General features: G+C 47.9%; 34 protein-coding genes and 1 other annotated feature (1 of these 35 running past the window's edge). Of the genes, 3 read left to right on the top strand and 31 right to left on the bottom strand.

Annotated elements, in window-relative coordinates:
• Positions 1-232: 232 nt before the first annotated feature.
• The 9 genes from HNQ56_RS03850 to HNQ56_RS03810 all read right to left on the bottom strand — a co-directional run bounded on the left by HNQ56_RS03850 (position 233) and on the right by HNQ56_RS03810 (position 9,190).
• Positions 233-2,878 carry an alpha-L-arabinofuranosidase C-terminal domain-containing protein gene (locus HNQ56_RS03850; protein WP_429142978.1) on the bottom strand — a complete coding sequence of 882 codons (2,646 nt, stop codon included), beginning with the start codon at positions 2,876-2,878 and terminating at the stop codon, positions 233-235.
• Between the two features lie 204 nt (positions 2,879-3,082).
• Positions 3,083-3,448 (bottom strand): 50S ribosomal protein L7/L12, encoded by a 366-nt coding sequence (gene rplL, locus HNQ56_RS03845; RefSeq protein ID WP_429142976.1) that lies wholly within the window; start codon positions 3,446-3,448, stop codon positions 3,083-3,085.
• A 105-nt stretch (positions 3,449-3,553) separates the two neighbouring features.
• Positions 3,554-4,039: a 50S ribosomal protein L10 gene (gene rplJ / locus HNQ56_RS03840; RefSeq protein WP_429142975.1), complete on the bottom strand. Its 486-nt coding sequence runs from the start codon at positions 4,037-4,039 to the stop codon at positions 3,554-3,556.
• A gap of 74 nt (positions 4,040-4,113) precedes the next feature.
• Positions 4,114-4,254, bottom strand: a sequence feature (ribosomal protein L10 leader region).
• Between the two features lie 121 nt (positions 4,255-4,375).
• The gene (rplA, locus tag HNQ56_RS03835; RefSeq protein ID WP_429142974.1) at positions 4,376-5,068 is read right to left on the bottom strand and encodes a 50S ribosomal protein L1; all 693 of its coding nucleotides are present in this window, start codon (positions 5,066-5,068) and stop codon (positions 4,376-4,378) included.
• 174 nt (positions 5,069-5,242) lie between these two features.
• A complete protein-coding gene (gene rplK, locus HNQ56_RS03830; protein WP_429142972.1) occupies positions 5,243-5,668 on the bottom strand; it encodes a 50S ribosomal protein L11 in 426 nt (141 codons plus the stop codon).
• A gap of 104 nt (positions 5,669-5,772) precedes the next feature.
• Positions 5,773-6,294 (bottom strand): transcription termination/antitermination protein NusG, encoded by a 522-nt coding sequence (nusG, locus tag HNQ56_RS03825; RefSeq protein WP_429142971.1) that lies wholly within the window; start codon positions 6,292-6,294, stop codon positions 5,773-5,775.
• Between the two features lie 10 nt (positions 6,295-6,304).
• Positions 6,305-6,517 (bottom strand): preprotein translocase subunit SecE, encoded by a 213-nt coding sequence (gene secE / locus HNQ56_RS03820; protein WP_429142969.1) that lies wholly within the window; start codon positions 6,515-6,517, stop codon positions 6,305-6,307.
• Between the two features lie 23 nt (positions 6,518-6,540).
• Positions 6,541-6,690, bottom strand: coding sequence for a 50S ribosomal protein L33 (gene rpmG / locus HNQ56_RS03815; protein ID WP_429142967.1), 150 nt, complete (start codon positions 6,688-6,690; stop codon positions 6,541-6,543).
• Positions 6,691-6,961: 271 nt separating this feature from the next.
• Positions 6,962-9,190: a S8 family serine peptidase gene (locus HNQ56_RS03810; RefSeq protein ID WP_429142965.1), complete on the bottom strand. Its 2,229-nt coding sequence runs from the start codon at positions 9,188-9,190 to the stop codon at positions 6,962-6,964.
• 378 nt (positions 9,191-9,568) lie between these two features.
• Between HNQ56_RS03810 and HNQ56_RS03805 the strand changes: the two genes are divergently transcribed.
• A complete protein-coding gene (locus HNQ56_RS03805; protein ID WP_429142963.1) occupies positions 9,569-10,849 on the top strand; it encodes a helix-turn-helix domain-containing protein in 1,281 nt (426 codons plus the stop codon).
• Here HNQ56_RS03805 and HNQ56_RS03800 read toward each other — a convergent pair.
• The 7 genes from HNQ56_RS03800 to rsxC all read right to left on the bottom strand — a co-directional run bounded on the left by HNQ56_RS03800 (position 10,833) and on the right by rsxC (position 17,507).
• Positions 10,833-12,110 carry a hypothetical protein gene (locus HNQ56_RS03800; protein WP_429142961.1) on the bottom strand — a complete coding sequence of 426 codons (1,278 nt, stop codon included), beginning with the start codon at positions 12,108-12,110 and terminating at the stop codon, positions 10,833-10,835. The two genes, HNQ56_RS03805 and HNQ56_RS03800, sit on opposite strands and share 17 nt — an antisense overlap.
• Before the next feature lie 235 nt (positions 12,111-12,345).
• Complete coding sequence (locus tag HNQ56_RS03795; RefSeq protein WP_429142959.1) at positions 12,346-13,212, bottom strand: RnfABCDGE type electron transport complex subunit B; 867 nt, start codon at positions 13,210-13,212, stop codon at positions 12,346-12,348.
• A 17-nt stretch (positions 13,213-13,229) separates the two neighbouring features.
• Positions 13,230-13,802 (bottom strand): electron transport complex subunit RsxA, encoded by a 573-nt coding sequence (gene rsxA / locus HNQ56_RS03790; protein WP_429142957.1) that lies wholly within the window; start codon positions 13,800-13,802, stop codon positions 13,230-13,232.
• A gap of 5 nt (positions 13,803-13,807) precedes the next feature.
• The gene (rsxE, locus tag HNQ56_RS03785) at positions 13,808-14,512 is read right to left on the bottom strand and encodes an electron transport complex subunit RsxE (protein ID WP_429143020.1); all 705 of its coding nucleotides are present in this window, start codon (positions 14,510-14,512) and stop codon (positions 13,808-13,810) included.
• 2 nt (positions 14,513-14,514) lie between these two features.
• Positions 14,515-15,165: an RnfABCDGE type electron transport complex subunit G gene (locus tag HNQ56_RS03780; protein ID WP_429142955.1), complete on the bottom strand. Its 651-nt coding sequence runs from the start codon at positions 15,163-15,165 to the stop codon at positions 14,515-14,517.
• Positions 15,155-16,150 carry an RnfABCDGE type electron transport complex subunit D gene (locus tag HNQ56_RS03775; RefSeq protein ID WP_429142953.1) on the bottom strand — a complete coding sequence of 332 codons (996 nt, stop codon included), beginning with the start codon at positions 16,148-16,150 and terminating at the stop codon, positions 15,155-15,157. The genes HNQ56_RS03780 and HNQ56_RS03775 overlap by 11 nt, the downstream gene beginning before the upstream one ends.
• Before the next feature lie 37 nt (positions 16,151-16,187).
• Complete coding sequence (gene rsxC / locus HNQ56_RS03770) at positions 16,188-17,507, bottom strand: electron transport complex subunit RsxC (RefSeq protein WP_429142952.1); 1,320 nt, start codon at positions 17,505-17,507, stop codon at positions 16,188-16,190.
• A 332-nt stretch (positions 17,508-17,839) separates the two neighbouring features.
• On the opposite strand from rsxC, the gene HNQ56_RS03765 reads away from it, so the two are divergent.
• Positions 17,840-20,005, top strand: coding sequence for a substrate-binding domain-containing protein (locus tag HNQ56_RS03765; protein ID WP_429142950.1), 2,166 nt, complete (start codon positions 17,840-17,842; stop codon positions 20,003-20,005).
• An 86-nt stretch (positions 20,006-20,091) separates the two neighbouring features.
• Here the strand turns inward: HNQ56_RS03765 and spoIIID are convergent, their stop codons facing one another.
• The 14 genes from spoIIID to HNQ56_RS03695 form a co-directional block, all read right to left on the bottom strand.
• Positions 20,092-20,361, bottom strand: a complete 270-nt coding sequence (spoIIID, locus tag HNQ56_RS03760; protein WP_429142948.1) for a sporulation transcriptional regulator SpoIIID — start codon at positions 20,359-20,361, stop codon at positions 20,092-20,094.
• A gap of 112 nt (positions 20,362-20,473) precedes the next feature.
• On the bottom strand, positions 20,474-21,448 hold the full coding sequence (locus HNQ56_RS03755; protein ID WP_429142946.1) for a glycosyltransferase family 8 protein: 975 nt from the start codon (positions 21,446-21,448) through the stop codon (positions 20,474-20,476).
• A gap of 70 nt (positions 21,449-21,518) precedes the next feature.
• Positions 21,519-23,843, bottom strand: coding sequence for a hypothetical protein (locus HNQ56_RS03750; protein ID WP_429142944.1), 2,325 nt, complete (start codon positions 23,841-23,843; stop codon positions 21,519-21,521).
• A gap of 33 nt (positions 23,844-23,876) precedes the next feature.
• On the bottom strand, positions 23,877-25,322 hold the full coding sequence (locus HNQ56_RS03745; RefSeq protein WP_429142942.1) for a flippase: 1,446 nt from the start codon (positions 25,320-25,322) through the stop codon (positions 23,877-23,879).
• 14 nt (positions 25,323-25,336) lie between these two features.
• The gene (locus HNQ56_RS03740) at positions 25,337-27,274 is read right to left on the bottom strand and encodes a leucine-rich repeat protein (protein ID WP_429142940.1); all 1,938 of its coding nucleotides are present in this window, start codon (positions 27,272-27,274) and stop codon (positions 25,337-25,339) included.
• Positions 27,275-27,297: 23 nt separating this feature from the next.
• Positions 27,298-28,647, bottom strand: coding sequence for a DUF4832 domain-containing protein (locus HNQ56_RS03735; RefSeq protein WP_429142938.1), 1,350 nt, complete (start codon positions 28,645-28,647; stop codon positions 27,298-27,300).
• Complete coding sequence (locus tag HNQ56_RS03730; RefSeq protein WP_429142936.1) at positions 28,644-29,387, bottom strand: glycosyltransferase family 2 protein; 744 nt, start codon at positions 29,385-29,387, stop codon at positions 28,644-28,646. Before HNQ56_RS03730 ends, HNQ56_RS03735 begins: the two co-directional genes overlap by 4 nt.
• On the bottom strand, positions 29,353-30,615 hold the full coding sequence (locus HNQ56_RS03725) for a glycosyltransferase (RefSeq protein ID WP_429142934.1): 1,263 nt from the start codon (positions 30,613-30,615) through the stop codon (positions 29,353-29,355). The genes HNQ56_RS03730 and HNQ56_RS03725 overlap by 35 nt, the downstream gene beginning before the upstream one ends.
• The gene (locus HNQ56_RS03720; protein WP_429142933.1) at positions 30,612-31,001 is read right to left on the bottom strand and encodes a DUF2304 domain-containing protein; all 390 of its coding nucleotides are present in this window, start codon (positions 30,999-31,001) and stop codon (positions 30,612-30,614) included. The genes HNQ56_RS03725 and HNQ56_RS03720 overlap by 4 nt, the downstream gene beginning before the upstream one ends.
• A gap of 16 nt (positions 31,002-31,017) precedes the next feature.
• Positions 31,018-32,478, bottom strand: coding sequence for an exopolysaccharide Pel transporter PelG (pelG, locus tag HNQ56_RS03715; protein ID WP_429142931.1), 1,461 nt, complete (start codon positions 32,476-32,478; stop codon positions 31,018-31,020).
• Positions 32,479-32,539: 61 nt separating this feature from the next.
• Positions 32,540-34,000: a GT4 family glycosyltransferase PelF gene (pelF, locus tag HNQ56_RS03710; RefSeq protein WP_429142930.1), complete on the bottom strand. Its 1,461-nt coding sequence runs from the start codon at positions 33,998-34,000 to the stop codon at positions 32,540-32,542.
• Positions 34,001-34,020: 20 nt separating this feature from the next.
• Complete coding sequence (locus tag HNQ56_RS03705) at positions 34,021-35,931, bottom strand: DUF2194 domain-containing protein (RefSeq protein WP_429142928.1); 1,911 nt, start codon at positions 35,929-35,931, stop codon at positions 34,021-34,023.
• A gap of 13 nt (positions 35,932-35,944) precedes the next feature.
• Positions 35,945-36,862, bottom strand: a complete 918-nt coding sequence (locus HNQ56_RS03700; protein ID WP_429142926.1) for a hypothetical protein — start codon at positions 36,860-36,862, stop codon at positions 35,945-35,947.
• Between the two features lie 14 nt (positions 36,863-36,876).
• Complete coding sequence (locus HNQ56_RS03695) at positions 36,877-39,054, bottom strand: sugar nucleotide-binding protein (protein WP_429142925.1); 2,178 nt, start codon at positions 39,052-39,054, stop codon at positions 36,877-36,879.
• 251 nt (positions 39,055-39,305) lie between these two features.
• Between HNQ56_RS03695 and HNQ56_RS03690 the strand changes: the two genes are divergently transcribed.
• On the top strand, positions 39,306-40,154 hold the full coding sequence (locus HNQ56_RS03690) for a hypothetical protein (RefSeq protein WP_429142924.1): 849 nt from the start codon (positions 39,306-39,308) through the stop codon (positions 40,152-40,154).
• Positions 40,155-40,238: 84 nt separating this feature from the next.
• On the opposite strand, the gene HNQ56_RS03685 is transcribed toward HNQ56_RS03690, so the two are convergent.
• Positions 40,239-40,643: the 3' portion of a phosphoribosyltransferase gene (locus tag HNQ56_RS03685; protein WP_429142922.1), read on the bottom strand. The gene runs 237 nt beyond the window's last position; the window shows 405 of its 642 coding nt (coding positions 238-642); the start codon falls outside the window, past its right edge; its stop codon occupies positions 40,239-40,241.

Genomic DNA, 40,643 nt, shown 5'->3' with positions numbered 1-40,643 from the left:
TGCAAGCTGCATAAAGTCTGAACATTGACAACTGAATAACTGCCAGGTATTGAATTTTCAAGGTGCATAGCTAAAATTTATGTGCGAAGTTTGAGTTATTTAATTTATACGCATTAAAACCCACAACAAAATATACAACCGCTGCCACATAGGATAAAGCCGATAAATATATCATAGGGAGGAACTCCTTACTAGGACTTTTTAACTATTTTATCATATCTGCTGATATTTTTCAATATTCTGTCATATTGTGCTGAGGAACCCGAAGAATGGATACGGAACAAGCTGGCGCCTCATATATAAAATGTTCACTGACAGCAATTTCCTCAGTTACGGGAGTTACGGCTTTCTGTTTCAAAATGACATTCTCCAGATTTTTTCTTTCTCCTGTTAAGCTCTCAAGGCTGCCTTTCTCTCCTTTGATTTCACCCTCCTTAATATCAACGGTAACAAAAGCCGTATCATCGCCGGCATTGACTATTTTTATAATCAGATCCCCGGTTTCTCTGTCATAGCTTACCGTCTCATATAGGGAATGGGTTTGTTTTCGTTCTATTTCATGGACTAATTTACCGTTCAGATAGCATCTGATGATATCCGGCTTTACTTCTATCTTGATATCATACCATTCCTTCGCTGTAACGGAAATCTTCTTTCTATCACTGACCACATTCTTCGTTCCGCCCAGGGCCTGCTCCACACAAGTGTCCCTGTTTCCCCATCCCCCGATATTCCAATGATAGAAATTATCCCCGTCTTTTACGGCGAAGGGAATTAAAAACCCTTCCTCTCCCGATATCTTTTTTGCCTTCAGAGTATAGGTGTAGTTCGTCCAATCCCCCTCCCCGATATAGGAAGCGCTGCCCATAATTGCCCCGTTGGAAGGGTAGCCCGCATTGGTCTGTCCGTACACCTTATTTCCGTCCTCCTCAATTATTTTCCAATCCCCCTGGGAGGTTTTCTTCCACTCCTTCGCTTCCTCAAAGTCCGTTTCATACAGAACGGCCCCCGTCTCATTATCCACCACTTTCACATCATCAAAAACAGCTGAAGTCAGCCAGGTTCCCAGACCAACCTTTCCTGCGGCGCCCGCTTTCTCCGCATTCGATGCCTCCAAAAGAGATGTTACCGTATAATCCCCCACGTTACCCGCAAACATTTTCTGAACATAGTAATTAATAGATCCATAGACTGTATTATTATTAAAATAGATCAGATCCGGACTCCATTGCCTGGAAATAAGATTGCCGAACAATGGTGCGTAGGATGCCATTTTTACCACATCCGAATTCCTCTCCAGCCCTGTCATATAAGCAGCTTCCGCGATTGCCGCATATAGGGAATTGGATTTTGCGGCGTACTCTCCCACGAATACATCCACATGGTTTCTTTTATAATCATCATATCTATGGCTGCCCGCCAGAAACCATTCCGGAAAATTATAGTAATGCTCATCCATGATATCCGCGTATTTCAAGGCATCCTTTTTATGTATATCCATGGTGTTCCAGGCGTAATTATACAGCACTCCGTCGGAATGAGGGCCGGAGGATGTGATCAGCTTTATCTCGGGATACTCACCGCGTATGGCTTTGACGAATTTAGAATAACGGGTAAAATAGGCCTGATCCCAGTTTTCATTTCCTATGGCCAGATATTCCAGATGAAAAGGCTCCGGATGTCCCATTTGAGCTCTGATCCGTCCCCATTGTGTTGTGCTGTCTCCATTGGCAAACTCAATTAAATCCAAAGCATCCTGAATATAGCCCTGTAACTCATTCATCGATGCTGTTTCAGCAGTTCTGGCCTGGCAAGCCAGTCCTGCATTGATAACAGGAACCGGTTTTGCTCCCAAATCCTCGCACAGCAGAAAATATTCATAAAACCCCAATCCGTAGCTTTGATAATATGGATGCTCCCTTGTGCCGATCCAAAGATTCGTATTCTGCTTTCTGTAGGCCACATCTCCGACGGTATCCTTCCAATTGTAGGCTGTCTCCATCGAATCCCCTTCTACAATACATCCCCCCGGAAAACGGATAAAGCTGGGGTTGAGCGCTTCTATTATTTCAACCATGTCCGCTCTCAGCCCATTTTCCCTGTTTTTATAAGTATTTACAGGGAATAAGGAGACCATATCCACATCCACGCTGCCTTTCTCCAGCAATTCTAAGGAAAGCTTCCCTTTTATCGCCTTCCCTTCCGCTGTTATTTCTACGGCATGCTTCTTCCAGACGCCGGTAATGTCTCCGACGACTGCTGATCCAATGGCATTATTCTTATCATCCAGGAAAGTAATTCTAATATCCCCTTTATACTCCCTGCTTCTTAAGTATACACTGAACCGGTAAGGCTCCCCCTCCTTATAATGTACTCCTTCCAAAAAACCATTGTTAACAAATCCCGCCGGATTATCGGAAGGATTGGTAAGCACCAGATAGGATGGATTGTTCTCATGAATCGGATCGCTGTTTTCTATGGCAAGCACACTTTCTCCCAACTGCTTATAGCCATGCAATGCTCCCTGATTAGCCCGCTCTTCACCATATTCAAAGGAACGGTTCTTAATCAGCTCCGCATATAATCCTCCGTCACCTGCAAAGTTAATATCTTCAAAAAACAATCCATACAGGGTCTCGCTGATATCCACTCCTTTTTCCTTCGCATTGATTTGAAGCAAATATTCGCTTTTTACTGCCGTATTCGGAGGAGCTTCCCCGAGCTGACTCTCCTGCTCTATTTGATTATCCCCCTCCGCCTGCTCCATCCCGTCGAATGTCTTTTTACATACATTTCCGGTTATCCCCACGATTATTATTGCAATTATTACCGCTGCTGCGGCTAAGACCGTCAATACCAGTTTCTTCCCCTTATTCATGGCTCTCCCCCATTCTATGATTAAAGCGCCAAACGTGCTTTAATCATTCTATTTTATCCGCACAATTGCTGCCCCTCCAGGCTGCAACAAATTATAAAAAAAGGCCGCTGCAAAATAATAAGAATCATTCCAGGCCTGCAACTATTTCTCTAACGCATGGAATGTATTCTATTATTTTTACAACGGCCCCTTCCATCAGACAAATTACTTTAAGGTAACCTTTGCGCCTTCTGCTTCTAACTTAGCCTTAAGGTCATCAGCCTCTGCCTTGCTTACGCCTTCCTTAACTACCTTGGGAGCTCCGTCAACAAGATCCTTTGCTTCCTTTAAGCCTAAGCCGGTTACTTCACGAACAATCTTGATAACCTTAACCTTGTTTGCGCCGGCCTCGGTCAGCTCTACATTGAATTCCGTCTTCTCTTCCTCAGCTGCTGCTGCGGGACCAGCTGCTGCTACTACAACGCCAGCTGCTGCGGATACACCGAACTCCTCTTCACATGCTTTTACTAATTCATTTAACTCTAATACGGTAAGGCCCTTAATTGCCTCGATAAATTCCTGAGTTGTCATTATTATTTACCTCCATAATATTTTTTGATTAACTATGCTTACTTTCGATTATGCCTGCTTCTCAGCGATTTGCAAAGCAACTCGCTTCTCAGACTTCACTTTCGATTATGCCTGCTTCTCAGCGATTTGCTTGATGACCCTTGCAAAGTTTGCAATAGGTGACTGCAAGCTTCCAAGCAGCTTGGAAATAAGAACCTCTCTGGAAGGAATAGTTGCAATAATCTCAATTCCCTTCTCATCATAGTAGGTTCCGTCCACTACGCCAGCCTTGAATTCCAGCTTCGGCATGGTCTTGGAGCATTCCAGTAAAATTCTTGCAGGAGCGGTTGCGTCCTCTAAGCCAAAAGCTACGGCGGTAGGACCGTTCAGATCCTTTGCCAATGCTTCATATACGGTTCCCTTGAATGCAAAGTTCAGCATGGTGTTCTTGTACACTTTGTATACAACACCGGCTTCTCTTAACTTCTTACGAAGCTCCGTATCCTGAGCAACAGTTAAGCCGCGGTAGTCCACCAGTACGGCAGCCTGAGCTTTATCGACATAACCTTTGATTTCCTCTACAATCGGTTGTTTTAATTCAACCTTTGCCATTACATACACCTCCTTGTTTCATTATGCATACACTGTCAACAGCGTATGTGCTGCCAGCAGCCTATACGATTGACACAGACAATAAAAAACCTCTTCCCGCCAAAGCAGAAAGAGGTTCATAAAATCATAATGATTTCAATTCACTTTCCCTCGGTAGGCGGTCACACCTTATGCCTTGCGGCACCTACTGTCTTCGGCAGCTGTTATCGCTTGTCAATTCACAAAGAATAATTTCCAATGGAAATATTCTTTACATACAAACGGGATTATAGCATGAACCATTCCTGGTGTCAACCCCTAAAATCTTTGCTTGTACGTTTTGCTTCCTGCGTCTTCTTAGCTTAACTTTGCAGTGTTCAGCTTTACGCCAGGTCCCATGGTGGAAGCCAGGGTTACGCTCCTTAAATACTGTCCCTTTGCTGCGGAGGGCTTTGCCTTGACAACCGCACCAATTAAGGTCTGGAAGTTATCATTTAACATCTCCTCGGTAAAGGAAGCCTTACCAACGGGAACATGAATGATGTTGGTCTTGTCTAATCTATATTCGATCTTACCGGCCTTGATATCATTTACAGCCTTGGTAACATCCATGGTAACGGTGCCTGCCTTGGGGTTGGGCATTAATCCCTTCGGTCCGAGAACACGGCCCAAACGTCCTACGACACCCATCATATCAGGGGTAGCAACAACTACATCGAATTCGAACCAGTTTTCATTCTGGATCTTGGGTATTAAATCATCTGCACCGACATAATCAGCGCCTGCTGCCAATGCCTCGTTGGCCTTATCGCCCTTGGCAAATACCAGCACACGTACGGTCTTACCGGTTCCGTGGGGCAGTACCACCGCACCGCGGACCTGCTGGTCAGCGTGACGGCCGTCAACACCCAGTCTGATGTGCGCTTCCACAGTCTCATCAAACTTTGCAACTGCTGCCTTCTTCACCAGCTTAATGGCTTCTGCCACATCATACTGAACGGATCTGTCAATTAACTTTACAGAATCTTGATATTTCTTTCCTCTTTTCATTCTATAAACCTCCTAGTGGTTTTATCGGAGAAAACGAATCTCTCTGAGATCCATTGAGCAAATACGGTATACACCGCATTTGCCTGCAGACATGTTTTTCGTCTGCATATCCTCCCACGTTAATAGATTCTCAATCGCATCGTATCTTTCAACCATGCTGTTTTAGTCTTGTTCTTATTCTTCAATGGTAACGCCCATGCTTCTTGCAGTACCTGCAACCATGCTCATTGCCGCTTCTACGCTTGCCGCATTCAAATCGGGCATCTTAAGCTCTGCAATCTTTCTAAGATCTGCCTTGGAAAGCTTGGCTACCTTTGTCTTGTTAGGCGCTGCGGATCCGGACTTCAGATTAAGGGTCTTCTTAATCAATACGGCTGCCGGAGGAGTCTTTGTTACGAAGCTGAAGCTTCTGTCTGCATATACGGTAATTACAACCGGTGTAATGATACCGTCCTGATCTGCTGTTCTTGCGTTAAATTCCTTCGTGAACTGAACGATGTTCACACCATGCTGGCCCAATGCGGGTCCTACCGGGGGAGCCGGTGTTGCCTTGCCTGCTGGAATCTGTAATTTAATATAACCTGTTACTTTTTTTGCCATGATAGCATACCTCCTGATAATGTGGTGTTTGCGGGAATTCCCCTCCCACGTAACTAAGGAAACGTAAAAAAATTCGTTCCATAATTGTGAATTGATGCTTTGAACTATCTGCGAACCTTGATGTCGTCGAAACCGATCTCAACCGGGGTCTCCCGTCCGAACATGTCCACGCTGATTGTTACAATCTGCTTCGTAGTGTTGATTGCCCTGATCTGCCCGGTCGTGTTCTCCCATACTCCGGCGGTAACCGTAACCATATCGCCGATTTCAAAGTCAACAGAGACTCCATCGGATCTAATTCCCATGCTGCGCATCTCTGTCTCTGACAGCGGAACGGGCTGCTTCGAATCCGGACCTACAAAGCCTGTTACTCCTCTTGTGTTACGCACTACATACCATACGTCATCATTCATTACCATATGAAGAAGTACGTAGCCGGGAAACAGCTTCTTCTGCACTCGCTTCTTAACGCCGTTCTTTACCTCGATCACATCCTGCATCGGTACCGACACTTCTAAAATCTGATCCTGAAGCTTTCTGTTTTCAATTGTTTTCTCGATGTTCGCTTTCACTTTGTTCTCGTACCCAGAATAGGTGTGAACAACGTACCAATTAGCCTCTGACATATCCTCACCCTTATCCTAAAAAGATTCCAATACCGAGTTCAATAACATAATCCAGTACGTAAATAATTAATCCCAAGATAACGGTAACACTAATGACAGCTACTGACTGCTTTAAAAGGGACTCTTTATCCGGCCATACGATTTTCTTAAACTCGGACTTCATACCTTTAAACCAGCTTTTCTTTGGAGCTTTCTCGGTTGTAGTATTTGCCATCTCTCCCATGTCTTCTTTTCCTTTCAGATTAATTATTTTGTCTCTTTGTGCATTGTGTGGGTTCTGCAGAACTTACAATACTTCTTTGTTTCCATTCTGTCCGGGTGTAACTTCTTTTCCTTGGTTGTGTTGTAATTGCGTTGTTTGCAATCCGTACATGCCAATGTGATTTTTACGCGCACAATATCCACCTCCGATTTCTCTTGTTACGCATGATCGTGTATACTTTTTGCCTGACGGAGAACTTTTTTAGGCATAAAAAAAAAGCCCTCTTACCTCGCTTTTTTACTATAGCATATCTGACGATGGTACGTCAATATTTTTTTTCAGATCTGAATATTTTCCTTCAAGCATTCAGAATACCCCACTTCGTAAGAAATGTCAATGTTATATTCCACATTTCAGAATATAACATTGACATTGAATTGCTTCCTTTGGTGCCTGCAGGCATTCCTATCCGGAGGAATTAATCCTGACCGTGATCTTACATGATGTTCTGCTTCCGCTTGATGCCCTCGCCGTAATGACCGCCGTTCCCTCCTGAAGCGCCGTTATCTTCCCTCCGGAGGTGACCCTTGCCACCTTGTCATTGGAGGAGGCATAGCTGATCCGATCTGTTGAGGTGTCAGGCACCAGATCGGCGTGAAGGGCATATTGATCGCCGACCTTCATGGTCCATTCTTTCCGGGCCATTTTTATTTCTTCGGATTTTACGGTTTTCACCGTTATTGTCTCAACCGTCATATTCCCCCGGTTGTCGATTCCGAAGATGGTATAGACGCCATCCTTCACCACCTTGAAGGACGCCTTTCCGTTCTTCTCTTCCAGCTCTATTCCCATGTCTTCCGGAAGAAATTCTTCCGCTGTCCGAATACCGGGCAGATATTCCACCCTTCTTAAGCCGCTCTGGGAATCAGCAACCCGCAAGGTCACTGTTCTGGAGGAATAATTGTCTTTTACCGTATAGGCGGCATGGATCTTCGGGCCGGTTGTATCCGGCCGGACTTCATATATCCGGACCGTATCATTGCCGGCATAATCCGACGCATAGAAGGTGTACTTTCCCGCCTTGGATACCCGGAGCGTATTATTCTCTACCGCCAGGCCTCCCGTGCCTCTGGCAAAGTCTTCCGCCGTCTTCTCTCCTGCACTCCAGCGCAGCACTCTTACACCGGAGCCTCCTGCATCCGAAGCATTCACCGATACCAGCATCTCACTGTTGTCATACTCTGTATTCAGATCTATCACCGGCGCCTCAGTGTCCTCTATCAGGGAACCGGCGGCCAGCAGGGTCCGGTATGCGCTGGGTATTCCCGCATATCTGAGATATTCTCCAAGCTCCGGCAGGGGCTTGAGATTGTTCAATATAATTTCCTTGGCCTCGGCGGGATAGATCTGACCGCTGCAGGCATAGAGCATGGCAGCTACTGCGGATACCTGAGGGGCCGCCATGGAGGATCCGCTCATGGAGCTGTAATTCCCCACGATGGTGCTTAAGATATCCTCTCCCGGCGCCGCCAGATCCACCGTATCGGAACCGTAATTAGACAGACCCGTCAGCTCTCCCGAAGAATCAATGAAGGTAACGGAGATCAGATTATCCAGTTCCAGACTCGCCGGATAGACCGGTACTTTATTGTTATTCTCTCCTGTATTTCCGGCAGCGGCAATAAACAGCATATCAGATTCCTGCATTACCTGCTTCAGGGCCGCCGTGTAGGAAGAGGTTCCCCAGCTCAGATTGCAAATATCCGCTCCCATCCTGGTGGCATATTTTATTGCCTCTACCGCAGATGCCAGGCTGCCGGTGCCCTTCGGACCTCCGTTTATTTTCAAAGACATGATCTTTACATCAATTTTGGATGCCACTCCCGCTACTCCGATGCCGTTATCCAGGGTGGCCCCGATAATCCCCGCCACATGAGTTCCGTGATCATCATTATCCTCACGGGAGGCGATATTCATGTCTAATTTACTGGAATAACTGTAGTGGCAGACGGTATCGTCATCATTATAGAAATCCCAGCCGTAGACATCATCCACATATCCGTTGTTGTCGTTGTCGATCCCATCTCCCGGGATCTCCCCCGGATTGATCCACATGTGATTTACAAGGTCGGGATGATTATAGTCCACACCGGTATCAATTACCGCTACAACGACTTCCCTATGATCGGAAAGTTCATTATCCAACATCCCCCAGGCCTTTATTATATCCATGTCCACACCCTGAACCGCAGGCTTATTCATCCGTCCCAGCTCTGACAGATAGACATACTGGCCTGGATTTTCAATAGCCCATTGGGCGTCCGCATAGGTGTCACTGCTAAAACTCAGGGTGGATACCGGTACATTGCCCTGTGCCTGTGCCACCCGGTCCTCCCGATTCAGGCTCCGCAGTATATTATAATAAGAAGAACTGTCTTTCACATGAAAAAGCACATAATCATCAATATGCCTGAGAACCTCCAGCTGCCCGTCATATCGGGCCGCGTATTTCTCCAGCTCTTCCTGCCCGATTTCCTGCTTGAAAATGGCAACGATCTCCCCGTCTGACTCCCGATAGTCCCTAAGCTCCTTCCGGCTCAGGAAGCCCGCAAAAAGCACGGTGATGAAAGCTGCTGACAGCAGTAATGTGAAAACAATATTCTGTTTATGTCGTTTTTGCTCTCTTTTCATCATATCTGTTCCCGCCTTTTTCGCACTCCGCGCTGCCAAATACAACCTTTTCTTACTTTTTATCCTATGCGTTGTTATTGGCATTTCTGTGGCAGAATTATAACAAATTTGTTATAATTATTATATTAGTATTGCTTAACGGTAACCTTGCCCCTGCACTCTATTCGTTTTCATAATTTGTCATATCTTGGTAGTGCAATTTTTACTATAATATGCTATGATTAAATCGTCAAAAGCACCGAAGGTGCTTTCCAGATACAAGATATTGCTATGCAAGCTCGCTTGCAATAGCAATATCTTGTATCTGGAAATGTGTGCAGCACCTTTTGACGCTTTAATCATGCTATGCTTGAATAAATGATTGATAATGGAGGTGTGTTAATGAATTATCCTAACAACCAGGTAGGTTACACTGATCCGAAAGAATTCTGGGATAGTCTGCATCTGGATATTCTCACTTCCAATCAGAATATCTCACAGAACGACTATCGTTCTTTTATAGAAAGAAGCTTTGTTTTCTCTATGTTTTTCCGGGGCTGCCACCCGTTGGAGCTTCGGGGCTTCCGCCGGCTTCTGGATCTTCAGGAACATGGCTATTGTATTATACTGGATCTGCCCGAGCTGCAGCAGGTCGGTTTGAACGAGGAGACCACGGACGAACTGGAGATCTATTATTTTATCCATAACCTGTTTACGGATCATAACCAGTTTCCGGATCACCGCCTGTACATCGGACCGCTCTTTGCCAACCGCGTCTGCCTGCTGGTGACCTGCGCCGCTCCTGTGCCGGAGAACCACAAGGAGGAAAGTCTTGCCCTCAGTCTGGAGCTGCAGAAGGAATTGAAGCAGCAATTCCAGATCAATCCCTCCATTGCCGTCGGGAGCCTGCAAAGTATCAATGCAATCTATACTTCTTTTATTGATGCTCTCTCCGCTCTATATTTCCGGCGTTCCGAGCCGATTATTTATTATCAGGACAAGACACTGACCGCCTCCGGGATGGATTTTGATTATCTGCTGGCGGAGAAATACCTGTTGGAGGCCATCCGGCTGCGCAAGACCGATTCCTATGATTATTTTGCTCTGATTATGGACTGGGTGCGTAATTTCTGTGATGATACGAAGAGGGACAAGATTCTGGAGCTTCTGGTGTTGTCCAGTCATTCCATGAGGCTGGATAACCAGGAGGAAGTACCCTTTATAAGCTATACCGGAGTAGCCAGGGAGTTGATGGAATTAGAAGGCGACGCGTTGATCGAATGCGCTTATAAGAATTTTATGTTTCTTACCAATTATGTAAAGCCCCAGAGCAATATCGACTATTCCAACCACATTGTGCAGGCCACCAAGGAGTATCTGGAGACACATTACGCGGAGGAAATCACCCTGGAGGATGCGGCGGAGCAGGTGAATATCAGCCCCCAATATTTCAGCAAGCTGATCAAGAAAACCACGGGCTTTAATTTTATTGACTGGCTCTCCATCCTTCGGGTAAAGAAAGCAAAGGAGCTGCTGACCAACTCCAATCTTACGGTCAAGGAAGTATGCTATATGGTGGGATATAAGGATCCCAACTACTTCAGCCGTATTTTCAAGAAACGGATTGGCATCACTCCCAGCGAGTACGTAAAAACCAGCTCCTATTTTAACAATAAGAGCTGAAGAATAATCCGCTATACATAGAGGTTATATAAGGGTTGGGCCAGTTTCTGGCCTCCCTATTGGGGTAGGTAAGTACTTTTTTATCCAGGTATTCCATAGGATTTATTGCAATGGCTTCCGCTTTGTCCATAAGCCTTGCAATAAAACCGTTCTCTCTGGTGAACAGGCTCTCCATCCCCTGATCCTGCGCAGCCATCACCGCCAGCGGGTCCTCAAGAGACAGCAGACCGCTGTCATCCGCCCGGATTCCGCAGGCTTCCAGCTCTTCGTGGAAGATCTTCTCCAGGCCTTTCATCTCATTGAGGAACCTTGAGGCGCGATAATGCTCCTCATTGTCCCTGGTGCGGTTATGGGCAAGACGGATCATGCTGTTATACGTGTCCAGCACTCTTTCTGTCTCGGCCAGAATTCTCTCACTGTCAGAAACCAGCCGGATACTAACCGGTTTCTCACTGACCGCCTTCAGGGTAATCCGCAGCTTTCCCTCCAAAGTAAAAACATTGGTAGCCGTCCGATGGCTGACCTCGTTGAGGGCAAACCCGGCCGGTATGGATCTCTCCTCTATCCGGTTCATTCCAAAATACTCTGCCAGCCCTGTCTTCCCGGCCTCCGAATCCGAAAATTCAAAAACCGGCTCTCCGTTCTTTCCCGCCTGACCGGACAGAATGGACAGTCTCCCATACTCCCTTCTGCCGCCTGCCTCTACCGAGACTCTGATTCCGGGCACCGTCTGGTTCAGATACTTCGCGATCCTCGTTAATGCTTCCTGATTTTCCATCTTCCTTTCATGCAAGTAAGTGAGATCCTGATTCTGATCCCCTACTCTCACATGGAACTCATAGGTTCCCGTCGGCAGCCCCTGAGAAGTCAGCATCAGATCCTTGCCTGTGTTCTTCTGGGGTGATGCCAGAGAGGTGACCGCAAGGGTCATGTTCTCCGGAAGTCCCTGGGTGTCTTCCTGCAGCAAGCTGGCTTCCAATACCCTCTCATCACTGACAGAGACGGCCTTGGATGCCCAAAGCGGGTTCTCCGGCTGAACCAGGGCGGAGAGCCTGCTCTTCAGCTCAAGGGCGGCTTCCTTGATGCCAAAGGCATATTCCTGGTTTTCCTTCGATAGATTCACCTTATAGAGAGGAGAGGACTTGTTCTGGTTTATGATATTATAGTATACCTTTTTCAATTCACTTCTTTTATGAACCGGATACAGAATCTCCTTTTTTACCGGATAGCTTTCCAGCAGATAATTATATACCATTGACATATCAGCTCCTCCTCTCCCTGTTATTATGACCGGCGATCATTCCCCGGCCTCTTCTTCCTGTTCTGTGAATCCATTTTATAGTATTTGCCCGCAACATTCAAGCAGGACAAATGTCCGTGTTTTCTGTATCCAATTCTTTTGTTACCGTTCCATGTGAACTGTAACCTTCTTTTTAAATACAGTCAGAGGGAGAACCATGTTCTTCGCCCGGCTCCCCCCTGAACGCTAACCTTCTTTATGCAGATTGCACCTGGATTATCTTAACCGGACATACTGCCGCACATTTCCCGCAATTGGTACATTTGCCGTAATCGATATAAGCCAGATTATTATTCACATGGATCGCATCGAACTCACAAGCCTTCTCACAGAGCTTGCAGGCGATACAACCCACGGAGCAGGCCGCTTTCACATCCTTGCCCTTATCCAGGGAGCTGCAGCCCACCAGATGCCTTGCGGCCGCAGGTACCATCTCGATGAGTTCATTGGGACATTGGGCGGTACAGGTGCTACAGCCGGTGCATTTCTCCTTATCCACCACTGCTATGCCGCCGATGATATGAATTGCATCAAAGGCACAGACCCGGACACAGGAGCCAAAGCCCATGCAGCCATAGGTACATTTTTTATTCCCCCTGCCGGGAACAGCAGCCGCCTTATTGCAGTCCCTGACACCGTAATATTCATATTTCACCTGGGTTTTATCACAGGTTCCCATACATCTCACATAGGCAACCTTCCGTTCGGTCTCCTCTATGGCGGTTCCCAGAATTTCCGCAATCTTAAGATGGGCTTCTCTATTGGCCACCGGACAGGCATTGGCAGGCGCTTCTCCCTTGGCAATTGCTGCAGCCAGTCCGTCACAGCCGGGGTAACCGCAGCCTCCGCAGTTGGCTCCCGGCAGCAGCTCCCTGACAAGAAGCTCCGTCTCATCCTGCTTCACCTCGAAGGTCTTAGCGGCAAAGCCGAGAAACAGTCCGATGAATAAGCCGACTCCCGCAACGATCGCAGTAGCAACCCCAACTCCCTGAAGGCTTACCGCGGCAAATACCTGTATTGTTTCGGAAAGAAAAGCATTCTGTAATATGTTCTGAATCAGCATTCTGTTTTTCCTCCCTTCTACAATCCCGCAAATCCGAAGAATGCCATAGCCATCAGACCTGCTGTAATCAATACGATGGGTGAGCCCTGGAAGGACTTTGTAACATCGTTGTATTCAATCCGCTCACGGATTCCCGCCATAATGATGATGGCAATGGTAAATCCGGCGCTGGTTCCAAAGCCGTTGATGGTACTGGAAAGCAGGCCGTATTCCTCCGTAACATTAATTAACGCCACACCCAGAACCGCACAGTTGGTGGTAATCAAGGGAAGGTATACGCCCAGGGCCTCGTAGAGCCCGCGGCTGTACTTCTTCAGTACCAGCTCCACGAACTGCACCAGGCAGGCAATCACCAGAATAAATACAATAGTCTGGAGATAGGCCATATCCAAAGGTACCAACAGCCCTGTGTAGATGAGGCTGCACAACGCGGAGGCTATGGTAATAACAAAGATAACTGCCGCTCCCATGCCTGCCGCCGTATTGGTCTTCTTTGATACGCCCAGAAACGGGCATAAGCCAAGGAATTGACTTAAGACAACATTATTTACAAGAGCCGAGCCAACAATGATCATAATCAGATCCTTCATCTTAATCAATCCTCCTTATTCTTATTTTGTATTCCGGCTTCCTCCCGGCTGGTGCCGCCCATACAATGGGCGCAGTCGCCGCCGCAGCCGGTGCTGTTCTTCGCCTGGTCATTGGTTGCGGAGGGCAGCTTCAGTTTATTCTGAAGCGCCGTCAGAATCGCCAGGGTGAACAGGGCGCCGGGCGCCAGAATGAAGATGGTAATCGGCTCAAAGCTGTCCGGGGTGATCTTAAAGCCAAAGACACTTCCCGCTCCGAGGATCTCACGAAAGACACCAATGATGCTCAAGGCCAGGGTAAAGCCGAGGCCCATTCCGATTCCGTCAAACAGGGACAATCCCACAGAGCTCTTTGCCGCATAAGCTTCCGCTCTGCCCAGAATGATACAGTTCACTACAATCAGAGGAATATAAATTCCCAGAAGCTGATTCACTACCGGTACATAGGCCTCCAGAAGCAGCTGCACTACGGTAACCAGGGATGCAACCACCACAATATAGGCCGGAATACGAACCTTATCCGGGATGAATTTACGCAGGGCGGAAATCAGCAGATTGGACATTGCCAATACCACCGTGGTGGTAAGACCCATATACAGGCCGTTATTACCGGAGGTGGTTACCGCCAGGGTCGGACACATTCCCAGCATGATGATAAAGGTAGGGTTTTCCTTGATTACACCGTTATAGATCCGTTCCGTATATTTGTTCATTTTCATGACTGTCCGCCTCCCATCTCCGGGGCATACTCTGTTATAAACCAGATACCGGCATTCACCGCATTGGTGACCGCCCTTGAAGTAATGGTGGCTCCGCTGATGGCATCCACCTGATCCTCCGAGGCCGCTCCTGTCTTGGTTACAACAAACCGGAGTACTTCTTTATTCAAAAACTGATCAATGAATGCCGGCTCCCGGGCCTTCATTCCCAGGCCTGCCGTCTCACTGATGGACAGGAAGGCAATGCCCTTGATCCGTCCTTCCAAAGAATAGCCAAAGACTAATTTAATTCCATCCTTATAGCCTGCGGAGGTGGATACGGTGATATTATATCCGGCAATTTCCCCGCTGCTGTTAAAGGCCTTGCTGATGCTCTCAATTTCCGCTCCCGCATAGTCGGTATTGACTCCGGCGAAATCCGTGCTCTTTGCCAGGCCGGTCAGTTCTGCTTCCTCTTCAAAGGAGGAGGCTTCGGGAAACACCTCCTGATTGGCCTTTCGTGTCTTCTGCACCGCCTGTACCGCGATGGGTTCCTTGGTCACCTCATAGACATAGCTGAGGGCCAGGCCGGATACCAGGGTAATGATAAAGAGCGCCAGGGCATCCCGAATTAAATCCGATTTAATGAAAGGCTTCTTATTTTTCACGGACCGCACGCTCCTTTCCGAAGGATTTCTGCCTTGTGGCCTTCTCAATCAGAGGAACCAGAAGATTACAGAAGATAATGGCGTAGGATACGCCCTCTGCCGTTCCTCCCATCAGGCGGAATAATCCGGTCAGTAATCCCAGGCTGATGCCGAAGACAATCTGACCCGGAGCAGTGATGGGACTGGTGACATAATCGGTCGCCATGAAAAAAGCCCCCAGCAATAAGCCCCCGCCCAAAATATGTCCCAGAACAAAGGTCATATCAAAGCCCCTGCCTCCGAAAATCAGAACAAATACCCCAAGAGACAGAATATAGGTCAAAGGGATCCTAAAAGAAATCACTTTTTTCAATAACAGATAGGCTGCCCCCAGCAGAATAGCAATTGCGCTGGTCTCTCCGATGGTTCCGCCTATATTTCCAAAAAGCATCCGATACAGATCCACTGTCTCCCCGGCCTTCATCGCTGCCAGAGGAGTTGCCCCGGACACTCCGTCCAAAGCCATAAAACCGTGCCGCACGTAATCCATTGCCCCCGGGGAAGCAATCTTCTCTATGGTAAAGCTGGTCATGCGCACCGGAAAGCTGATCAGCAGGAATACTCTGGCTGCCAGGGCCGGGTTCATGAAATTCTGTCCCAGACCGCCAAAAAGCATCTTAACGATCAAAATAGCAAATACACCGCCGAGAATTGCCATCCAGAACGGAAAATTCGCAGGCAAATTATAAGCCAGCAGCAGACCCGTGACCACCGCGCTGTAATCTCCGACGGAAAGGGGCAGCTTCATAAACCGACAATAAAGATATTCTGTCAGCACACAGGCGGCCACTGTAACGGCGATCAATAAGAGCGCGTTGATTCCAAAATTATAGACGCCGAAGATCCCCGCCGGGACCAGGGCCAGAATAACATCCAGCATGATTCTCTTAGTCGTAACCGGGCCTCTGGAATGGGGAGCCGCAGACACATGTATTAAATCACTCAACGTTTACACCTCTTTCATATTGTATGTTATGCCTTCTCTATGCCTTTTTCCTCTTAGCCAGGATCGCGTTCCTTGTCTGCATAATGGACTGGGATAAGCTTCTTCCGGCGGGACAAATATAGGAACAGCAGCCGCAGCCGCAGCATTCCAATCCGTCATACTTCACAAATCCATCCTCATCATTGCGGTTCGCCAGGTTCGCCAGCTGGAAGGGCATCAGCTGGAGCGGACATTTCTCCGGACATCTGCCGCAGCGGATACAGGGAGTCTCCTCCACCGCCGCCGCATCCTTCCGAAAGCCCAGAAGCGCGGAGGAGGTCTTCATCACCGGAACCTTGGTATCATACAGAGCCAGTCCCATCATCGGGCCTCCGGACAGTATCTTCTCCGGGCGGTCTGTGAAGCCGCCGGCTGCATCCAGAAGCTCCTCATAACCGGTTCCGATGAGCGCACTAAAATTCTGCGGATTCCTAACCGCATCCCCGGATACCGTAACAATTCTGCGGATCAAGGGGGTGCTGAGAGCCACCGCATTATAAATTGCAATTACCGTGTCTACATTGTCTACAATACATCCTACGTCGGCCGGAAGCTTCTTCGAGTTCAGCTTCCGCTTTGTCACCGCGTATACCAGCTGACGTTCGCCGCCCTGGGGATATTTTGTCTTAAGCTCCCGGACCTCCATACGCTCTTCCTTTGCCGTCAGCTCTTTCAGACGCCGGATTGCCTGGGGCTTATTGTCCTCAATGGCGATAACGCCTCTGGCATGTTCAAACAGTCCCAGCATGATCCTAAGGCCCCCTATGATTTTCTCCGGCTCCTCCAGCATCATACGAAAATCCGAGGTCAGATAGGGCTCACATTCGGCGCCGTTCACTATGACATAATCAATCTTGCTGTCATCCTTCGGCGTGAGCTTTACATGAGTCGGGAACCCGGCTCCTCCAAGGCCTACAATACCCGCATCCTTCACATAGCCGCGGATCTCCTCCCTGGTTAGCCTGCTATCATCCCGCTTTTCACCAAAGCCTTCTATCCTCTGATATTCATGATCATTTTCGATTACAATGGCTTCTGCCATGGCTCCGGATACCGTCAGCCTCTTTTCTATCCCTTTTACCGTTCCGGACACCGAACTGATTACATGAGCAGAGATGAAACCGCCTGCCTCGGCGATCCGCTGTCCTGCAAGGACCCTGTCCCCCTTTGCCACTAAGGGCTTGGCCGGAACGCCGATGTGCTGAAGCAGCGGAAATACCAGATCCCCCTTAGGCAAAAGAGGGGTTGTGGGCTTATCCATCGTCAGGTCTTTACCGTCATATGTATGGATTCCACCCGGAAATGTAAACCTACCCATAAAAGTTATTTCCTTCTTTCTCTTTATTATAGTATTGTAATGTTTTTCTATCAGCCTTAAGTAATAGGTCTTCCTTAAGGACATCATGTAAAGTATAACATATGCCGGCCCAATAGGACAGAATCGTTATTTAATTAACACAATTTATGACAGTTGTTTCACGATTGCGAAGAATAGAATGCCTCCTCCGTCTTTTTTTACAAATTACTTCATATTTTTTTCCATTTTAGCGTTGTACTTTGACCTACATGATGATAAAATGAAATATAGCGTCGTAATATTAAATTTCCAGCTTTAATAAGGCATAAAATATCTACGGGAGGATTTTTATTATGGGATTTATGAAAGGTATCGCAAAATCTATCAGGAAATTCTTATTTAACCGGAAGAATACCAGGGGGTCTATTCTTCGGCTGGCGGCCATCATTGCAGGTTTATTGGTGCTTATATCAATCATAGGATTGAGCAGCCCGACCGTCTTCCGCTACACCCTTCCCCTTGTGCTGGCTGTTTTAGTTGTGCTGTCCATTACTCTTTTGCTGATGCTGATGCAATTTATGAAGGCAATCAAGCTGATTGACAGGAACGCCGTCACACTGTCCCAGGGCAACCTGAATATCGATGATATTATATCGGACAAAACCAGGGGGCTTGAGGTTCTTACCTCTGCTTTCAATGATATGAAGCGGAATTTGTTAAGCTACATTGAATCGACAAAGGGCAATGTCATTATCTTGTCGGATGCCGTCGACAAAGTGACCAAGAGCATTGACATGACCTACAAAGGCAATGAGCAGATTGCATCAAACATCTCAATCGTAGCAGAGAAGGCCCAGGAGCAGCTCACTACCGCGAAGCAGACATTGCAGGGAATAGAGAAGGTGAATCTCGGTGCCGACCGTATCACAACCACTCTGGGGAGCATCGAGAACTTTGTGGAAACCACCGCAAATCTCACTTCTGACGGTGCCAAACAGCTGGACGAGTATTCGGGGCACATGCAGCTGATTTCCTCCAACCTGGATGAAACCTCCAGCTTCATTAAGACCCTGGATGCCAATCTTTCTGAAATCAACGAATTCGGCAATCTGATCATGAATATCACAGGGCAGCTCAATCTGCTGTCACTGAATTCCAGAGTGGAAGCCGCCCGTGCCGGTGAAGCAGGAAAAGGGTTCGCCGTTGTCGCCATGGAGATGAATAAGCTCTCCGATGCGACGAAGGAAAGCGTAACCCAGATCAACCACCTGCTCTCCAGCATCCTTAAGAGCAATGCGAAGGTAAGCGAAAGCATTCAGAATGTTACCAACACCTTTACCATGAGCAAGGAAATCTTCGATTCCATGAAGTCCTCCTTCTACACCATCAACAATAATGCAAGTATTTTAAATTCCGATATCAAGAGGGTTTATGAGGAATCCGTAATGATCAGCGAGAGCACAAAGGTTCTCAGCGGACAGAGCGCCGTGCTTCATGATGCCTCCGGCGAGATCTCCAACATCACCCAGGACGTTGCGGCTGTAACCCAGGAGGAGCTGGCAGAGAATGAAGAGATCAGTATGCAGGCCAATTCACTCAAGAAGATGCTCTCCGGTATCGAGAATCTTCTGAAGCGCTACAAAACCTCAATTCCTCCCGTCAGCCAGGCCAGCCCTAAGAGACTCCGGTTTGTTATGCTGTGCCCCAACAACGGCCCTCACTGGCAGGCAGCGGCACAGGGTGCGCTGTATGCCCAGACGGAGCTGAAGGATAAGAATACCCAGGTGGATCTGATCAGCTTTGATCCGGCGGACCGCAGTATTACAGAGACTCTGGACGGAATCATTGAAGAGGGCTGCGACGGTTTCATTCTTCCCGGCTTTGTCAAGGGGCTGGAGGAATGTGCCCGGAAGGCTGCCACGAAGAAGATACCCGTCATGACCTTTAACAGTGACTTTGAAGACACTTCAAAGCGCCTGTCCTATTTCGGTCCGAATCTTCAGGCGGAAGGAACTCTGGCTGCCGAGATTCTTGCCCGCAATATGGAGGAAGAAGGAAAGGTCATTATTTTCAGGGGCAATTCCTCTTCTCCTATTAACGCCATACGAAGAGATGCCGTTTCTGCCAAACTTGCCAAATATCCCGATATTATGATCACTTCCCAGATCGACGACATCGAGGAGCCCAGCCAGTTATATAAGAAGCTGAAGGAAATACTCTACTACTCACCGGATGTCAATGGCATCTTAATCATCGGCGGCGGCGTCCAGGGTGCGGCAAGGGCGATCGAGGAGCTGAAGCTCACCGGCAAGATCAAGCTCTATTGCTTTGAATACAGCGACGATATTATTAACCTGATCCGGAAGGGTGTCGTTAATATGGTATTTAAGCAGGATTATTTCGGGCAGGGTCATGATCCGATTATCTACCTGTACAATTACCTGGTGGCAAGAGAGCTGCCGGAAAAGGTTACCTATACAAGAACGGAAGTTATTGATAACTACAGTGTGACAGATTAGACGGCAACATATCGCCATTTAAGAAAAAGAGATCGGGGCTTTCGCATAGGGCTGACCTATGCGAAATACCCGATCTCTCTTTATTTTTAGTATGCTGAATTATATCTCGTCTTATGAAGGTATTTTTCTTTCGTTGCTAATCCGCCTCGAATATGGCGCTCTGACTTATTAAGGTCCAAGACTACCCTGGCTCTTTCCGCCAGGGAGGGGTTAATCTGAGTAAGACGTTCCGTTACGTCTTTATGTACGGTCGATTTCGAAATTCCAAACTGCTTCGCTGTCTGCCTTACGGTCGCGTTATTATCGATAATATAATTAGCGATCTCGACCGCCCGTTCCTCTATATAGCCTTTCATAGTGTCTGCGTCCTGACCCTGGGCAGAACGCATTCCCCCTTATTATCGTTGTTGTTACATTGTATGCAGGGGAAATCAGCCGTAGTACACGAAAAAGCCAGAGGCTGCGAAGTTATTCTTTGACATGGGTCAGCCAGCTGACAGAGCGATAGGCCAGCTCCGACAACCACAGCGGCATATGCCGGTAAAAGGCCGAAAATACTTTTACGGAACGGCTTCGGCTGTCCGGTAACAGGGGCTCGTCCTTCCAGGGGGAAAGCCTTGCCGCTTTATGATATTCCTCCCTCATGGGATGGGTACAGCTTTCCTCCCACGGCCTTCCCACCAGCCCTGAGGTAAAATGAATAATAGCCGGATTGGTCCTCGCCTCCTCCAGCTCTTCCTCTGTATAGAAGCTGTTCATAAAGTAGATGGACTTGATCGTTTTAGCGGAAAAGGAATAGAGATTGGACGTCACATTAAACCTGGGCCCCATTATCCGCTTCCGCCCTTTGCACACTCCATTAATGGTTCCCTGGTCATGATGAGGCACATTTCCCTCAAAGCTGCGTATAAATTCTAATATACGCTGCTCCAGCTTCTCCTGGCGCCAGCCCTTCAAATTAATCAGCAGGACTCCGGAATTCAGATAACAGTCCTCTTTTTCCAAACCAATCTTCTTTAGAAAGAAGTTATCCACCGTATCTCTCACTCCGGCAACCAGATATTCCTGCAGTTCTACCTTCCAGAATTCCTCCAGGGAGTCCCGGATTATCGTGTCACAATCCAAATAGAGAATTTTTGTATAGCTCTTCGGCAGAATCGAACCCAGGAATAACCGTGCATAAGCTGCTGTGGCAATCTTCCTTACTCCCATATTGAGATCCAGAGCGAGAACAGCTTCCTTTACAGGTAGAAAGGAAAGTTTCCGATGATATTCCTCCGCCATCGCTCTCAGCCTCTCTTTATTTGGCTCCTGGATGCCGCAATCCAAAATCAGTACCTCGATTTCATCGAATACCTTATTCGTCCGAAATAAAGATAGCATGGAAATTCCAAGATATTTCGCATAATTATCATCCGCTCCGTATGCAACACATAACTTCATCTCTTCCATCTTTATACCCGTGCCTTTCGCTATTTAATGACCTATTCAAAAGTGAATAGGCACAATATTGTCAATCCCATCCGTTTTTCCTGATCTCCTCCTCATAATCTGCCAGATAATCAATTCGCAGGTCATAGGGGCTGTAAGTATTCTGCTCCAAAAGATAGGCCACATAAATATCATCTTCATAATACACCTTAAAGTTGCGGGGATACATCCTCTTGAACTGCTCCGCCCAATAATATGCCTGGGATTCAATAATTGCACGCTGGAAATAATAATCCTGGCTGCTTGCCAGATAAACAAAATCCATGGCCGCATACTTCAGATCCACATTCACAGGACCGTAGAAATAATCCTGCAATACCTTTTTCTCAATAAAAAAGAATACGTATTGGGTGGGAAAGGTGAAGCCCTCCTGCTTTCCGTTTACCATGTTTATAAACTCCGAAAGCTGTGTATGCCGGCCATAATCCAGCACATCATAATATTCATCCGTCGGGGATACAATGGTATAGCTGAACCGGTCAAAGGATTTTTTAATATGGCGCAGCAGATACTCTGATTCATTGTAATAAGCCTGATTCACATCGAAAAAATTATGGTACCATCCAAAAGAAAGGATAACATAGGCTGCTCCGGCACAGACCGCCGCGGAAAGAAGCTTCAGACCCCTCTGGTAATAGCGGTTCTTCCAGCCGCCCAGAATGCGGAAAGCAAAATCCACCGGCAGCAGGTAGATAAAACCGATGAAAGGCTCCGCAAAGGTGGAAGCCCTTGCCGCCGCTATAATCTCCATCAATCCCAGCTGCTGCGATGCTCCCACCGTGCATAGAATAAGCATGTTGATAACCATGGCCAGATAATCATGCCCGCAGTTCCGGGTTCTCCTTGACAGCCCCAGAAGAATGGCACATAGGGTGCCCGCCAGCATACAGGCGAACATCAGCCAGATTGCACCGGAATGGAACATGGCCGTAATGCCGAAGTTCCACATCGCATTAAAATAAAATTTAACAATCTCTATGGGGGTCATGGAGGCATAATCAACCTTCACCCGCTCCTTCTGCGTATCCTCTTCGGCGGCAGTTCCATCCTCTCCTGCCGCTTCCTCCCCTCTCAAAGCCGCTTCCAGCTCCGCCTGGTAACCGGATTCGCTTCCTTTCCACTCTTCACCCGCGATAACGCTGGTTGCCCAGGCCATGGATTCCTGGAACTCCATTCCCTTGGCGAGGCAGGCCGCCATGGGAAGAACGGCGATTACCGCCCCCATCATGCCGCTGAATACAATCGGGATAAAATATTGCTTCTTGAAGGTTTTCGGAAGATAGGCCAGGCCGATGGCAACCACCAGAAATACCGCCGCAATGGCTGTATAAAAATGATAAGCGATTACCAGCCCCACACACAGCATCATAAGGATCATCTCTGAATTAAGATATCTCCGGTTAATATAGGAATTTATACGAAAGATCCTTCGCAGCCGGGAATCCCCGGGAATCACAAACTTCTCGCGATCCTTATGCATATATCGAATGATAAAATAGGCCATCCCGACTACTGCGTACATGCCGCCTTCCTGAGGCAAAGAAGCGGCATACCGCCCCTGGTTCAGCATCATACTGATCACCAGAACCACCGTAACCGGGGTGTATTTTCCACGGAACATTTCCTTAGCCAGCAAATACAGGCCAATCATCATCAAAACCGTCTGGTATGCCCCGGCATAGAGGAGAATCTCCCGCAGATTCAGCCGGAATATGATTCGTATAATATATACCATGGCGTGCATTCCAAAGGGATAGATGCCGTCGGAAAACAGAGTGCCGTGCTCCAGCTCATAGATCCAGGACTGATGCACCGGAATATCGGAGAATTGATAATTGTGATACCACATGACATTATGGGTCAAAAACCAGATATTGTACACAACTAAACCGGCAAGAATAAAAACCTCCAGCCAATTCTTCCTTATGAACCCCCATACCTTCCAGTCATGAACGGTTTTCCAAAGCTTTTTCCACCCATCCGACAGCAGCCGGAGCGAATATTTGACCAGCTGTTCCTGCTTATAGGCCTGCCGGAGAACATCCGCCGTCCCACTGCACCGGACAAAGAATTGTTTATCGGAGAAATTCCAAAGGATGAGAAGATACACAATTCCATTGCATAACAATATGCTCCAGCGGCTACAGATATTGAAAAAGCCCAGAAGCAGAACCAGATTGATCTGAAGGCTGCCCTGTGTGACGGTACAGAACCAGAAGCGATAGCCATAGCTCTTATCCTTGAGGTAGTTCCTCCACACAAAAAGAGGAATCAAAAAGTCCCGGATCACACACCCAAGCATTACCTGTATCATAGAGATCACATATGCATTTGTATCAACAATCATTTTCTTCTCACCTCTTTTCCCGCTGCTTTGCCTCTATCCTTTCAAGCTGTTGATTATTTCACTGAAACTGCGGTATTCCTTACTGATAAATCGTACATAAATTCCGCAGCCGGCCAGATACACCGCACCTCCCGCCAGTATCTGCAGCGGCAGCAGAAGAACCGGGGGCAGAAGCAATCCGCCCATGGCATAGGCCGCCGCGAACTCCAGGGCGCCGCAGGCCATAAAAGGCAGCAGCATCTTAAATAACTGACGGTATCGGTATACATCCCGGATATAATTCATCTGGTATACACATACCGCAACCTCCGCCACAAGGGTTCCGATCACCGCTCCGGACGCGCCGAAAAACGGGATCAGAGCCAAATTCAGAATAATATCTGTGACCGCTCCCAGAGTTACCGAGCGGATATAAACCTCCTCCCTCTGAAAGGGAATCAGATACTGGGTCTGAACCACCTCTGCCAGGCTCATTGGAATCATCACCATGGCCAGCTCAATGGTCAGCAGAATCGTCGGTCTGTATTCCGGTCCGAAAAACCAGGGAACAAAGCTGGGCGCTACTCCCGCGATTCCGAAGCACAGCGCACAGCTGACAAAGCTGTTGAACTTGATGGAGGTACGTATCTTCTGTATGCTTTCTTCTATCTTGTTCTTTGCCACCAGATTCGATATTCTTGGCAGCATCACCGTATCCAGTGCTGAAAGAATGCCCTTGGGAAGGTTGATTATATTCTCGGCATAAGTATAGAATGCAACAATTGCCGAACTTTTCACCATCACGCCAAGCATGATTTTATCCATCCAATGGTAACTGCTCAGCGCCAGCAGAGGAACAAAGAGCTTCAAATTCGGCACAATATGGCAAAGAATATCTTCCTTTTTGATCCGAACCCACTGTACCTGCCGGAATAAAAAGGGCAGCAGCTGGAGCTGTTCCAGCAGAAAGCAGACGGACATAATACCGGTATAGACCCACAGGTCTTTTTCCGAATGCACAAAGACAAACACGCCGAGGATGATAAGCGTTCTGGACATCAGACTCCGCACCATGGTAATACGGAATTTTTCCATGCCATAGAAAAACCAGCTGACATCAAAAAGAATGGAAGCCACATAGATTAACTGCATCCAGTAGACAGCCCGGTTTTCCCGAAAAACAGTCAGCACCAGCAGCAAATAGACCGCGATGGAGATTGCGGAGGTGACCAGCTGCATCAGGTAAATCCCCCAGAACATCCTGCTCCTTCTTACCTTATCCTCCCGGCAGGATGCAATACTGCGGTTTCCGTAATTGTCCAGCCCCAGCTTTCCAAACATAATAAAGTAGCAGGCCACCGTACTGGAAAAAGCATAGATTCCCACTTGCTCCGCCCCCAGGACACGGGCTACGTAAGGGGTAACCACCAGCGGCAGAATGCAGATGGAAAGCCGGTATATCACATTATAAATATAGTTCTTTTTTTCTTCTGAGCCCATTTATCCCATCCTTTTTAACGCTTCTCACTTCCCTCCGGGAACTGCAGCCTGGTATGCCTGTCAAAGGCTGTGGAGGCGATTGAGATATCTCCTGTTAGGATGATTACATCCGTCAGGGAAGTACATTTTGCAAATGCCAGGTGGTTGACAGACAGCATTTTCTTAGGAATTTTAATTTGTTTTAAACTGGAGCAGCCGTAAAAGCTCCGTTCATAGATATGCTCCAGCTTTGTGGAAAATTGAAAATAATCCAAGGCCTGGCAATGCAGAAATGCCGCCTTGCCAATGCTCTCCATGGCATCCACCTGTGGGATTGCCACTGTTTTCAGTTCCCTGCAGTAGGCAAAGAGGTAGCTTCCCAGGCTCCTGATTCTGCCGGTGAGAACCACGTTCTGCAGCCTCCTGCAGCCGAGAAACACTCCTCTTTCCAGAGTATCCAGCATGCTGTTCAAGCCAAATTCCACCGACATCAGGCGAATGCAGCCCATGAAGGTATACCGGGAAAGCTTTCGGAGAGCCGTGGGATAGACATGGTTCGTCTTCTCCTCCCCCTTACTCAGATGAGTAAATAAAAGCTGCTTCAGGGAACCGCATTCCGCAAAGGCATAGGGCCCGATCCGGACCACACTGGAAGGCAGACGCAATGTCTCTAAAGAGCTGCACCCGGCAAAGGCATGGGAGCCTATTCTGCCCAAGCGGCTTCCTTCCCCAATTATCACATGACGCAGATTCTTGCAATTATGAAATGCATGGGGCTGAATCTCCACCACCGTATTGGGAATTTCCACACTGGCCAACCGGTCACAGCCGTAGAACATGCCTCTTTTAATTACGGTGACATATTCCGGGATCACAATACCCGTCAGCTTACGGTTAAGGGCAAAGTCCAGGGAGTTCTTCTCATTATATTGCCGTAAGGAGGAAAAAACAAGAGGTTCCCCGGCGGGCTGGTCGGTCCGGGGGGAATACTGCAAAGCCTTGATCTTCTCTATTCTCCCCTTCCTAAGCAGCTGAATGTCCCGGCTGATCCGCAGCCCTTCTTTCCCTATGGAAATCTCGCGGCAGCTCCATTTTACAATGTAGCGCAGCAGCTTTACCAACCGCTTTAAAAACATAAAAATGGTGTGCCCCGGTGCCTTGATAAAATACATATAGGCATAAACCAAATAGTTAAGCCACATATAATTCAACCCGGACAGACGCAGCATCTGCCCGTAGAATTCATGTGTCATAGACCTGTTGACTATAAACCGGTCCATATACTTGTAAAGTATTTTTCGTTTATCCTGAAATTCATCCCAATCATAGGAAGTATGATTCAGCGTTATATAGCATTTGCAGAGTGAGACCGGAAGTATTAAAATCTTGTGTTTCTCCTTCAGCCTGAGAAGCATATCCCCGTCGCAAAAATTAACAAACTGCCGGTCAAAGCCTCCGGCTTCCCTTACCGCCTCAATCCGGTAAATTACCTGAGTCGACCTTCTTGCCGGATTATTCAGGAGCCAGGAGGAGGAATCCGAAGCCCCGTGCTCCATCAGCGAATCTACCGAAACCTCCGTCTTCCGTTCATCAATCAATACTCCGTTACAGCAGGAGGCTCCTGCCGCCGGCTCGCCGGACAGCTGCTGCATCTGCAGCAAAGCCTTCGTCTGATCCCATTCGTCATTGCTGCTTAAATAGGCAATATAATCCCCTTCCACCGTCTCCAGCATTCTATTACGGATTGCCGCCTCCGAAAACGATTGATCCAAACACAGATACCCCACCTCCGGAAACGCAACCAGATCCTCCTGCAGCCCAAGGCTGTATACGCTGTCAGGCTCATTGGCATCTGCTACCATCACTCGGACAGGCGAATAAAGCTGGGACAGAACACTGTTCAGCGCACGCAGAAAGCTTAAAGAAGTATTTCTTTTTGCAATTATCACTACATTCAGCAACAAATCCGACATTATTCTCTCCCATCCTGCACTGCTCAAATACTAATAGCGAAGTTACCTAAACTATAATCTCCCGAATAGTTGATTGCGGAGAAGGTATTTGTCATCTGAATCGGCTTCCCGGTTCTTGGATCATGGATCCCAAAGCACAGAATATAATATCTCTGTTCCAGATCGCCGCAGGGAATCTGCACCTCCAGCTCCACCGTATCCTGAGGCATCCACAGCCTGGTATCCGTATCCACCGTATATTCATGCACCTCTGAGAAGGAAGCGGTACGAACCACAAACTTCACGGTGAACGGATGATAGCAGGGGGCAAATCCCTGATTACTGATTTTGACTGACACTCTCATATTGCCGCTCTTATCCTCAGCCAGCGACAGGGAGGCCTCTTCTATGGTAAACCGGTATCCCAGGTGTGCCACAATATATTCAAAGGCAGTTCTGTCTTTCCAAGGAGCACGGTTGATTCCGGATTTAACACTCTTCCACTTCTCCAGCACTCTCTCATCATAATCACTGTGGAGATAAGAGATCCGCATCTCCCGCAAGGCTTCTATTGCAGGAGCCGCATCATTCCATGGACATTCGTTGACCACCTCTCCTCCGTTGGACACATACCGGCACAGTTGATTCTGGAATTCCAGTTCTTCCTTGCGCAGCAGCTTATCACCGCAGGATTTGGAATCCCGAAAGCTGATCTCTCCATAGGTTCCAAGATCTGTTTCAGAAGCCATAATCCCATCGTTAAATAAGGAAAATCTGGCCTTCTGGATATTCGTAAAGGCCGTTTCCTTATCCAGGGGCTGGTATGTCCTGAATACCATTCTCCAAAAGCTGGGACAGCGAAGTGCAATCTGAGTCTTATCCCCGGTGCATTCATAAATCTGTCTTGCCAGCCGGGTAACATGGCGCTCGCTCAGATAGCGGGAATTATGCATCTCACCCCAGCTGCCGATAAACAGTCCCTGTAAGATATAAATATCCCTCGTATATTCCTTCAGCAGCGGAGAGAGCTGGCTCATATGATTTACGATAATCTCCAGATCCTTGGGCTCACTGAGCACACCCTTTCCCTCCCAATCATATACAAAGCGGACAATCAGCTGCTTCTCCAGGGAGGAAAAATGCCGGAATATGCGGCGGATAATATCCAGGGCCTCTTTTGTCAGTTCTCTCTCGTTAAAATTCAGAAGATTGATCTCCACAAGGCAGAGCTGCTGTCCCTGTTCCACCTGCACCTCTTCAATCCGTACCCCTTCCTTCAGGATCACATCACTGTCGGCATAAAAGCGGAAGATAGAGTAAAGGCCGCAATATGGATTATTTAATCTCTCCGCCCTCTCTGACCGGGGAAGCGGAATCCATTTTAATTTTGTCATTTCTGCAATCCTCTCTTTATGCGGATTACCACCGTCCAGATGCTGAGGGGCATAATCATCATATAGGTCATCTGCTTCAGCAGCCCCGTATGCATGCTCACTCCCTCCGTCCTCTCATGCATGACGGATTTGGTCTCCATAATACGAAAGCCAAGGAGAAGCATCTGTATGATCATGTTGGCATCCGGATAGAAATAATCGAAATTACCATACATGGAATAGTAAGTGAACGCTCTTCTGTTTAACCCCTGCAGCCCCGATGTGGGATCGGTTATCCGCTGTCCGGTCGCCTTCTTAATCATCCAGGAAAACAAACCGATGGATATTTTCTTAAGCCGGGAAATCTTAAAGGATTCGCTTCCCTCCACGAAACGGGAGCCGATGACAATATCCGGCACATTCCCCTGGGAGTCCGGTGCCGTCAGGCAGTTGTAAATATGGGGGATATTGGACGTGTTGTGCTGTCCGTCCGCATCCAGCTGTATTACGAACTCATAACCGCGGCGCACCGCATACTTATAGCCAACCTGAAGCGCCGAACCATAGCCCAGGTTAAACACGTGAGTAACCAGTAAAACATTGTAGGAGCGTGCAATTACTCCCGTCTGGTCTTTGGATGCATCGTTTACCACCAGTATATCCGCAAAGCTTTGAATCTCCGGCCGGCATAGCTGGTCAAATAAAGCGGTCATATTCTTTTCCTCATTAAATGCCGGTACAATGATCAATACCTTTTTCATGTGCCTCAGCTCCCTTCTCATCCAGCATGGAGAGCATACACTCCAGATCCTCGGGAAAGTCCAGCTTTTTCTCAAGTACATGCTCTTCATATCTCTTTCGTAATTCATGGTCATCCATAACGCGCTTCAGCTCCTCCGCCAGCACATCCGCCTCCAGAGGCACCAGGGAACCGTCGTATCCATGGATAATCTGCTCCTTATTGCCGGTGCAGTCGGATGCGACAATGGCTTTCCCCAGAATCTGCGCTTCCTCAATCGCTATGCTCTTTCCTTCAAACCGGGTTGCATGGACATAGATGTCCGCCTGCTTCACATAAGGATAGGGATTCTCCCTGACTCCCAGGAGGAAAAAGGAATCCTCCACCCCCAGCTGCTTCCTCAGCTGCTCCAGATTCGCCCGCTCCATACCCTCACCGATCACATACCAGCGCACCGGGTAACCATCCGCCTTTAATCTTGCCAGCGCCCGGATGGCAATGTCATATCCCTTCTGGTAATGCAGGCGCCCTACTGTCAGCAGCCGGAAACCGTCATACTCATCCGTAAAGCCCCGGCCCCGCTCCGCCTTTTCCCGTATTGCCCCGGCATCCAGTATATTACGGAACAGATGTACTCTGTCACCGTACTGCGGGTAGACACTGCAGAACTTCTCACCCACTTCTCTGGAAACAACAAATATCTTCTCTGCAGCGCGGTAACAATCCCAGTCCATGAGGGGAGTGTACCCGGCTTTCTGATAGTCAATATGAATAAAGGCCGCTTTGTGCTTCGCGCGGACCCGATCCGCCAGGAAGTAGGCCGAAGCACCTTCAATATAGGCCACTGCCAGATCATAGCTTCCTTTCATCTCAGGACGTCCGTCCGCCAGAAGTCTCCAGAGGAGCTTATCATACTGCAGCTTCCTTCCGGCCGCTCTCTGTTCCCTGAGATTCTCCAGCAGATAGCCCAGTAAACGGAAGCCGGTCAGCTTATAGAAGAAGGAATAACAGACGGCTCCGGCAATCCGCATATGACCGGAAAAGGAGAGAACAGACCCCTTGCTCACATGCTTATTCAGAATATGAACTCCTTCCGGCACCCGGTCAAACAGCTCTCCGCAGGGAATAATACTATAGAGGGAGAGCTCATAATCTCCCATGGAATCCAGCTTCTTCAGCAGCTCGATGAGAGCGGTCTCCGCTCCGGCCCGTCCCATGGTATTAATAATAAACAGCAGCTTCTTCTTCATACTTCCTGCTTCTCCCGGACAGCCTCCTCATTTTGCTTCTGCTCTTTTAGTGAATTGCTTTCTTCATTCAGCAGCGACACCTGCATCGCCAGCTCCTGCACCCTGGCTGTCAGCTCGGCATTGGTCCGATAGCAATCAAAGATCCCATAAGTCGCCAGAACAAAGGCAATGGCAAAGATAATCGAGGGCGGGTATTCTACCGAGAACAGATCGGATATGAAGTAAACCAACTGGGGAATCACTCCGAACAGGATGATAATCACCCCTCCCATAATCCAGAACAAGCTCTGTTTCTCTGTCATCTTACGAACAATACTGGCTCTCCTCGCCATATAAATGAGAACAATACCTGTAACACACACCAAAATCCGCAATAAGATTGACATTCGTTTCCTCCCTTTTTTATCGTATTGTAGTTCTTCCTTTATATATATTATACACATCTGCTTCGGGCATGTCTTCCGAAATCTGCTTCAAGACAGTTCCCCGGCAGAAGATGTGGCTGTCCAGATTTCTCTCGATCCACCTCAGGCGGAAGTAAGAGAAGGTAAAGGCCAGAAAAGCCGCCGCTGTGAACCCCGCACCATACCAGATAACCGCCAGCTTCGTGGCAAGGATGGATCCCACCAGGGCAACCCCTGCATAAATAATGCCATTGATCATAGCACCGGTCAAATCGTCAAAGTAGTATAGAAATAACATCTCCGAGTACATCAGATAGGAGATAAAATATCCTACGGCCAGCTGCGGATAAATAGCCATAACCATACCTGAAAATCCCATTAAGGGCAGCGCGATGATTGCGATCAGATACAGAAGCACCGTCACCACAAATTGGATGTTTACCAAAGAGAACAGCTGGGAGGAAAGTCCGCGGAACATCCTCTTCTTGGAGCTCTCAATGCTGTCCAGCTTCCCTCCGATGACCGCGTCCGTGTAGTCCCGGTATCTCTCATGGAAATGCATCTCTACCCTGGAAATAAACAGTACGCTGGCCGAGATGCTGGTAAACATCGCCAGACAAGATGCCATATCATAGGGCTGATTGGAAACATAGGTGTTCCGAACCACCAGATTCCACGGCTGTGTCCAGAATACAAAATTATGAATAAATAACCCAAGAGTATATAAAAAATTAGAAACAATGAGCTTCCAGTATATTCTGTAATAATGAAGTACCTCCCGGTACCTCCGGCTGTTTCCCGGAAAATAACGCAGCACATTGGCCAGCTCCAGGGAGGCGATCAGCAAAAATCCAATGCTTAATGCCAGAAGCATGCTATAGGTAACGGAAAATCCCAGCAGAAACCGGAAGACCATGGACAGAAGAAAGGATAGTATCATACAGCTGATAAAGTACAGGGATATTTTCTTATATTGTTTTAAGATGGAATTATACACCATCGCGGCAAAGGTCAGGGAAAGTCCCAAAAATCCCATATAAGTGGTAAATACATAGTAGACCGGCACTCCGCCGACAACGATTTCGTAGATATAAAACGGAATGGCAAGCAAAGAAGCAAGGGTCAGATTCGTAATGATTCCGACATAAATACAGGGCTGGATGTCCTCATACCTCCGCTCATAGATCCGGTCTGTCTGAAATTTCGACAGCACAGAATTAAAAGGAGAGGATATCAAAAGCGCAAAAATAAAGATATAGAGGATGCTGCTGGAGAAGGTCTCCCTCTCCAGATATCCCACCGTATCAAAGCCCAGCACCCGGTACATTCCGAACAGACATCCGATTACCACCAGCATCGGAGCGATGGTATATACAAAGCTGAAACCAATTCCGTAAATAGCCGCCGCTACGGAATGCTTATCAAAGATTTTATTTAACTGAATCCCAAGACCTGCCATGGGCCATCCTGCCTTTCTCTCATTTTATCGCCGTATTCCCTCTATTCCATTCCCCCTTATTCTATATCTGTGGAACAAAGGGCTCTTCTCTGTATTCAACTTCACTAATCTCTGCCAACGCCTTATAAATTCTCCGATAAGCCTCCTCCATATAGACGCTCTGGTATTTATGCATCAAACGCTGGTATCCGTTCTCCCCCATCCTGCGGGCTGTCTCCGGATGCCTCGCCAATCTCAGTATGGCGCGTGATATTTCGGAGATATTCATGATGGGAACTACAATTCCCGCCTCCCCAAAGGAATCATTTTCACCATAGACGAGGCCGTGGCAATTCCCCACATTCGTGGCAATACAAGGTTTTTTCGCCGCAAATCCCTCCAGAATAGTGAGGGGCTGTCCCTCGCTGATGCTGGTCAAAATGGTCATATCCATCCTGCCGATATAATCCGCGGTTCGGATGCTTCCCGTGAATTCGATGTTTTCAGCCTGCAACGTCTTCACCAGCTCGCGGCAGTCCGCCGCATATTCCGGATCCTCATCATCCGGCCCCATGATCCATAGCTTCAGCCTCGGTTCTTTTTGATGGGCAAAGTGAAAGGCATTGATCATCGTCTTGACATCCTTGATTGGCGTCACCCTGAGAATCGCCCCCACATTAATATAAGGATCCTCCGGATCCTTCCCGGGAAGATCGGAGAACCTGCTTACATCAATCCCATTTGGCGTAATGACCGCCTTATTGGCCGGACACCCCAGCTCCAGCTGAAGGGAATGGGCCTGTTCAAAAAGTGCGGTTACCAGATCCGCATAATGATAAGCACATTTTGACATCTTCCGGAATTGCTCAATCCAGATGCTCTTATAGATACCCCGAACCCATTTTGCCTTGATGATCTCTTCCTCTCTCTCCCTGGTATAGATGCCGTGTTCACTGATCAGCAGCCGGGAATCGGGATAGGTGGTATACGCTTTGCTTCCGATCACTCCCGCATATCCGGTGGATACACAATGGTAGACATCCGCCCGGGGCACAGCGCACCGCAGCGCAAAAAACAGCGGAAGATACATGGAGCGCAGGGTCCACAAGAAGTCCGAGAAGGTAATGTCGGAAAACCGCATGGAGTAATACTCCTTGGTAATTTCCAGAAACTCCGGACTCATGAGTATATGATTAATCGAGATATCTTTCCGGTCAAAGATACGGAAGACCGTCGGCCAGTCCACTTCCTCGCCAATGATCAGACTGCGCAGCGCATCCACTTCCTTCTTCTTCAAATGCAGCCGGCCCCTGCCTGCTTTCTTGCCGCCAACCCAGTCCGCATCCTGGAGATAGACCTCATGAACCTCCGTCAGATTTCCCGGGAGCTGGTAGACAAACTTACCGCTGGAGCTGCGGTCCGAGATAATGGAAATCAGTTTAAATTCAATATTGGGAAACAGCTTGATTATGCTGTGTATCCAGCTGGACACTCCGCCTACCACATAGGGATAACAGCCTTCGGCTATGATACATACCGTCATATCCGCACCTCCAAATCATCTTACTTCCGGTCCGCATCTCCCTGTTCCGGATTGCTGGGGATTATCCTATTGTTCCCGGGCTTGCCAAGTACCTTCTCCTCCTTCAGCTGTATCCGGACATCAGCCGCCCGGGCCTTGATCAGCCAGGCCGTATCAGAGAGCTTCTCGGCACTGGCATTTTCCAACGAAGTAACGCTTCTGCTATAAGTACGGAGAACAAAATATGCCTCCTCGTCAAAGCCTCCGATAGAAATCCTCAGCTCATCCCCAAGCATTTCATACTCATAGTCCAGAGCCAGAAAGCGCCGGATGCGCTTCTCCATCTCATAGATAGAGACGGTATCCAGTTCGGCAAACTCTTTATAATAGGTATCTCCCTTGGACCATTTCAGACTTAGATTATTCCACTCGTCCTCGCTGCTCTCCGGATAAATAACGCGCCCGATGTCCACCCTGGCGCTGCTCATTCCAAGGGCATTCTCAAGACAGATCATCCTCAGATCATCCATGGTTTCATGCCGGTAGCCGTCAAGAAGGAATTTCACCGATAATACCGTATCATTGAGGAAGCTGATCAGACGGTTTCCCTCCCGGTAGTCCGACATTACCAGCCGGACATCCTTCAAAAGGCCGCGGCCCAGCTGCTCCTTGGCCTCGTCCTCATCAAAATCCGCCAGATACAACGCGGTAAAAGCATACTCGGGCAAGTGCTCCCCAAAAAACTCCTCCTGCTTCTCAAGGAGCTCCGCTAAATCAGTATCCGAAACCTGTCCCAGGGACAGCCCCATATCACCCGGAAGCTTGGAAATCTCCTTCAGATAGAAACCGATATAATCTTTAAGCGGACCTGTTTCGTCCTGATAATCCAACTGGGGAGCCGCAAAAAAGCTGAAGGATTTGCCGTAATTTTTTAATACCTGTATGATATTGGGCCAGAGCAGCTCTCTGACCACCGCCTCGGAGCTCCGGCTGTACAGCCGCTGCATGCCTGTCTCATTCTCATCCGAAAAATAAGGGTAATTTAACAAGGAGATCACTTGGGCATTCACCACCGGATACACATGAATCTCTTTTCCTGCGGACTGGAAGCCGGTAAGCACTCCCAGCAGGGACACTCCCCTGTAGATCTCGCTGTTCACAGAAAAGAGAAAGGACTTCCCTGTTTGAGTTCTCCACAGCAGCGGCGGAAGATCCTTGTCCTCGATTCCCAGCTCCTTCTGGTTCTCCAGAAGCCCGACGGAATATATTTCATACCCGGGCGCCAGCAAATAGTACGGCACCCTTATCTGTGTATCATCCTCTTCGCCGAAGTAATCTCCCTTCTCATACCTGCGCTCCTTACTCAAGAGAAAATCCGGGAAGATTTTTATTCCATCCGCCATTATTTCCCGGGCTTTGGCCTCTCTTATGCCAAAAAACCGGGCAAAGCGGGAATCCGTGCTGAGCTCTTCATATTCGGGCAATCTGGTAAAAATCATCGTAGTGCCCAGCTCGGCGTAAGAATATAACAGCTCTCTGTCCCGTGCGGTAATCTCTGTTTCTCCAAACAAGATCAGATCATAGCCTTCCAATTCCTCCGCTTTCGGCAGTCCGTTATAGAGGTAATAAAAGTACTTATTATAAGTACACCATTCTACCAGTATCCCGGCTGTCTGATCTTCTTCACCCGCTGATATAATTGCTGCCTGCAGCTTCGTTGAAGAGACGGGACGGCCTCCCGTACTGCCCGTCTGATTCTCTGAGGAGAGCTGCTCCAGGTTGAGGGAATCCGCGGTCACCGTATCCTTTCGATTCAGCTCCGCACGATCCTCGGCCCTGCTGTTGGTAGAGGCGTCCGACAAAATGTCCGAAGACACACCCACAAACATAAACATTACAAAAACCATTATTATCAATATCAGTATGGAAAGATAATTTTCTCTTGAAATCATAGGCTCCTGCTCCCTACCCCCGTCTCCCATAGAGCCGGATCAGATTTAAAATCTCTTCATCCGCAACCACGTCACTGTCCATCAGCTCGTTCAGAGAGTGAAAAAAGGCAGCTTGATTCCGACTGCTGTAGTGCAAATGCAGATTTGCCTTATAGGTATCCAGCATATTCGGACGGTAACGGTTCGCCCGGACAACCCATTTATCTGCCTCGTTATAATTCTTAATGGAAAGGAACAAATCCGTCATCCAGAGATAATGCGTCGCTGTCATGTACCAGAGATTGTTCTTAAACAGAGTTTCCGCCACATCATTCAGAGTGTAGATATATGCTTCCTGCTCCACACCGGTCATGATTTTCATCCCCAGAACCTCATGGATATAATCCAGGGTAAGAAGATTCATTTCTACATCCTCCGGAAGCTTTTGGAGATGGCTTAACATCTCCTGGGCTGTGGAACGAAATTCCGAAAGTGCGTCCAGAATCACGGACGCGGCATAGTGGGAGGTCTCCGTATCTCTGCTGTTCATGGCGATTGCAATACTCCCCACGCTTCTCTTCGCATTGTCCCTCAAGGTATTTAAAAGAAGCTGGCGCAGGCTTGCCGTATCAGAAACCGCCATGGCATCCTGAATCGGAACATAGTTTATCTCCGTCTCCTGATCCGGAGGCAGCACCAGCTTCTCTCTCTCCTGGCTAAAGCTTACATCGCTGAGATCCACCTTCTTCTTGCGGGTCAAATAGCCCATCATATAGCTCAGACCCAGGGACAGCAGCCCTAAGAAGGGCACAATGAAAATAAACCAGGCGATCAGAAACAGGGTGCTGCGCTGGCCCCTCTTTCTAAGACAGGCCACAATAAATACTGCCAGAGCGGCCAGAGTATTCATTATGCAGATTATCAGTACGGGCCAAAGTCCGGTCAAATCCATAGACAATCCCTCTCCTAAAGCTTCTTTTCCAAATAAGTTACGATTCCCTTCTCCTCCAGTCGCTTCCTGACATGAACCGCTTCCTGGGAATTGGTGTTGGTCAGCAGAACCGCCAGATTGCCGTCCGGCATGGCACCCACATAATCCGTATCCCGAAAGACCCCCTTTAATCGATTGGCGATGTCCGGCAAGGACATGGCTTCCTTGCCGATATAAAGCACGCAGGACTCCACATACCCCTTCTCTCCCGCATTTCGGTAAATATCCAGCATGGCTGCAAAGGCTTCTTCCTGAAGAATGGCCGTTCCGGCAATATACCTGCGGTAGGCCAGGGCATCCAGATAATCCGCATCCCGTACCACCACGGAATAGACCAGAGCTCCGACGATAGTCAGAAGATTGGCCTCATACAGGGTCATCCGCTCATAGGGCATGTCCCATAACAGAATAATAATTCTCATATTATTCCCGTTATCAAACAACGCACTGGCCATCATCGGAAGCTGGTTGTCAAGGGAACGGTTGACATAGACCTGCTTCAGGGTCAGGATCTCGAAGATCTCGCTGTATCTCGATATGGGAATTGACTTCCCCAGGGATCGCGCCCGTTCACTGGAAGCCGAGGCCAAGCGGCAATAAGCGCTGCCGGATACCAGGTATATGGCCACGTCCGGCGTCTCCATAATCTCGGCAATCGTATCCAGTGCGGCAAATAACACCTCACCTGTCTTTGCTCTCTCCAGCCTGGAGGTAATCTCATAGATACGCCCAACGCCCTCCGAACTGCTGATCAGCCGGTCGGCAAAATAATTCTTCAGCTTTGTATTGCTGGAATTAATCACCGTAATATCATTCAACCGGCCCGTGAGAAACTGAATTCTCTCATTCTTATCCTGTTCCATCTCCCGGAACCGGTCCTTGAGATGCCCCACCGTCAGCCCCACCACAAAAATATGTGCGATCCAGATATAGGTATTTACATCAATCAGCAGGGAAAAACCGGATTCTGTATACATCTGCCGGAAGCAATACCCTATCACACTGAGCATCGAGGAAAAAATCGCCTGCTGCCTGCCGTGCATCATCGCAAACAGCAGCACATACAGCAGATAAAAATTAATTCCCTCAAAATACGTACTGCCTGCCGCACGATTATTTAACAGAAAAAAAGGAATAAAGAACACAACACATTCCAAAAACGGAAATGTTTTTTTAAACAAATGCAGCAGGCGGTATTGAATATCCTTCCTTTCCTGCTCTTCCTCCCGGTATAAAAAAAGATTCTTATGCTTCTTCATATAAGAGATAATAAGAGGGATCATTTCCTTATAGCTGTTTCTTATCTCAAAAGTGAATTCGCTGCAGAACCGTTCATTGGATAAAATTGTACGGTGTTTCAGTCCGACGGTCTGATCCGCAATCTCTACCGGATGAGAGTAGTTCTCCTGGATCAGCCTGGCAACCGCATCCTCTGTCACTTCCTCCATGGAGGAAATATGATACAGCGAATGCTTTCTCTCCGGTGCCACGGCCAAAAGATACAATGCCTCAACACCATCCCTGACATACAGGGCGGACAGCACCCTCTTCGCATTCACCTTCAACCGGCCGGCAACCAGTGTTTTCATACACATCCTGGAATAGATATCCGTGCAGGCCTCCCGGTTGGCGGGGATCCCGTACATCCCGGCAATTCGTGCCACCGTAACTTCCATCTGCGTGGTCTGGTTAAAATGCAAGGCCATATTCTCGCCCTGGGAGATGGTCATCCCGCTGAAGCTGTTGGGCGTGGTCGTCATATCTTCCCTGATATCCACAATATATTCATCCTCAAACACCTTGTCCGAGGATACATAAATAAAATGTCTTACCCCAAGAGTAGCCGCACACATCAGCAGATTGTTAAGACCGGCAACATAATTCAAGGTTTCTTCCTTTACACTCTCATCCTTCCAGGAATACAAGGGATCGTAGGCTCCGGTGAATAGAACGACATCCGGGCGGACACTGATTATAACCTCTCTCACACTGGCGCTGTCATAGGGAAATATGTAATGCTCAAATACATGGGAAGGCCTAAGCAGCTTTTTCTTACTGCTTAACATATAGATATTCCAATTTTCCTTATAAAATTTATTAATCAATTCTTCCGTAAAAGTCCCATAGCTTCCTACGATCAGGATGTTGCTCATCGAATATCTCCTAATAACAATTTTGCGCAATAGTTTCTATTTACAACTATAATACAAAGATTATTCAGTTTCAAGTACCTTTTCCCAAATAGTAGGAATCAATTCTTGCATGATCTGGTATTTATTGAGTATTGTTGACAATTGCACCGTTATCCCTTATGATATTAAATGTACTTTAGAAAGCAGGAAAACAATAATCAATTGCAGTGATAAGCGGATACTGCAATCCTATCTTTTATAAAAGGGGAGAAATGAATACTATGAAAAAGGGGCTGTTTGGGTATAAGGCTTCCGAGGTTGACGTGGCATTGAACGCTCTCCGGGAAGAAAACGAAAGCTTAAACTCTACGATTATTACATTGAAGACCCAGATTAAGAACAGTGTGTCCGATGTCAGCGCCAAAGCCTGCCTGCTGGAGGATGATACGAAGAAAGCAGCGGAAGAACTCAAGGCGGTCCGGGAAGAGAATCAAAATCTCCTATCCCAGATTGCATCGCTTTCTGCAGCGGTCGAAGCCTTGCAGCAGAAGAACGCAGAGGCATCAGCCCAGGCCGCTCATTTGCAGATGCAGAGCGAGGATCTGAAGCAGCAATTAGAGGACGAACATGCCCGGCGTAAAACTCTGGAGCGGGATTTTAATATTAGAGCAGCAGAAATACACTCGGCAAGAGAAGAAGCCGCTGCCGCCAACAGTGATCCGGCGGCTGCACAGCCCGCTATGGATGCACCTGCCAATGTGCCGGCTCAGGGGCAGAAGCACAGGGGCAGCCTGGATCAACCCTCGGGCATCTCCCTCCAGGCATACCATAATATGGCTCAAATGCGCAGTGAAATAATGGAATTCCTCCACTTACAGATGAAGAATTATTATCAGCTTTTGAATGAGAACAATTTGAAGATGCGCTCTGCCATGGAGCAGCGTCAGGCAGAATATAATCAGATGCTCCATGAATTTGTATCCAAATCCTCCGAATACTTTATCAACCCCTCTGCTCTGGATTGCTTTTATAATGATATGAATGATTTCACGCTGAATACGGAACAGCTTTCCAGCCGTATGGATGAAATTATGAAGCAATTCATCGAAGAAGCGGATTAGGGATATAGAAGGATGATAGAAAGGGTGTCAGGCACCATAAAACGACTTCGTTTTATGGTGCCTGACACCCTTTCTATCATCCTTCTATAGCTTCATATAGCCATTGCCGCTTACAATGGCTTCCAACCTCTGGTTGTTCTTGCACATGGGACACTCCCCTATGCTATAGCTTCTATAATCCGGAATATCCTTGGCAGTAAATATGGAATGCACCGGATTATTGTCAACCTTATCCACCGCACTGAAGATTGCGCTGATTCCCTGGATAATACCGCCGTAATACTGGATGCATTCCAGACTTTTTCTCAAGGTATCACCGGTGGTAGCGGAAGCGGCCAATAAAAGAATATTCTTACCGCTTACTGCAGGCTGATGATTATTTCTGAAAATCATCTGTCCGTTGGTATTGAATTCCGGAGTAATGATGTACATCGTCTGATGCTTATTCATGGAACGAATTCCGTCATTTGTAAATTTCTGAGCCATAAA

The sequence above is a fragment of the Anaerotaenia torta genome, from assembly GCF_050433395.1.
Lineage (GTDB): Bacteria > Bacillota > Clostridia > Lachnospirales > Lachnospiraceae > Mobilitalea > Mobilitalea torta.
The sequence above is the reverse complement of the archived record's forward strand: the minus strand, read 5'-3'. Positions and strand labels throughout refer to the sequence as shown.

Bases quoted from the DNA above. Each gene is read 5' to 3' on its own strand.
- HNQ56_RS03725 (WP_429142934.1), bottom strand. From the start codon at position 30,615: ATGAAGAAGAAGCTGCTGTTTATTATTAATACCATGGGACGGGCCGGA.
- HNQ56_RS03695 (WP_429142925.1), bottom strand. From the start codon at position 39,054: ATGAGCAACATCCTGATCGTAGGAAGCTATGGGACTTTTACGGAAGAA.
- spoIIID (WP_429142948.1), bottom strand. From the start codon at position 20,361: ATGAAAGGCTATATAGAGGAACGGGCGGTCGAGATCGCTAATTATATT.
- HNQ56_RS03765 (WP_429142950.1), top strand. From the start codon at position 17,840: ATGGGATTTATGAAAGGTATCGCAAAATCTATCAGGAAATTCTTATTT.
- rsxE (WP_429143020.1), bottom strand. From the start codon at position 14,512: ATGAACAAATATACGGAACGGATCTATAACGGTGTAATCAAGGAAAAC.
- rplA (WP_429142974.1), bottom strand. From the start codon at position 5,068: ATGAAAAGAGGAAAGAAATATCAAGATTCTGTAAAGTTAATTGACAGA.
- rsxA (WP_429142957.1), bottom strand. From the start codon at position 13,802: ATGAAGGATCTGATTATGATCATTGTTGGCTCGGCTCTTGTAAATAAT.
- HNQ56_RS03735 (WP_429142938.1), bottom strand. From the start codon at position 28,647: ATGACAAAATTAAAATGGATTCCGCTTCCCCGGTCAGAGAGGGCGGAG.
- HNQ56_RS03700 (WP_429142926.1), bottom strand. From the start codon at position 36,862: ATGGATTTGACCGGACTTTGGCCCGTACTGATAATCTGCATAATGAAT.
- HNQ56_RS03690 (WP_429142924.1), top strand. From the start codon at position 39,306: ATGAATACTATGAAAAAGGGGCTGTTTGGGTATAAGGCTTCCGAGGTT.
- HNQ56_RS03745 (WP_429142942.1), bottom strand. From the start codon at position 25,322: ATGGGCTCAGAAGAAAAAAAGAACTATATTTATAATGTGATATACCGG.
- pelF (WP_429142930.1), bottom strand. From the start codon at position 34,000: ATGACGGTATGTATCATAGCCGAAGGCTGTTATCCCTATGTGGTAGGC.
- rsxC (WP_429142952.1), bottom strand. From the start codon at position 17,507: ATGGGTAGGTTTACATTTCCGGGTGGAATCCATACATATGACGGTAAA.
- HNQ56_RS03755 (WP_429142946.1), bottom strand. From the start codon at position 21,448: ATGAAGTTATGTGTTGCATACGGAGCGGATGATAATTATGCGAAATAT.
- HNQ56_RS03705 (WP_429142928.1), bottom strand. From the start codon at position 35,931: ATGATTTCAAGAGAAAATTATCTTTCCATACTGATATTGATAATAATG.
- HNQ56_RS03720 (WP_429142933.1), bottom strand. From the start codon at position 31,001: ATGTCAATCTTATTGCGGATTTTGGTGTGTGTTACAGGTATTGTTCTC.
- rplJ (WP_429142975.1), bottom strand. From the start codon at position 4,039: ATGGCAAAGGTTGAATTAAAACAACCGATTGTAGAGGAAATCAAAGGT.
- HNQ56_RS03850 (WP_429142978.1), bottom strand. From the start codon at position 2,878: ATGAATAAGGGGAAGAAACTGGTATTGACGGTCTTAGCCGCAGCAGCG.
- HNQ56_RS03810 (WP_429142965.1), bottom strand. From the start codon at position 9,190: ATGATGAAAAGAGAGCAAAAACGACATAAACAGAATATTGTTTTCACA.
- rplL (WP_429142976.1), bottom strand. From the start codon at position 3,448: ATGACAACTCAGGAATTTATCGAGGCAATTAAGGGCCTTACCGTATTA.
- nusG (WP_429142971.1), bottom strand. From the start codon at position 6,294: ATGTCAGAGGCTAATTGGTACGTTGTTCACACCTATTCTGGGTACGAG.
- secE (WP_429142969.1), bottom strand. From the start codon at position 6,517: ATGGGAGAGATGGCAAATACTACAACCGAGAAAGCTCCAAAGAAAAGC.
- HNQ56_RS03800 (WP_429142961.1), bottom strand. From the start codon at position 12,110: ATGTCAATGGTATATAATTATCTGCTGGAAAGCTATCCGGTAAAAAAG.
- HNQ56_RS03805 (WP_429142963.1), top strand. From the start codon at position 9,569: ATGAATTATCCTAACAACCAGGTAGGTTACACTGATCCGAAAGAATTC.
- HNQ56_RS03740 (WP_429142940.1), bottom strand. From the start codon at position 27,274: ATGTCGGATTTGTTGCTGAATGTAGTGATAATTGCAAAAAGAAATACT.
- HNQ56_RS03795 (WP_429142959.1), bottom strand. From the start codon at position 13,212: ATGCTGATTCAGAACATATTACAGAATGCTTTTCTTTCCGAAACAATA.
- pelG (WP_429142931.1), bottom strand. From the start codon at position 32,478: ATGGCAGGTCTTGGGATTCAGTTAAATAAAATCTTTGATAAGCATTCC.
- rplK (WP_429142972.1), bottom strand. From the start codon at position 5,668: ATGGCAAAAAAAGTAACAGGTTATATTAAATTACAGATTCCAGCAGGC.
- HNQ56_RS03730 (WP_429142936.1), bottom strand. From the start codon at position 29,387: ATGAAAAAGGTATTGATCATTGTACCGGCATTTAATGAGGAAAAGAAT.
- HNQ56_RS03750 (WP_429142944.1), bottom strand. From the start codon at position 23,843: ATGATTGTTGATACAAATGCATATGTGATCTCTATGATACAGGTAATG.